The organism is Streptococcus infantis (assembly GCF_047463315.1).
In the GTDB taxonomy this organism is placed as follows: Bacteria; Bacillota; Bacilli; order Lactobacillales; family Streptococcaceae; genus Streptococcus; species Streptococcus infantis_AB.
On sequence record NZ_JASHEB010000007.1, the window covers coordinates 55,832 to 113,502 of the forward strand.

Below are 57,671 nucleotides of genomic sequence, written 5' to 3' on the forward strand. Positions count from 1 at the left end.
CCAATTAGGTCGAGATGAAGCATATAAGGGGATGGGTACTACTCTAGAAGCCCTTGCAATCATTGATAATCAAGCTATCTATGCTCATATTGGCGATTCCCGTATCGGATTGGTTCGTGGTGAAGAATACCATCAATTAACGAGTGACCATTCTTTGGTGAATGAATTGCTCAAGGCAGGTCAATTAACACCTGAAGAAGCTGAAGCACATCCACAAAAGAATATCATCACCCAGTCTATCGGACAAAAAGATGAAATTCAACCTGATTTAGGAATTGTAAGCTTGGAACCAGGGGACTATATCGTTATGAACAGTGATGGTCTCACGAATATGATTTCAGGAAGTGAAATCTATGACATCGTGACAAGTGATATTTCACTTGAAGACAAGGCGGCAACCTTAGTACGTTTTGCAAACAATGCCGGAGGGCTTGATAACATTACTGTTGCCTTGATTGCGATTGAGGAGGAATCAGAATGATCCAGATCGGCAAGATATTTGCCGGACGATATCGGATTATCAAACAAATTGGCCGCGGAGGGATGGCAGATGTCTACCTGGCCAAAGATTTGATTCTGGATGGGGAAGAAGTTGCTGTAAAGGTTCTGAGAACCAACTATCAGACAGATCCTATCGCTGTTGCACGTTTTCAGCGTGAAGCGCGTGCGATGGCAGACTTAGATCATCCTCATATCGTTCGAATTACGGATATCGGTGAAGAAGACGGTCAGCAGTACCTAGCTATGGAATATGTAGCGGGTCTTGACCTCAAACGCTATATCAAAGAACACTATCCTCTCTCTAACGAGGAAGCTGTTCGTATCATGGGGCAGATTCTCTTAGCTATGCGTTTGGCACATGCAAAGGGAATTGTTCACCGTGATTTGAAACCTCAAAATATTCTCTTGACTCCTGATGGCACTGCAAAAGTTACAGACTTTGGGATTGCGGTGGCCTTTGCAGAAACAAGTTTGACACAGACCAACTCTATGTTAGGTTCTGTTCACTATCTATCACCTGAACAGGCGCGTGGTTCAAAGGCGACCATACAGAGTGATATTTATGCCATGGGGATTATTTTCTTTGAAATGTTGACAGGTCATATTCCTTATGATGGCGATAGTGCTGTTACCATTGCACTTCAGCATTTCCAAAAACCACTTCCTTCTGTCATTGCAGAAAACCCATCAGTGCCACAATCCTTGGAAAACGTGGTTATAAAAGCGACAGCTAAAAAGTTAACAGACCGTTACCAAACTGTCTCAGAGATGTATGTTGATTTATTGAGCAGTCTTTCTTATAACCGTCGCAATGAACCAAAGCTAGTATTTGAAGACACAAGTAAAGTTGATACAAAAACTTTACCGAAAATCTCACAGTCTACTTTAACAGGGATTCCTAAAGTGCAACCGAAGGAAGAGAGTCATCAGAGCCAAAAGCCGACCCAAAAGGCAACTAATAAAGAAACCGTTGCAAAACCAGTCAAGAAACGTCGTTTCAAAGCAAGATATTTTGTGCTTTTAGCTAGTTTTATACTTGTTATGGCTTCTCTATTTTGGATTGTATCGAAAACACCAGCAACTGTGGAAATTCCAAAAGTTGCAGGACAAACTGTAGCAGAAGCCAAGGAAAATCTTAAAAAAGCTAATTTTGAAATTGGCGAGGAAAAGACTGAAGCTAGTGATACTGTCGAAGAAGGTCGAGTTATCCGAACAGATCCAGATGCTGGCTCGGCACGAAAAGAAGGAACAAAAGTTAATCTTATTATCTCTTCAGGTCAGCAATCGTTTAAGATTGGAAATTATATTGGACGTAAATCTACGGACGTCATTGCAGAATTGAAAGGTAAAAAAGTTCCTGAAAATCTCATCAAGATTGTAGAAGAGGAATCAAGTGAAACAGAGGCGGGCCTTGTTATGAGACAGAGTCTGCCAGAAGGAACCACTTATGATCTTAGTAAGGCGACAGAGATTACCTTGACAGTAGCCAAGAAGGTAACTAGCGTTCCTATGCCAAGTTACATTGGATCAAGTCTTGAATTTACCAAGAATAACTTAATTCAGATAGTAGGTGTAAAAGAGGCTAATATTGAAGTGGTAGAGGTCTCTACAGCACCAGAGGGAACTGCTGAGGAAACTGTAGTCAGTCAAAGTCCAAAACCAGGTGAAGGTGTGGATCTGAATACTACTCGTATCAAGATTTCTATCTATAAACCGAAAATAACAACAACAAATCCTACAGTAAGCAATCCTAGTCGTGCAGAAACATCTCCACAGATTAGAGAACCACAGGCTAATCAAAACACTACAACGTCAGATTTGCATTGAGGGGGATAACTAGTCAATCTTTGTCGCAGTTTTTGTGACAAAGATTTTTTTTCCTTCAAATTTATGATAAAATAGTAAGGAGTTTAAAAAGGAGGGGAACATGGACGAATCAAAAAAACTGAATGCAGTCATTGATGTCATTATGTTAGCAGGAACAATTCTGCTTCGCAATGGATCAGAAATCTATCGTGTCGAAGACACCATGATTCGAATCGCTCATTCACAAGGCATCATGGATTGTAATGTTTTGGCCATGCCTGCAGCTATTTTTTTCTCCATTGAAAATACAAATATCTCTCGAATGAAACGAGTAACCTCCTCTGCTTATAATATTGAGAAGGTTTGTGATGTTAATCAGATTTCACGGCAGCTTGTATCAGGGCAGCTTGATTTGGAGACAGCCTTTATTCAACTCAAGCAATTAAATGCTAAGGCATCTCCCTACACCAATGTTCAGCTAACTGCTGCAGCGACCCTTAGTGCTCCCTTCTTCTCGATCATGTTCGGTGGGAATGCCTACGATGCCATTGGTGCAGGAGTAGCAACCATATTTGCTTTCACCTGTTCTCTTTACGTAGAAAAATTTATTCGTATTCCCTTTATGACAGCTTTTGCAGGTGCTCTTGTTTTTGGCTTGATTGCGCAATTTTGGGCGCGCTATTCTGGATTGCCTTCTACAGCTGATTTGGTCATTGCAGGTGCGGTTATGCCCTTTGTACCTGGAATTGCCCTGACTAATGCCGTTAGAGATATTATGACCAATCACATTAACTCTGGTATGAGCAAGATGTTTGAATCTTTGCTGGTTACCCTTGCCTTAGGGGCAGGCACCTCTGTCGCCCTCGTACTCATGAACTAATATGACTCTAACAACATTTTTATTGCAGGCTCTAGCTAGTCTGCTAGCAATTATCACTTTTTTAATCGTTTTAAATGTCCAGCGTTCCATGCTTATCCCTGGTGGAGTTTTGGGAATGTCAATCTGGCTCCTCTATCTAATACTCAAGGAGCCAACTAATGTCATTTTGGCAACCTTTATTGCTGCGGTGATTGGTTCTTGTGTTAGCCAGATTATGAGTATTCTCTACAAAACTCCAGCAGTGGTTTTTGCCCTAGCTATTCTGGCACCACTAGTGCCAGGTTATCTGTCCTATCGAACCACTTCCTTCTTCGTTACAGGTGACTACGGCCATGCCATTTCTAGTGCCATGTTAGTCATGATGTTGGCCCTTGTTATTTCAATAGGAATGGCAAGTGGGACAGTCATACTCAAGTTGTATTACTATCTCAAAAAGAATCGAGCTAGCTAAGACTCGATTTTTTCGTTGGTAGAGTGGCTGAAAGAACATGGATAGGAAGATGGAAATGAACTTGATTTGGGGAATCAAGTCTTTTTTCGCTCATTTGACCTCAATTATGATAAAATAGAGGTGGACGAATTTTTACAATGAATGATAAAAATAGAGGTAAATATGACAATCGGTATTGATAAGATTGGTTTTGCGACCAGTCAATACGTTTTGAAATTACAAGATTTAGCAGAAACCCGAGGAATTGATCCTGAAAAATTGAGTAAAGGACTCCTTTTAAAAGAATTGAGTATCGCTCCTTTAACAGAGGATATTGTTACCTTGGCTGCTAGTGCAGGGAATTCTATCCTGACTGAAGAAGAGAAGCAAGAGATTGATATGGTTATCGTAGCGACAGAGTCTGGGATTGACCAGAGTAAAGCTGCAGCTGTCTTTGTACACGGTTTGCTTGGAATTCAACCTTTTGCTCGTAGTTTTGAAATCAAGGAAGCTTGCTATGGTGCAACTGCGGCTCTTCACTATGCTAAGTTACATGTAGAAAATTCTCCTAAATCAAAGGTTCTGGTGCTTGCTAGTGATATTGCAAGATATGGTGTCGAAACTCCTGGAGAACCAACTCAAGGTGCAGGATGTGTTGCTATGTTAATTAGCCAAAATCCACGTGTGATGATTTTCAACAATGATAATGTTGCACAAACTCGTGATATCATGGATTTTTGGCGTCCAAACTATTCGACAACACCATTTGTAAATGGGGTTTACTCAACGCAACAATATCTTGATAGTTTAAAAACGACTTGGGAAGAGTATCAAAAGCGTTATGACTGTAATTTGAACGATTTTGAGGCTGTATGTTTCCACTTACCTTATCCGAAGCTAGCTCTCAAGGGTTTGAAGAAAATTCTCGACAAATCCTTGCCTCAAGAGAAGAAGGACTTGCTTCAAAAGCACTTTGATGAATCTATTATTTATAGCCAAAAAGTTGGGAATATTTATACAGGTTCACTCTTCTTAGGTCTCTTGTCTCTTCTTGAAAATTCTGATAGTCTTAAAGCAGGAGACAAGATTGCTCTCTATAGCTACGGAAGTGGTGCTGTATCTGAGTTCTTCAGTGTGGAATTGGTTGAAGGCTATGAAAAGCAATTGCAGAAAGGTCGTTTAGATTTGCTAGACCAACGCCAGTCTGTGAGTGTCGCTGATTATGAACGAATCTTCTTTGAGGAAGCAAACTTGGATGAGTCAGGTTCTGCAACCATGTCTGGCTATGAGGGACAGGACTATGCTCTGGTTGAGATTGTAGAACACCAACGTCGCTACAGCAAGGTTGAAAAATAATGAAAAAAAATTGGAATGGATTTGCTAAAAAATCAATTCAAGAGCGCCTTGAGTTCGTTAAGTCTCAGGCGCTTACTTCTATGGAAGCCCAAGAAAGTCTTGAGCAAAATGAAAATCTTAGTATAGCAGTTGCGAACCAACTGAGTGAAAATGTAGTGGGGACCTTCTCACTACCCTACTCAGTAGTGCCAGAAGTACTGGTAAACGGTCAAGAGTACACAGTTCCTTATGTGACCGAAGAGCCATCTGTTGTTGCTGCAGCTAGTTTTGCTAGTAAGATTATCAAACGTGCGGGTGGTTTTACTGCTCAGGTTCATCAACGCCAAATGATTGGTCAGGTAGCTCTTTATCAGGTTCCAGATAGGGATAAAGCATGTCAGGCTATTTTGAGTCAGAAAGCAGAGCTACTCGAACAAGCAAACCAAGCCTATCCATCTATTGTCAAACGTGGTGGTGGAGCCAGAGAGCTAACAGTTGAGAAAATTTCTGGTGAGGCTGACTTTTTAGTGGTTTATCTTCATGTGGATACTCAGGAAGCCATGGGAGCTAATATGCTCAATACCATGCTTGAAGCTTTAAAACCTAGCTTAGAGGCTTTAAGTCAAGGGCAAAGTTTAATGGGCATTCTATCCAACTATGCCACGGATTCTCTAGTAACTGCAACTTGTCGGATTGCCTTTCGTTATTTGAGTCGCCAGAAGGATGAAGCGCGTGAACTAGCTGAAAAAATGGTTTTAGCCAGCCAGTTTGCTCAAGCAGATCCTTATCGAGCAGCAACCCATAACAAAGGTATCTTCAACGGAATCGATGCTCTCTTGATTGCAACAGGAAATGATTGGCGTGCCATCGAAGCAGGAGCGCATGCCTATGCGAGTCATGATGGTGCTTATCGAGGTCTCAGTCGTTGGACGATGGATTTGGAAACAGAAGAGCTAATAGGAGAGCTGACTATGCCGATGCCAGTTGCTACCAAGGGTGGATCAATTGGTCTTAATCCTCGTGTAGTTCTCAGCCATGAGTTGCTAGGTCATCCATCAGCTAAGGAATTGGCTCAAATTATCGTGTCAATTGGTCTTGCACAAAACTTTGCAGCTCTTAAAGCTCTTGTCAGCACAGGAATTCAGCATGGACACATGAAACTTCAAGCGAAGTCACTAGCCCTCCTAGCAGGAGCCACAGAGGCTGAAGTGCCTAAGTTGGTAGAAAGCTTGATTGCTGAAAAAACCTTTAACTTAGAAAAAGCCCAAATACTCTTGAAAAAATTTAGATCATAAGAAAAAACTCAGACAAATTCAGTCTGAGTTTTTTCTTATGCTTAAATACTTTTACCTGGTAAGAGACTAACTGGCAAGAAATAACCAGTGGTAGCAACCTCTTTGCCTTCAATTTTTTGCAGTAGCAAATCAACTGTCAGGCGAGCAATTTCTTCCATAGGTTGTTTAATGGTAGTGAGGTGAGGGTAGAAATTCTCAATGAAATAAGTCCCATCATAGCCGATCACCTTTAGCTGGTCAGGCACAGAGATTCCAAGCTCCTGAGCAATCTTAATAACCAAAATAGCAGTCAAATCATCAGAGGCGAAAATCGCATCTGGTTTTTGTTTGGTCAGGATATTTTTAATTTCCATTTCCTTACGAAGGGGTGAAAAATCACTGGAAACATTGATAATAGGAGCCTTTGGCAAGATTGAAGCAAAACCAGCATGACGAAGTCCAGTTGGTGAATTGGAGTTGTCATTTCCTGTAATCATGATAATAGATTTGGCTCCAGTTTTAGCCAGAGTCTGAGCGGCTAGGACACCACCAGCATAGTTGTCAGAAGAAACGACAGGTATGTCTGGTGATAGGTTACGGTCAAATGAAATGATCGGAGCGGTTACGCGATTGTAATCCTCAATCCCAAGGTTATGACTTCCCGAAATGATGCCGTCCACCTGGTTGGCTTCTAGCATTTCGATGTATTCGCGTTCTTTTTCCGAATCGTGTTCACTATTACAGATGATGGTCTTGTAACCTTTTTTGAAGAGTTCGTGTTCCAATTTATCAATCAATTCAGCATAGAAAACATGGCTGATTTTTGGGAAAATCAAACCGATTAACTTGGCTGATTTTCCTTGAAGACTTCGAGCTAAGTTATTGGGTTTATAGCCCAGCTCACGCATAGCATCATTAACCTTTTGAATGGTTTTTTCTGAAAGATAACCCTTTTTATTGATGACACGTGAAACAGTAGTAGGGCTGACGCCAGCTAATTTTGCGACATCAGTTAGTTTTGCGACCATATTCTAATTCGTAGTATGTTCCAGTTGGGTTTCCAGATTTAATGAGAATTCCATTTTGATCTGCATGCGGGAATACACGACCAGAAAATACTTTTTCTCCTTTATTAATGAAAATTTCAAAGACTGAATTATCGATGAAGATATTTACAGTAGTAGCTTGCTTGTCAATAGGACATGAGCGAGTAGTTCCAAATTCTTGAGCGTATTGCTCACCTGCTTGACTGCGGTCGACGGTTACTTGACCATTGACAAGGTCAAAATTGATAGAGAGTCCCTTGCCGTCTTTATCAGCAAGAAGGATGATTTCACTTTGACTATTAGCCTCTAAGTTCAGTTCAAGTTCGTAGGTGTTCTTAGTTTCAGAACGATTTGAAAATTCCTCTTCTGAAGCTCGGAGGTCCTGGATAGCAGCTACAGGATACTGATAGAGTTTGCCATCTTTAATGGTAAGTTCTTTGACTAATGAAAAAGTTCCTTGGTGGTCAAAACGGTCAGATGGGTAAGAAACATCTGGTAAACCAAGCCAACTTACTGTTAAGGCACGTCCATCAGGAGCATTGAAGGCCTGAGTGGCATATGCTTCGAAACCATAGTCTAGATTGTGTAGTTCAGACACATCTACCATACGTGCATTTTCAGGATCGAAGGAAGCACCAATTTTATACATATTTGGATAGATATTGTCATAGTCAAGAACTTTTTTATCCAAACCTTGTGGACAGTAGAGAAGGACAGGTTGTTCTCCGACAAAGACAAGATTTGGGCACTCCATCATATAGGCAGTACGGTCATTGTTGAAGTCCAAATCACCAATTTCTTTCCAGTTTGTATAATCATTATCGACAGCTTTGTAGAGACGGACAAATCCTTTTTTCTCCAAGTCTTGTCCACCAACGATTGCGTAATATTGTCCTTTAAAGTTAAAAATCTGTGGATCGCGGAAGTGGTCAGTAGAGTCTGCTGGCTGGTCAATCAAGATCTTGTCAATCTTTGTAATCTTTCCATCCTTATCCATCAAAGCACCAATTTGGTAAGGGTGACGGATCCAGTTTTCATCACGGACATTTCCTGTATAAAATAGGAACAAGTTATCGCCAAACTGCATAGCAGATCCAGAGTAAGCACCGTGGCTATCCAGAGGAGTATCAGGTAATATTTTTACACCTGTTTCAGTAAAGTGAACCAAGTCGTCGCTTTCAAGCTGAACCCAAGATTTCAAACCGTGAGCTGCACCAAAGGGGAAATTTTGGTAAAAAACAACCCATTTGCCATCAAAATAAGAAAAGCCATTTGGATCATTAAGGAGTCCTTCTTTTGGCTCAATGTGATAGTTGACGTGCCATGGGGATTGTGCCATCTTTTCTTGGATTTCTTTTCTTTCTTCTTGTGTCCAATCTTCATAGCGTCTATAACGACGCTCGGTAGTCCATTCCATTTATATTCCCTCCATAAATTCTACTATCTTTATAGTAAACGTTTCCTTATAAAAAAGCAAGTCTTTTATCATAAAATTAAGAAAAAAATGTCAAACGATTGACAGATAATTAGGAACCCGTTTTTATGAAAATTAATGAAAATATGAAAGTTTTTGAAAAAATACACATAAAAACACGTAGGAGCAGGCACTTTTTAGAGAGATTTATTAAGAAAGTAGCAAAAACTATCAAAAATTTTAACAATCAAAAAACTTTTTCTGCAAAACGCTTGACATATTTTTGAAAGATGATAAAATAATACTCGTAGGGCGAGTAAAATCGCTTTCAAATAAGAACAAAATTTTTTATAAGGAGATTTTTGCAAATGACGAATACAGAAATTGCAAAAAAAGTCATCGAAGCCTTAGGTGGACGTGAGAACGTTAACAGTGTTGCGCACTGTGCGACTCGCCTTCGCGTTATGGTTAAAGATGAAGCGAAAATTAACAAAGATGCTATCGAGAGCTTGGAAAAAGTTCAAGGTGCTTTCTTTAACTCAGGTCAATACCAAATCATCTTTGGTACTGGTACAGTAAACAAGATGTACGATGAAGTCGTAGCCCTTGGTTTGCCAACTTCAACAAAAGCTGAAATGAAAGCAGAAGCTGCTAAACAAGGAAATTGGTTCCAACGTGCCATCCGTACTTTCGGTGACGTCTTCGTTCCAATCATTCCAGTTATCGTGGCAACTGGTCTCTTCATGGGTGTTCGTGGTCTCTTGACTGCTCTTGGAATGACACTTCCAGAAGATGTGACAACTTATACTCAGATCTTGACAGACACTGCCTTTATTATCTTGCCAGGTTTGGTTGTTTGGTCAACTTTCCGTGTATTCGGTGGTAACCCAGCTGTTGGTATCGTTCTTGGTATGATGCTCGTTTCTGGTTCACTTCCAAATGCCTGGGCTGTTGCGTCTGGTGGTGAAGTAACTGCAATGCAGTTCTTCGGATTTATCCCAGTTGTAGGTTTGCAAGGTTCAGTTCTTCCAGCCTTCATCATCGGGGTTGTCGGAGCTAAGTTTGAAAAAGCAGTTCGTAAGGTTGTTCCAGATGTACTTGACCTCTTGGTAACACCGTTTGTAACACTCCTTGTAATGTCAATCCTTGGATTGTTTGTTATCGGACCAGTCTTCCACGTTGTTGAAAACTACATTCTCATTGGAACAAAAGCTATTCTTAACTTGCCATTCGGACTTGGTGGTTTCTTGATTGGTGGAGTTCACCAATTAATCGTCGTATCAGGTGTTCACCACATCTTCAACTTGCTTGAAGTTCAATTGCTTGCTGCTGACCATGTTAACCCATTCAACGCTATCATTACTGCAGCTATGACTGCTCAAGGTGCTGCGACAGTAGCCGTTGGTGTGAAAACTAAAAATCCTAAACTTAAAACACTTGCTTTCCCAGCTGCTCTTTCTGCCTTCCTAGGTATTACTGAGCCTGCTATCTTCGGGGTTAACTTGCGTTTCCGTAAACCATTCTTCCTTTCATTGATTGCTGGTGCAATCGGTGGTGGATTGGCATCTATCCTTGGACTTGCTGGTACTGGTAATGGTATCACAATCATCCCTGGTACAATGCTTTACATTGGTAACGGACAACTTCTACAATACCTTCTTATGGTAGCTGTATCATTTGCACTTGGTTTCGCTCTTACTTACATGTTTGGTTATGAAGATGAAGTAGAAGAAGCTGCAGGTGCTATTACTGAAGCTGAAACAGATCGTTTGACTGAAGAAGCAGTTACTGGTGCTGTTGTTGCACCGAGCGAAGGTGTTATTCAAACACCAATCGTTGGTGATGTCGTTGCTCTTTCAAATGTGAATGATCCAGTCTTCTCAAGTGGAGCTATGGGGCAAGGTATCGCTGTAAAACCTAGTGAAGATGTTGTCTATGCACCAGCTGATGCTGAAGTGACAATCGTCTTCCCAACAGGGCATGCTTATGGTTTGAGAACAGCTAACGGTGCTGAAATCTTAATTCACGTTGGTATCGATACTGTTTCAATGAACGGTGAAGGCTTCAACCATAAAGTTGCCCAAGGTGACAAGGTTAAAGCTGGAGATGTTCTTGGAACATTTGACTCAGCTAAGATTGCTGCTGCAGGTCTTGATAACACAACAATGGTTATCGTAACAAACACTGCAGACTTTGCTTCAGTAAATCCAGTTGCTTCTGGATCAGTTGCTAAGGGAGATGCAATCATCGAAGTTAAAGCTTAATAAATCAAAAAAACGAACAAATGTCATGTTTGTTCGTTTTTGCTTGAATGGTAAAATTTACAGAGGAAAATCTAAAATATTGAGCAATTTTCAGTCTGGAAATATGCTATAATAAAGAAAATAAATACAAGAGGTTTATCATGACAAAACTATACGGAAGTTTGGAAGCAGGCGGTACAAAATTTGTCTGTGCTGTCGGAGATGAAAACTATAACGTTGTAGAAAAGGTACAATTTCCTACAACAACACCTATTGAAACAATCGATAAAACCATCGAGTTCTTCTCAAAATTCGACAATCTTGCAGGACTTGCCATTGGTTCATTTGGTCCAATCGATATCGATAAAAACTCAAAAACTTACGGATTTATCACAACAACTCCAAAACCTAACTGGGCAAATGTCGACTTGCTTGGTGCTCTTCGTCGCGCTCTAAACGTGCCTATGTATTTCACAACAGACGTAAATAGTTCTGCATACGGTGAAGTGGTTGCTCGTAATAATGCCGGCGGTCGTATCGAAAACTTGGTTTATTACACTATCGGTACAGGTATCGGTGCAGGTGTTATCCAACGTGGCGAGTTTATTGGCGGTGTTGGTCACCCTGAGATGGGTCACTATTATGTGGCTAGACACCCAATGGATATTGAAAAAGAATTTAATGGTGTTTGTCCTTTCCATAATGGATGTTTGGAAGGTTATGCAGCTGGTCCAAGTTTGGAAGCTCGTACAGGTGTTCGTGGGGAAAACATTGAACTCAACAACTCTGTTTGGGATGTTCAAGCCTACTACATTGCTCAAGCCGCAGTGAATGCGACTGTAACTTTCCGTCCAGATGTCATCGTCTTTGGTGGTGGGGTTATGGCTCAACAACATATGCTTGATCGTGTGCGTGAGAAATTCACAGCTCTTCTCAATGGTTATCTACCAGTCCCAGATGTGCGTGACTATATCGTAACACCAGCTGTTGCAGGTAATGGTTCAGCTACACTTGGGAATTTCGTTCTTGCTAAGAGCATTGCAAAATAAGAATATAAAAAACTCCCAACTGAGAAAGTTGGGAGTTTTGCTTTAGTCTTTTTCTATTTTTGTTTCCTGATGGAAAATATTTTGCCAAGTTTCGTGGCGACGCCAGATACTGGTATGAATGGTATCGCCGACTTGATAGCGGATGAGTTTAGTCTTTTGACTGATAGAAGTTAAATGAAGCTCCTTGATAGCAGAGGTTAATTCTTTTTCAGCCTTATAGGCATCCTTGTCCAGTTCTTGTCCGTCCTGGCGGATATAAATGAAGTCTTCTGCAAGTAACTCTTCCAGTTGATTTCCTTGGTCGATTAGTTGCTCTCTCATGAGCAATTTTTTATAGACATTATCTAGAATTTCATCCTCAGGGATTGGTGCTGGTTCGATATGAATGTCTGTATCAAAGACACCAAAGCGTTCTGATAACATGGATTCGACCTGGTCTGCAATTTCGTGACTTTCAAAAACAGAGAGGTCTGGGTTCATCTCAAGTGTGATGTCCAGATAAATATTGCTTCCGTAGGTACGCCCCCGTTGTGATTTGACCTTGCTAATCTTAGGAATTTCCATGATAGCTTTTTGATAATCTTCTAGCAAGTGTTCATCAAAACCATCAGAAAGGCTGAAGGACGACTCGATAAAGATATCATAAGCAGTTTTAAGAATAAAGAAGGTAATGATAATTGCGACCAACTTATCCACGATTGGATAGTTGAAGCTACTAGCCAGGATAGCAATAGAAGTTCCAAGAGATGTCACGGCATCTGACAGATTGTCCTTAGCTGCAGCCTTGAGGGCCTTGGACTTAGACTGCTTACTCAGATGGGTATTGTAGAGATAAACTGCAAACATGATGATAGCAGAGATGACTCCCAGAGTCGCCCCAAGTGGGTCAATGACCGTTTGTTCTCGGCTGAGTATTTTTTGGATGGTATCCCGTAGAACATCAAATCCAACGTAAAACATGATGATGGAAGTGATGAGACTTGCCAAATCCTCTATTTTCCAGTGACCGAAGCGATGATCTCTATCTGCCGGTTGGCGAGCCAAACGAATCCCGATGAGAAGGGCCACGTTTCCAACAATATCTGAAACGTTGTTAAAACCATCTGCCACCAAACTGGATGAATGGAGGAGGTGTCCGGTCGCTAGCTTAGCTGCAGACAAGAATAGATAGGTCAAGATGCTGATAATGGCACCACGCTCAGCTAATTTTAAGTTTGAAACCGATTGATTCATCTAACTCCCCTTCTAGCATTTTAGTATTCTTTCATTATACTGGTTTTCCAAGGAAAATTCAAATGTGGGAAGTAAGTTAAATACACCTCAAAACTTGAAAACTTTTGAATTTCTGATATAATAGAACTACTCAAGGGAGTAGCTGGCGGTTAACCGCGATAGTGTCGTCATTACGAATTATTTCCGGCACTATATTAAACAGCGAGACTTGTTTTTTTAAAAAACAGGTCTCTTTTTTTGTAAAAAGAGGCCAAAAAGGAGGAGACTGTTTTGTCAAAAGAACAAAATAAAGACTTGTTTTACACACAAGCCTCAGAGGAAGTCCTAAAGAACTTGGACTCATCTATCGAAGGTTTATCAACTGCTCAAGCTAAAGAACGCTTAGCGACTTATGGTCGTAATGAGTTGGAAGAGGGAGAGAAACGTAGCCTACTAGCTAAATTCCTTGATCAATTTAAGGATTTGATGATTATCATCTTGCTTGCGGCAGCCGCACTTTCTGTGATTACAGAAGGAATGGACGGTCTAACGGATGCCATTATCATCTTGGCCGTTGTTGTCTTGAATGCTGCCTTTGGGGTTTACCAAGAAGGGCAAGCAGAAGCAGCCATTGAAGCTCTGAAAAATATGTCTAGCCCGATGGCTCGTGTTCGTCGCGATGGTCATGTGATTGAGATTGACTCAAAAGAATTGGTACCTGGAGATATCGTCTTGCTTGAAGCAGGAGATGTAGTGCCTGCCGATATGCGTTTGTTTGAAGCGGCTTCTCTTAAAATCGAAGAAGCAGCTCTTACAGGGGAGTCTGTGCCAGTTGAAAAAGATGTGACAGGAATTGTTGAAGCAGATGCTGGTATCGGGGATCGTGTTAACATGGGTTACCAAAACTCAAACGTAACATACGGTCGTGGGCTTGGTGTCGTGACTAACACTGGTATGTATACTGAAGTTGGTAAGATTGCGGATATGTTAGCCAACGCAGACGAAACAGAAACACCATTGAAGCAAAGCTTGGAACAATTATCTAAGGCCTTGACTTACTTAATCATTGTGATTGCAGTGATTACCTTCTTGGTTGGTGTCTTTGTTCGTGGAGAACATCCATTAGAAGGCTTGATGGTGGCGGTTGCTCTTGCGGTTGCTGCGATTCCAGAAGGTCTCCCTGCCATTGTAACCATCGTTCTATCTTTGGGAACTACAACCCTTGCAAAACGGAATTCAATCGTCCGTAAATTACCAGCGGTTGAAACTCTTGGTTCAACAGAAATCATTGCATCTGATAAGACAGGTACCTTGACTATGAACCAAATGACTGTTGAAAAGGTTTATACCAACGGTCAATTGCAAAGTTCAGCATCTGAAATTGCTACTAACAACAATACACTACGTATCATGAACTTTGCCAATGATACAAAGGTAGACCCATCTGGCAAGTTGATTGGGGACCCAACGGAGACTGCCTTGGTACAGTTTGGTCTGGACCACAACTTTGACGTTCGTGAAGTCTTGAAGGATGAGCCACGTGTAGCTGAATTACCATTTGACTCAGACCGTAAACTCATGTCTACCATTCATAAGGAAGCAGACGGTTCTTACTTTATCGCTGTCAAGGGTGCGCCTGATCAATTGCTCAAGCGCGTGACTCGTATTGAAGTCAATGGGGAAGTTCGTCCAATCACAGAAGAAGATAAAAATGCTATCCTTGCCACCAACAAAGACTTGGCTAAACAAGCCCTCCGTGTCTTGATGATGGCTTATAAGACAAGCCATGAAATTCCAACCTTGGAATCTGAAATTGTTGAATCTGACCTCATCTTCTCTGGTTTGATCGGAATGATTGACCCTGAGCGCCCAGAAGCTGCAGAAGCTGTTCGTGTTGCTAAGGAAGCGGGTATCCGTCCAATCATGATCACAGGTGACCACCAAGATACAGCGGAAGCTATTGCTAAACGTCTTGGAATCATCGATCCCAATGATACCGAAGACCATGTCTTCACTGGTGCTGAGTTGAACGAACTCTCTGATGAAGAATTCCAAAAAGTCTTTAAGCAATACTCTGTATATGCCCGTGTATCACCTGAGCACAAGGTTCGTATCGTGAAAGCATGGCAAAAAGAAGGTAAAGTTGTTGCCATGACAGGTGACGGGGTTAATGACGCGCCATCACTTAAGACGGCTGACATCGGTATCGGTATGGGGATTACTGGTACAGAGGTTTCTAAGGGAGCTTCGGATATGGTCCTTGCCGATGATAACTTTGCAACCATTATCGTAGCGGTTGAAGAAGGACGTAAGGTCTTCTCCAATATCCAAAAATCTATCCAATACCTCTTGTCTGCTAATATGGCTGAAGTCTTCACCATCTTCTTTGCAACTCTCTTTGGTTGGGATGTATTGCAACCAGTGCATCTTCTCTGGATTAACTTGGTAACAGATACTTTACCAGCCATCGCTCTTGGTGTGGAACCAGCTGAGCCAGGCGTTATGACCCACAAACCTCGTGGACGTAAGTCTAACTTCTTTGATGGTGGTGTCTTCGGTGCTATCATGTATCAGGGTGTTTTCCAAACTATTCTCGTTCTTGGTGTCTATGGTTGGGCTATTCTCTTCCCAGAGCATCAAGTTCAAAGTGAAATCCACGCAGATGCCCTTACCATGGCCTTTGCAACTCTTGGTTTGATCCAATTGCTCCATGCCTTTAACGTCAAGTCTGTTTACCAATCAATCTTTACGGTTGGACTCTTCAAGAACAAGACCTTTAACTGGTCAATCCCAGTTGCCTTTGTCCTCTTTGTGGTGACAATTTTGGTTCCTGGATTTAATAATCTCTTCCACGTGTCACATTTGAGCTTGACTCAGTGGATGGCGGTTATTGTAGGTTCACTCATGATTGTAGTCCTTGTTGAGATTGTCAAAGCAGTCCAACGAGCACTTGGAAAAGATAAAAACGCTATTTAAGCATTATGAAAGTCATCTTCGGATGGCTTTTCGTTTGTATATAAAGGTAAACTGCCAAAGATTTTGTGCTATAATCAAGGAGAATGATATCGCATGGAGGAAAGAATCTTGGAAAAGAAAATTGTAAAAGATATCTTGTTTTTGTCGCAGGTATCCCAGCCTGCTAGTCAGGAAGATTTACCCCTAGCAAAGGATTTGCAGGATACCCTATTGGCTAACCGAGAAAGCTGTGTTGGACTAGCGGCTAATATGATTGGGGTACAAAAACGTGTTATTATTTTTAATATCGGAATGATTCCCATGGTTATGTTTAATCCAGTTCTCCAATCTTTTGAAGGAGCATACGAGACAGAGGAAGGTTGTTTGTCTTTGACAGGTGTCAGACCGACAACTCGGTATGAGAAGATTACAGTAAGCTACAGAGATATCCATTGGCAAGAGCAAACCATTACCCTGACAGGATTTCCAGCGCAGATTTGTCAGCATGAACTGGATCATTTGGAAGGGATTATCATATAGGCCTTGTTTTCTAGATGAGAGTTAATCCTCTAAAGGTCAAGTTGTCAAGGATAACTATCTCAAAACCTTCAAACTAAGTAAAACCTCGTTTTTCTTGCACTCTTGTTTGAAATTTGTGATAATAAATGAAAGAATAATAATTGGAGGACAGTCAAATGGGATTTTATCTGATGATTGGTTCGATGTTGCTTGGTCTTTTCGCTTTGAAGATAGGATTTTCTCTTCTAAAGGAGAAAAAGTTTAATCTGTCATCTATCTTGGCAAGCTGCCTTGGGACAGCACTAGTTCTCTTTGCAATCTGGTTAGGATTGCCAAAATAAGGAAAGAAGCCTCGGTAGTCACCGAGGTTTTTAGGTGTAAATCCTTGGTAGTCCTAGAAAAATATGCTACACTAACACTATGAAAATTCTAATCCCAACTGCAAAAGAAATGAATACAAATGTCCCTAGTTTAGAAGCAAATCCCTTGCGTCCTGAAAGTCAGGCTATACTAGAGGAGTTAGCAACATACTCGGTCCAAGAACTAGAGAGTTTTTACAAAATCTCTGCTGATAAAGCGCAAGAGGAGTATGGCCATATCCAAGCCTTGAAAAATGGATTGGCTAGCAACTATCCAGCCTTGCATCTTTTTGATGGACTTATGTATCGCAACATCAAACGGGACAATCTAACCAAGAAAGAGCAAAGCTATCTCGAGAAACATCTCATGATAACGTCAGCTCTCTATGGGGTTATTCCAGTCTTTGCGCCCATCGCTCCTCATAGACTAGATTTTATGATGAAGCTCAAAGTTGGTGGCAAAAGTCTTACAAAACATTGGCAGGCAGCTTATGAAGAGTCGGTGAAGGAGGAAGATTACATCTTTTCACTCTTGTCTTCGGAGTTTGAAAATGTCTTTCCAAAAGAAATCCGAGAGAAAATGGTGACCTTCAAGTTTATGGAAGACAAAGATGGAAAACTAAAAATCCACTCAACCATTTCAAAGAAAGCTAGAGGAGCCTTCTTAACAGCCTTGATGGAAAATCAGGTGACTTCGGTAGAAGAGATCAAAAAGCTTAGCTTTGCAGGTTTTAACTATAGAAATGATCTATCTAGTGACAAGGAATTGGTTTTTGTAAAATAGATTGAAAATAACGTCTGTCCTAGGTTGTATCGGGGCAGGCTTTTTAGGATTTGGCCTTTCTATTTTTAGTTTAGAATGGTAGGAATTTTCGCACAATTTTGGTATAATAGGACTATTAGAAAATTTCGAGGAGACGAACATGTCAGTTAAGATTGCTTTACTTGGATTTGGTACTGTAGCCAGTGGTGTACCATTCTTGCTAAAGGAAAATGGGGAAAAAATCGTTCAAGCAGCACATTCAGAAATTGAAGTAGCCAAGGTTTTGGTCAAAGACGATGAAGAGAAAGCACGCTTGCTTGAAGCAGGAAATGATTTTAATTTTGTAACAAATATCGATGAAATCTTGTCAGATAAAGACATCACCATCGTTGTTGAGTTGATGGGACGTATCGAGCCTGCTAAAACCTTTATCACTCGTGCTTTAGAAGCAGGGAAACACGTCGTAACAGCTAACAAGGACCTTTTGGCAGTTCATGGTGCAGAATTGCTTGAGATTGCCAAAGCTCATAATGTTGCTCTTTATTATGAAGCAGCTGTTGCGGGAGGGATTCCAATCCTTCGTACCTTGGTTAACTCACTAGCATCAGACAAAATCACACGTGTTCTTGGTGTTGTCAATGGAACATCTAACTTCATGATGACCAAAATGGTAGAAGAAGGTTGGTCTTATGCAGATGCCCTTGCTGAAGCTCAACGCCTTGGCTTTGCTGAAAGTGATCCAACTAATGACGTTGACGGGATTGATGCAGCTTACAAGATGGTCATCCTCAGTCAGTTTGCTTTTGGGATGAATGTCAAATTTGAAGATGTGGCCCATCAAGGGATTCGCAACATCACTCCAGAAGATGTGGCAGTAGCTCAAGAACTTGGTTATGTTGTGAAACTAGTTGGTTCTATCGAAGAAACACCTTCTGGAATCGCTGCTGAGGTTACTCCAACCTTCCTACCTAAAACTCATCCACTTGCAAGTGTCAATGGTGTTATGAATGCTGTCTTTGTGGAATCTATCGGTATCGGAGAGTCTATGTACTACGGACCAGGTGCAGGTCAAAAACCAACTGCAACAAGTGTTGTGGCTGATATTGCCCGTATCGTTCGTCGTTTGAATGATGGAACAATTGGAAAAGCCTTTAATGAATACAGCCGTCCAGTAGTCTTGGCTAAGCCAGAAGATGTCAAAGCTAACTACTATTTCTCAATCTTGGCTCCAGATTCAAAAGGTCAAGTCTTGAAATTGGCTGAGCTCTTTAATGCAGAAGATATCTCCTTCAAGCAAATCCTTCAAGATGGTAAGCAAGAAGGCAAGGCTCGTGTTGTCATCATCTCTCATAAAATCAACAAGGCACAGCTTGAAAATATTACAGCAGCTTTGAAGGGTGTAGCCGAGTTTGAACTTCTCAACACCTTCAAGGTTTTAGGAGACTAAGATGAAGATTATTGTACCTGCTACAAGTGCCAATGTGGGTCCTGGTTTTGACTCGGTTGGAGTAGCTGTAACCAAGTATCTAGAAATTCAGGTTTGTGAGGAACGTGAAGAATGGATGATTGAGCACCAATTAGGCAAATGGATTCCACGTGACGAACGTAATCTTTTGCTGAAGATTGCTCTACAAATTGTTCCAGACCTACAACCAAGACGTCTGAAGATGGTCAGCGATATTCCTCTTGCACGTGGACTGGGTTCATCTAGCTCTGTCATCGTTGCTGGAATTGAACTGGCAAATCAACTCGGAAACTTGAAATTAAGTAAACATGAAAAATTACAGTTGGCGACTAAGATTGAGGGACACCCTGATAATGTTGCGCCGGCTATCTATGGTAATCTGGTCATTGCAAGCTCAGTCGAAGGTCAGGTTTCAGCAGTTGTGGCGCCTTTCCCAGAGTGTGCTTTCCTAGCTTATATTCCAAACTATGAATTGCGAACTCGCGATAGTCGTGGTGTCTTGCCTAAGAAACTCTCTTACAAGGAAGCTGTTGCAGCAAGTTCTATCGCCAATGTTGCTATTGCAGCTCTACTGACTGGTGACATGGTTAAAGCAGGCCAAGCTATCGAAAGTGACCTCTTCCACGAACGTTACCGTCAAGAACTGGTGCGAGAATTTGCGACCATCAAAAAAGTTGCCAAGAAAAATGGTGCTTATGCAACCTACCTCTCTGGAGCTGGTCCGACTGTCATGGTCTTGGCTGACCCTGACAAGATGCCAAAGATTAAGGCAGAGCTTGAAAAGCAACCGTTCAAAGGCAAGCTTCATGACTTGCAAGTAGACACAGAAGGCGTTCGCGTCGAAGCAAAATAAATTTAGCAATAGGATGGGGAAACTCTCTATTAGAGGGCTTCCTGTCCTTTTTTTGAAAATGAAAGATGGGATATGAAATGATTCCCGTGTTTAGCGACCGACAGACGGTCAAGGAGGATTTGAAATGGCAGAAATATATCTAGCAGGCGGTTGTTTTTGGGGCTTGGAAGAGTACTTTTCACGTATTTCTGGAGTGTTGCAAACCAGTGTTGGTTATGCCAATGGTCAGGTAGAAACCACCAATTATCAATTAATCAAAGAAACAGATCATGCTGAGACTGTGCAAGTTATTTATGATGAAAAGACAGTCTCGCTCCGTGAGATTTTGCTTTATTATTTCCGAGTTATCGATCCCCTTTCTGTCAACCAACAAGGGAATGACCGTGGTCGTCAATACCGCACAGGGATTTATTATCAAGATGAAGAGGATTTGCCAACCATCCATACGGTCGTTCGAGAACAAGAGCTTCTTATCGGTCGTAAAATAGCGGTAGAAGTGGAGAAACTCCGTCACTATATCCTGGCTGAGGACTATCACCAAGACTACCTCAAGAAAAATCCTGGTGGTTATTGCCACATTGATGTGAGGGATGCTGAGAAACCACTGATAGATGCCGCCAACTATGAAAAACCTAGTCAGGCAGTTTTACGAGAGAATTTATCAGAAGAGTCTTATAGAGTTACCCAAGAGGCTGCGACGGAAGCTCCCTTTAGCAATGCCTACGACCAAACCTTTGAGGAAGGAATTTATGTCGATATCACGACTGGTGAGCCCCTCTTCTTTGCCAAGGATAAGTTTGCCTCAGGCTGTGGTTGGCCAAGCTTTAGTAGCCCCATTTCTAAAGAGCTTATCCACTACTACAAAGACTTGAGTCATGGTATGGAACGTATCGAAGTCCGGTCACGTTCGGGTAATGCCCACTTGGGGCATGTCTTTACAGACGGGCCTCAGGAACTAGGTGGCTTACGCTATTGCATTAATTCTGCTTCTTTACGATTCATTGCTAAGGATGAAATGGAAGAGGCTGGCTATGGCTACCTACTTCCATATTTGAACAAGTAGAAAAGATGGTGGTTTTTCCACCTTCTTCATTTTGAAAATAGAAGGGACACATGAAACAATTACTTTCTTACTTTAAACCCTACCTGAAAGAGTCTTTCCTAGCACCCTTGTTTAAGTTGTTAGAGGCTGTCTTTGAACTTTTGGTTCCCATGGTAATAGCTGGGATTGTCGACCAATCCATTACTCAAAAAGATCAGGGTCATCTGTGGATGCAAATAGGCCTCCTCTTTGTGTTTGCAGTTATTGGTGTTTTGGTAGCTTTAGTAGCCCAGTTTTACTCAGCCAAGGCAGCAGTTGGCTTTACCAAGGAGTTGACCAATGACCTCTATCGTCATATTCTCTCTTTGCCTAAGGATAGTAGAGATCGTTTGACGACTTCGAGTTTGGTGACACGTTTGACTTCAGATACCTATCAGATTCAGACAGGTATCAATCAATTTTTACGCCTCTTTTTAAGGGCGCCTATTATTGTTTTTGGTGCCATTTTCATGGCTTATCGTCTCTCGCCTGAGTTGACCTTCTGGTTTTTGGTCATGGTTGCCATTTTGACCCTTGTCATTGTCGTTTTATCACGGTTGGTCAATCCTCTCTACAGTAGTTTGAGAAAGAAAACTGACCAGCTAGTTCAGGAGACGCGCCAACAGATACAAGGTATGCGTGTGATTCGTGCCTTTGGCCAAGAAAAACGAGAAATCGAGAACTTCCAAGTACTCAATCAAGTCTATACAGCTATCCAAATGAAAACAGGACACTGGTCCAGTCTCTTGACACCCTTGACCTATTTGATCGTCAATGGAACTTTGCTGGTGATTATCTGGAATGGCTATATTTCTATCCAGGGAGGCTGGCTCAGTCAAGGTGCCTTGATTGCCTTAATCAACTATCTCCTGCAAATCTTGGTAGAGTTGATAAAACTAGCCATGCTCATCAATTCACTCAACCAGTCCTATATTTCTGCCAAGCGGATTAAAGAAGTCTTTGCAGAAAAGCCTGAAGATATACTGGCAGAAATTGCTCAAAAAGAAACTTCCTCGAATCAGTCCTTACGAGTTGAACACTTGAGCTTTACCTACCCAGATGCTGCTCAACCATCCTTGCGAAATATTTCTTTTGCTATGCAACAAGGACAAATTCTTGGAATCATCGGGGGGACTGGCTCTGGTAAGTCAAGTTTGGTACAGGTCCTACTTGGCCTTTATACGGCAGATAAGGGAAGTATTTCCCTTTATCGAGATGGACGTAGTCCTCGCGATCTTTCTGAATGGCGATCCTGGATGGCTTATGTTTCTCAAAAAGTTGAACTCTTTAAGGGAACCATTCGTTCTAACTTGACTCTGGGTATGGAAGAAACAGTTTCCGACCAAGAACTCTGGCAGGCTTTAGAAATTGCCCAGGCCAAGGATTTTGTCAGTGACAAGGAAGGACAGCTGGACGCAGAGGTTCAAGCAGGTGGTCGTAATTTTTCAGGTGGGCAAAAGCAACGTTTATCGATTGCCCGAGCAGTCTTGCACCAAGCACCATTTCTCATCTTGGATGATGCGACTTCAGCCCTTGATACCATCACCGAGTCCAATCTTCTGAAGGCTGTTCAAGATAACCTACCTGACACTAGCTTGATCTTGATTTCCCAACGAACTTCAACCTTGAAGATTGCAGATCAGATTCTTCTTTTGGAAAAAGGAGAACAATTAGCACTTGGAAATCATGAGGAATTGATGGAGACTAGCCAAGTCTATCGTGAAATCAATGCATCCCAACATGGAAAGGAGGACTAGAATGAAAGGCAAACATGCAAATCAAACCCTTAAACGATTAGCAAAAGATTTAGCTGGCCATCCCGTCCTTCTTTTCCTGGCTTTCTTGGGTACCATTGCTCAGGTAGCCCTATCAATCTATCTACCAATCTTGATAGGACAGGTGATTGACCAAGTTTTAGTGACGGGCTCATCTCAGGTATTTTGGCAGACTTTCCTCCAGATGATTATAGTGGTGATTGGAAATACTCTAGTACAATGGGCCAATCCTCTCCTATACAACCGCCTCATTTTCTCCTATACCAGGGATTTGCGCGAAAAAATCATTGAAAAGCTCCATCGTCTTCCGATTGCCTTGGTAGACAGACAGGGGAGTGGAGAGATGGTCAGCCGTGTGACGACAGATATCGAGCAGTTAGCAGCAGGACTGAACATGATTTTCAACCAATTTTTCATCGGAGTTCTGATGATTTTGGTCAGCATCCTTGCCATGCTCCAAATCCATCTCTTGATGACTCTCTTGGTCTTGCTCTTAACACCTCTGTCTATGGTCATTTCACGCTATATCGCTAAGAGATCCTACCATCTCTTTCAAGAGCAGACAGAGACTAGGGGGATTCAAACTCAGTTGATAGAAGAATCGCTCACCCAACAGACCATTATCCAGTCCTTCAATGCCCAAGAAGAATTTATCCAAAAACTCCAGGAGGCAAATGATACTTATGCAGGTTATTCTCAGTCTGCTATCTTTTATTCTTCGACAGTCAATCCTTCAACCCGTTTTGTCAATGCCCTCATTTATGCCCTACTAGCTGGTGTTGGAGCCTTGCGCATCATGGCGGGTTCTACTTTGACGGTTGGGCGTTTAGTGACCTTTTTGAACTATGTGCAGCAGTACACTAAGCCTTTTAACGATATTTCATCGGTCTTAGCTGAGTTGCAAAGTGCATTGGCTTGTGCAGAACGTGTTTATACTGTTTTAGAAAGCCCTGAGATTATAGAAACTGGTCTTAAAGAATTGAACAGCGACCAAGTCAAGGGAGCTATTTCCTTTAAGCATGTCTCCTTTGGCTATATTCCAGAAAAAATCTTGATTAAGGACTTGTCTATTGATATTCCAGCTGGTAGTAAGGTTGCCATCGTTGGACCAACGGGTGCAGGGAAGTCCACTCTTATAAATCTCCTCATGCGTTTTTACCCGATTAACTCTGGAGATATTTTATTGGATGGTCATTCGATTTATGACTATACCCGAGCTTCTCTTCGACAGCAGTTTGGGATGGTGCTTCAAGAAACTTGGCTCAAGCAGGGAACCATTCATGACAATATTGCTTTTGGATATCCTGAAGCAAGTCGAGAGCAGGTTATTGCTGCAGCCAAGGCAGCTAACGCAGATTTCTTTATCCAACAGTTGCCCCTGGGCTACGATACTAAGCTTGAAAATGCAGGTGAATCCTTGTCTGTTGGTCAGGCTCAGCTCCTGACCATTGCCCGAGTTTTTCTAGCCATTCCTAAGATTCTGATCTTAGATGAAGCGACTTCATCAATCGATACTCGGACAGAGGTATTGGTTCAGGATGCCTTTGCCAAACTCATGAAGGGGCGGACAAGCTTTATCATTGCCCACCGTTTATCGACCATTCAAGATGCAGATTTGATTCTTGTCTTGGTAGATGGAGATATTGTCGAATATGGCAATCATGAGGAACTCATGGAGAGAAAAGGCAAGTACTACAAAATGCAGCAAGCAGCAGCATTTAGTCCAGAGTAAATGGGAAAGCCGTTATAATGCTAATGAACAAACAAGAAAAGTTGCCTTAGGGTGACTTTTTTGTTACAATAGCTAGAAAAATTATCCAGTATGAATACTTATATAGAAAAGGAGCCTAGGGATGAAAGTCTTTCAGCATGTAAATATCGTGGCTTGTGACCAAGATTTCCACGTCTATCTAGATGGGATTTTGGCTGTCAAAGAATCCCAAATCGTCTATGTCGGTCAGGAAAATCAAGAGATTCTTAAACAAGCAGATCAAATCATAGACTATCAGGGTGCCTGGATTATGCCTGGCTTGGTTAACTGCCATACTCACTCTGCCATGACAGGCTTGAGAGGCATTCGTGATGATAGTAATCTCCACGAATGGCTAGAGGACTATATCTGGCCAGCAGAAGCAGAATTCACCCCAGAGATGACTACAAAGGCCGTCAAAGAGGCACTAACAGAGATGCTCCAGTCAGGAACGACAACTTTCAACGATATGTACAATCCTAATGGAGTAGATATAGCTGAGATTTATGAGGCAGTCAAGGCATCCAAGATGCGTTGCTATTTTTCTCCAACCCTCTTTTCTTCAGATGTGGAGACGACTGATGAGACTATAGCAAGAACACGGGCTGTTATCGAGACAATCAAAGGCTACCAAGATCCCAATTTCAAGGTTATGGTGGCCCCTCATTCGCCCTATAGTTGTAGTCGAGATTTGCTGGAGGCAAGTCTTGAGCTAGCAAAAGAAGAAAACATTCCTCTTCATATCCATGTTGCAGAAACACAGGAAGAGTCAGGCATTATCCTGAAACGCTATGGCAAACGCCCATTAGCCTTTCTAGATGAACTCGGATATTTAGATCATAAAGCTGTCTTTGCTCATGGTGTGGAGTTAAATGAAGCAGAGATTGCCCGCTTGGCAGATTCGCAAGTTGCTATCGCCCACAATCCTATCAGCAACCTCAAACTAGCCTCAGGGATTGCACCAGTCATCCAACTTCAAAAGGCAGGAGTGCCAGTCGGTATTGCGACGGATTCAGTTGCTTCTAACAATAACTTCGATATGTTTGAGGAAGGGCGGACTGCAGCACTCTTACAGAAGATGAAGAGTGGTGATGCCAGCCAATTTCCAATCGAAACTGCCCTTAAGGCCCTGACCATTGAAGGAGCTAAGGTGTTAGGAATGGAAGATGAAATTGGTAGTCTAGAAGTCGGCAAACAGGCTGATTTCCTCGTCATCCAACCCCAAGGCAAAATTCATCTTCAACCTCAAGAAAACATGCTATCTCACCTCGTTTATGCCGTCAAATCCAGTGATGTTAATGATGTCTATATCGCTGGTGAGCAAGTCGTGAAAGGCGGTCAAGTGCTGACGGTTAACTTGTAAAAAAGTAGTATAAATTCTCTAAATCTCACGGGAAAATTCTTGTGAGGTTTTTAAAATTTTGCTAGAAATTAGGCGAGTAGATGTCTTGCAGAAATATATTGATACTAAATTAGAAAAACACCGATTAGATAAATAAAAAAAATTATGGTATAATAAAACGATACAATTAAAGGAGTATGTATGGACATTTCAGAAATTCGTCAAAAAATTGACGCAAATCGTGAAAAATTAGCTTCTTTCAGGGGGTCTCTTTGACCTCGAAGGTTTAGAGGAAGAAATTGCCATTTTGGAAAATAAAATGACAGAACCTGATTTTTGGAACGATAATATTGCGGCCCAAAAAACGTCGCAAGAATTAAACGAACTCAAAAATACCTATAATACCTTCCACAAGATGGATGAGTTGCAGGATGAAGTTGAGATTTTACTGGACTTTTTGGCAGAGGATGAATCTGTTAAGGATGAGTTGGTTGAAAAACTCGATGAGTTAGATCAGATGATGACTAGCTACGAAATGACCCTTCTCTTGTCAGAACCCTATGATCACAACAACGCCATCCTTGAAATCCATCCAGGTTCAGGGGGGACAGAGGCTCAAGACTGGGGCGATATGCTCCTTCGTATGTATACTCGCTATGGAAATGCCAAAGGCTTCAAGGTCGAGGTCTTGGACTACCAAGCAGGTGATGAGGCAGGAATCAAGTCAGTAACCTTGTCTTTTGAAGGACCAAATGCTTATGGTCTTCTCAAGTCAGAGATGGGAGTTCACCGTTTGGTCCGTATCTCACCATTTGACTCTGCTAAACGTCGCCACACCTCATTTACATCTGTAGAAGTTATGCCAGAGTTGGATGATACCATCGAAGTTGACATCCGTGAGGATGATATCAAGATGGATACCTTCCGTTCAGGTGGAGCAGGTGGACAAAACGTCAACAAGGTTTCAACAGGTGTCCGCTTGACTCATATTCCGACAGGGATCGTCGTAGCATCAACAGTTGACCGTACTCAGTACGGAAACCGTGACCGTGCTATGAAGATGCTTCAGGCAAAACTCTACCAGATGGAGCAGGAAAAGAAAGCTGCTGAGGTAGACTCGCTCAAGGGTGAGAAAAAGGAAATTACATGGGGAAGCCAAATCCGCTCCTATGTATTTACGCCTTATACAATGGTAAAAGACCATCGTACAAACTTTGAAGTAGCGCAAGTCGATAAGGTTATGGATGGAGACCTAGATGGTTTCATCGATGCTTATCTGAAATGGCGTATCAGTTAAAAGAAAGGAAGTCACATGTCAATCATTGAAATGAGAGATGTTGTCAAAAAATATGACAACGGGACAACAGCCCTACGTGGCATCACTGTAAATATCGATGCAGGAGAATTTGCCTACATCGTAGGACCTTCAGGTGCTGGTAAATCAACTTTTATCCGTGCCTTGTATCGTGAGGTCAAAATCGACAAAGGAAGCTTGCAAGTTGCAGGTTATAACCTCGTTAAGATTAAAAAGAAAGATATTCCGTTCTTGCGTAGAAAAGTTGGAGTAGTCTTTCAGGATTACAAACTTTTGCCAAAGAAAACCGTTTATGAGAACATTGCTTACGCCATGGAGGTTGTTGGTGAAAGTCGTCGTAACATCAAAAAACGTGTTATGGAAGTCTTGGACCTTGTCGGTTTGAAGCACAAGGTTCGTTCATTCCCGAATGAACTTTCAGGTGGTGAGCAACAACGTATCGCCATTGCGCGTGCTATTGTAAACAATCCTAAGGTTTTGATTGCCGACGAACCAACAGGAAACTTGGACCCAGATAACTCATGGGAAATCATGAACCTCTTGGAACGTATCAATCTTCAAGGGACAACTGTTTTGATGGCGACTCACAACAGCCAAATCGTAAATACCTTGCGCCACCGCGTTATTGCCATCGAGAATGGTCGCGTGGTACGTGATGAAGCGAAAGGAGAGTACGGATACGATGATTAGTAGATTTTTCCGCCATCTGTTCGAAGCTTTAAAAAGTTTAAAGCGTAATGGATGGATGACCATTGCTGCTATCAGTTCAGTAATGATTACCTTGACCTTGGTTGCTATCTTTGCTTCAGTTATCTTCAATACTGCGAAATTAGCAACTGATATTGAAAACAACGTCCGCGTCATGGTTTATGTTCGTAAAGACGTTGAAGACAACAGTGAAACCATTGTAAAAGAAGGCCAAACAGTCACTAACAATGACTACCACAAGGTCTACGATGCCCTAAAAGCTTTGCCAGCTGTTAAAAATGTAACCTTCTCAAGTAAAGAAGAGCAGTACCAAAAGCTGACTGAAACTATGGGTGACGAGTGGAAGGTATTTGAAGGAGATGCAAACCCTCTTCATGATGCCTACATCGTAGATACAAATTCACCAAGTGATGTAAAACCAGTCGCTGAAGAAGCTAAGAAAATCGAAGGTGTTTCTGAAGTTCAAGACGGTGGTGCCAATACTGAACGTCTCTTCAAGTTGGCGTCCTTCATCCGTGTATGGGGATTGGTTATTGCAGGACTCTTGATCTTCATCGCAGTCTTCTTGATTTCAAATACCATCCGTATTACCATCATTTCACGTAGTCGTGAAATCCAAATCATGCGTTTGGTTGGTGCCAAGAACGGCTACATCCGTGGCCCATTCTTGCTAGAAGGTGCCTTTATCGGATTGTTGGGAGCGGCTCTCCCATCAGCTTTGGTTTACTTTATCTATAACCGAGTGTTCCAATCTGTAAATCCATCTTTGGTTGGCCAAAACCTATCTTTAATTACACCGGATACCTTTATTCCATTGATGATTGGACTCTTGTTCCTCATCGGAATCTGTATCGGTTCACTTGGTTCAGGAATCTCAATGCGTCGATTCTTGAAAATCTAAGTCACATAACTGGATAAAACACATAAAAAAGTGGGATGTCATCAAGACTTCACAGCTCTTGATGCCCCGCTTTTTCTTTTGGTCTTGGTGCTCAGTCACTTGCCAATTTGGGGTAAAGAGTGTATGATAGGAAAGGACCTTTTTACTAATATGAAAAATGAACAATGAATGAGGAAAAGATGAAACAATTTTTGGAAAAAGTGAGCATACTCTCCCTATCGTTAGTATTGATCACATCGTTTTCAATTTCGAGCGCCCTGCCTGCTATGTTTGACTATTATCAGGGCTATTCGACTGGTCAGGTCGAACTCTTGGTCAGCCTCCCATCCTTTGGGATTATGGCCATGCTTTTATTGAACGGAGTTCTAGAGCGTATTTTTCCTGAACGTCTCCAGTTGACCTTGGGACTCTTGATTTTATCCATCAGTGGAACTGCACCTTTCTGGTATCAGGGCTATTACTTTGTCTTTGCGACACGCTTGCTATTTGGGCTTGGAGTAGGAATGCTCAATGCCAAGGCTATTTCAATCATCAGTGAACGTTACCACGGCAAGACCCGTATCCAAATGCTTGGTTTTCGTGGATCGGCTGAGGTAGTAGGAGCCTCTATCTTAACTTTAGCAGTCGGGCAATTGTTAGCATTTGGCTGGACAGCAACCTTCCTAGCCTATGCAGCTGGTCTAGTAGTTCTCGTACTCTTCCTTCTCTTTGTCCCTTACAACAAGGAAGAAATTCACGAGTCCAAGCATCAGACAGAAGAAGCAACGAAACTGACTCGTTCCATGCTCCAATTGATTTTCTTCCTTGCTATTGCAGCCGCAGTGATTGTATGTACCAATACTGCTATCACCTTCCGCATCCCTAGTCTTATGATTGAGGCAGGGTTTGGAGATGCTCAGTTGTCCAGTTTGGTACTTAGTGCCATGCAGTTGATTGGGATTCTAGCTGGAATCAGCTTTTCTTTCTTGATTTCGACCTTCAAGGAAAGGCTTCTATTGGTCGCTGGTGTCACTTTTGGTATCGGGCAAATCATCATTGCTCTTTCCCCATCACTCTGGGTGGTGGTTGCAGGTTCTATCCTGGGAGGATTTGCCTACAGTATCGCTCTGACGACAGTCTTTCAGTTGATATCTGAGCGAATTCCTGCAAAACTCCTCAACAAAGCAACTTCCTATGCTGTTTTGGGATGTTCTTTTGGAGCATCATTAACACCCTTCGTTCTTTCAGGGATTGGCTTGGTGACTATGGATAGTCGAATGACCTTCATCATTCTAGGAGCATGGATGATTGCTACATCAGTGCTTGTTTCCCTCTTATTGAAAAAAGAAGCCTAACAAAGAAAAACTCAAGGATGAATCCTTGAGTTTTTTGTCTATTAGCCAAACATCTGCCAAAAGTAATCGATGATGTAGGTCAAGCCATAAGTGTAAACGACTAGGGTAAAGGGTTTGGTCAGGATGATAATGGTCATATAACGCTTGAAGCTCATCTTGGTCAAAGCAGCCAACATGCAGAGAAAATCAGCTGGACTAACTGGCCAAATCATCATAAAGATAAAGAAACGGTCAAAGCGATTGCCCTCATCCAGCCAACCGATATACTTGTCATAGGTGCGCTTGCTGACCATGGACTGGACAAAGGGTGCTCCGTAGAGACGCACCAAGTAAAAGATAATGGCACAACCAATGACAATGCCGATATAGTTATAAATCGTTCCGATGATGTGACCGTAGATAAAGACACCTGCAACGGAGGTCAGGGCACCTGGAATGATAGGAACAACCGTCTGTAAAATCTGCAAAAAAATAAAGAGTGGTGGTCCCCAAACCCCAGCTTGCTGGATAAAGGCAGATAGGGTTTCCTTGGAGTGCAAGATACCGGCTTGATAGGCCCAGATACAGAATATTAAAGTACCAACTCCACCGACGATGGAGGAAATATGAATAGCTTGCTGTAGAAGGGGAGAAACAGCTTTCATTTCTTTATCGTGTGACATGGAAACTCCTCTTGTATAGTATGATTCTACTATATCATATTTTAGGGAGAAAGACTAGATGGTTTTTGGGAAGGAAGTAGGATCTAGAAGGCGTTTTCTGTCTGGGATATGATATAATAGAAAAGATAATACATTAATTAAGGAAAGTAAAAATGGCAAATAAAGAGAGTGCAGAGCGTAAGGAGCTTCACCGTAAAATTTGGGCGATTGCGGACGATGTTCGTGGGGCTGTTGACGGTTGGGATTTTAAACAGTATATCCTAGGAATCCTATTCTATCGCTTTATTTCTGAGCATATGGCAGACTATTTTGATCACGCTGAGCATGAGGCTGGAGATTTAGAATTTCGTTATGCTGATTTGAGTGACCAAGAAGCTGAGCGAGATTTCAAACCAGGGACAGTTGAGGATAAGGGTTTCTTTATTCTTCCAAGTCAATTGTTTGAAAATGTCGTTAAGAACGCGTCACAAAATGAAAATTTAAACGAAGATTTAGCCAAGATATTCCAAGATATTGAGAAGTCGGCGATTGGATTCAAGTCTGAGGATGATATCAAAGGTTTATTTGATAACTTGGACACACGAAGTAACATTCTTGGTGGAACTGTTCCGGAAAAAAATAAACGTCTTTCTGATATTCTTAATGGTATCAATAGCATTAACTTTGGCAACTTTGAGGAAAATGACATTGATGCCTTTGGGGATGCCTATGAATTCTTGATTTCCAACTATGCGAGTAATGCTGGTAAAAGTGGTGGTGAATTCTTCACACCACAGACAGTTTCTAAATTACTTGCTCGTTTGGTAATGGTTGGTAAGGACAAGATTAACAAGGTTTACGACCCAACATGTGGTTCGGGTTCGCTCTTACTTCAGATGAAAAAGCAGTACGAAGACCATATCTTGGAGGATGGTTTCTTTGGTCAAGAAATCAATATGACTAACTATAACTTGGCTCGTATGAATATGTTCTTGCACAATATTAACTACAACAACTTTGATATTAAGCGAGGAGATACTCTTTTAAATCCTCAACATTTGGATGAAAAACCTTTTGATGCAATTGTTTCTAACCCTCCATACTCTGTCAAATGGGTGGGAGATGGAGACCCAACTCTCATAAACGATGACCGTTTTGCGCCAGCTGGTAAACTGGCTCCTAAGTCAAAAGCTGACTTTGCTTTTATCATGCATAGTCTCAACCACTTGTCTAACAAAGGTCGAGCAGCCATTGTTTGTTTCCCAGGTATTTTCTATCGTGGTGGTGCTGAAAAGACTATTCGTCAGTATCTAGTAGATAACAACTTTGTCGAAGCGGTTATTGCTCTGCCTGATAATCTCTTCTTTGGAACTTCTATCGCAACTACGATTTTAGTGTTGGCTAAGAATAAACTAGAAAATAAAACACTTTTTATTGATGCGAGTAAGGAATTCAAAAAAGAGACCAATAATAATGTCTTGACGGATGGCAATATCGATTATATCGTTGAATTATTCACTAATTATCAAAGTGTAGACTATAAAGCAACTCTTGTTGATAATGAAGTGATTGGTTTAGAACAGGATTACAACCTTTCTGTCTCAACCTATGTCGAACAAGAAGATACACGTGAGAAGATTGATATTGATGAGCTTAATCAAGAAATCGCTGAGACTGTTGCTAAGATTGACCACTTACGTGCAGAGATAGACAAGATTGTAGAGGAGCTAGGAGGTAAATGATGAATATCCTAGAAGAAATCCAAAACTGTCCCGTTGAGTGGAAAGAGTTGGGGGAAGTTGTACATTCCATAAAAACAGGTTTGAATCCTCGGAAATTTTTTCAATTGAATCCTACGGATGCCACGAATTATTATATAACTGTAAGAGAGATAAGGGGACATAAAATTGTTCCATCTGAAAAAACTGATTTAATAAATAATGAAGGATTGATACTTTGTCAAAATAGATCTAATCTTGAAAGTGGAGATGTTCTTTTTACAGGTACTGGAACAATCGGAAATGTTGCCATCATCGAAGAAACTCCAACAAATTGGAATATAAAAGAGGGAGTATATTCCATTAAACCTAAAAAAGAGATAATATGTTCTAAATTTTTGATGTATATTTTTGAGTCTGAAAGAGTTAAAAAAGATATAGAAGGAAGAAAAGCAGGAGGGACAGTCAAAAGTGTTTCAATGACTGAGATGAAAAAAGTAAAAATACCCGTCCCTCCTATAAAAATTCAAGAAAAAATTGTGCAAATACTTGACAAAATGACTGAGTATGTTACAGAATTGACCTCAGAATTGACCTCAGAATTGACCTCACGTAAAAAGCAATATTCTTTTTATCGAGATAAACTCTTATCATTTGAGGATGAGGTATATCAAGTTGAGTGGAAGATGTTAAAAGAGTTTCTTAAAAAAGGAAAAGGGACTAAAATTACAGCTAGTCAGATGAAATTACTTCACAAAGATAGTGCGCCAATCCGTATTTTTGCAGGAGGGAAGACGTACGCTGATGTAAATTATGGAGATATCCCTGATAAAGATATTCATACTGAAGAAGCAATTGTTGTAAAATCTCGTGGAATTATTGACTTTGAATACTGTACAAAACCATTTAGTTTTAAAAATGAATTTTGGTCGTATAGTTCAGATGATGAAAATATCAACCTAAGATATATTTATCATTATTTAATTCATAATAAGGAACATTTTCAAACTATTGCTAATAATATGCAAATGCCGCAAATTTCTAGTAATGATACTGAAAAATTCAAAATCCCAGTTCCTTCCCTCGAAATCCAATCTCGCATTGTTCAGGTTCTAGACAACTTTGACTCGGTTTGTAACGACTTAAATATCGGACTACCCAAAGAGATTGAACTACGTCAAAAGCAGTACGAATATTTTCGAGAAAAACTCTTGACATTCCTCGCTGAAGGCGAGTACACTGAGAGTAGAGTAGAGGAGTGGGACAACTCCGCTCTTATCAAACTTTTACAGTGGGTATTTGGTCCAATTCGGGTGGAACTAGGTAGTGTGTTTGAAGTTATTGCAGGAGGTGATATTCCAAAGAATGGAATCTCTGCTATCGAAACAGAAGAATATCGTTATCCTATCTTATCTAATGGAATTAACGAAAAATCATTATATGGTTGGACAAATCAAGCTAGAATCAAGAACCCTAGCCTAACGGTTTCAGCGAGAGGCACAATCGGATGGACAAGTTATCGTGAAAAACCTTTCTTCCCTATAGTGAGATTACTTGTGTTGACTCCAAAAATTAACCTCAATTTAAAATATGCTTATTATTTTATGAAATCTATCGAGAATAACTATGAAATTCCGCAAAGTGGGATTCCACAGTTAACGAAACCTATGATCCAGAGTAAAATAATTACACTACCACCTCTAGAAGAACAATCTAGTATAGTCTCCATTCTTGATAATTTTAACACTTTAACCAACTCTCTTTCTGAAGGTCTTCCAAAGGAAATTGAACTAAGACAGAAACAGTATGAATACTGGCGAGAACAATTATTAAACTTCACTAGATAAATTCTTAAATCATTTTGAGAAAGAATCTCAAATAATACAATAAAAGGAAGCATGCTATGGTTGATTATTCAAAAATACATGAAGTAATTGCGGAAACAAATGAAGGGATTCTCTTGGCTGAGTATCAACCAGAGTATCGCACGGATAGAGAATATCAGTCAGAGGCTGATTTGGAAAATCAGTTGATTTCTGATTTGGTGAATCATCTCAACTATGAACGCTTAAATATTCATACGCCTGAAGAGCTCTTAGCAAATGCAAAGGTGCAAATAGAAAAACTCAATAAGGTGACTTTTACGAATGCTGAGTGGGATCGCTTTGTAGTAGAGTATCTGGATTGTCCCAATGAAGGATTAGTTGAAAAAACTCGAAAAATCCAAGAGAATTATATCTATGATTTTGTTTTTGATGATGGACGAATTAAAAATATTTTTATCCTTGACAAGAAGAATATTCATAACAATAGCATGCAGGTCATCAACCAAGTAACCCAAGTGGGTAGCCATACCAACCGTTATGATGTCACGATTTTAGTGAACGGTCTTCCCTTAGTTCAGATTGAATTAAAGAGACGCGGGGTTAGTCTTAAAGAAGCTTTTGAACAAATTCATAGATATAGCAAGGAAAGCTTCAATAGCGAAAATTCTTTATACAAATATATTCAGATCTTTGTTATTTCTAATGGAACCTATACACGCTACTTCGCAAATACGACAGCTCAAAATAAAAATCATTATGAATTTACCTGTGAATGGGCAGACCGTAAAAATAAAACCATTCACGATTTAGAAGACTTTACTGTTACTTTCTTGAGTAAGCGAGTCCTCTTGGAAGTCTTGACCAAGTATTGTGTCTTTGATGCTGATAATACCTTACTCATCATGCGCCCATATCAGATAGCTGCAACAGAGAGTATTTTGCGAAAGATTCATTCCACAAATGAAATGAAGAATTTCGGTACGATCAATGCCTGTGGCTATATCTGGCACACTACTGGTTCTGGGAAAACTTTGACTAGTTTTAAGACAGCTCGTTTGGCAACAGAGTTAGACTATATTGATAAAGTGATTTTTGTGGTGGATAGAAAAGACCTTGACTATCAAACTATGAAGGAATATCAAAAATTCCAGCCAAACTCAGTCAACGGTAGTAACAATACAAAAGAACTCCAACGTAGTATTGAAGAAAATGATGATCGAATTGTTGTCACAACTATTCAAAAGTTAAATAAATTCATCACTGCGAATCCAAACCATGAAATCTACAGTAAAAAATGTGTCTTGATTTTTGACGAGTGTCATCGCTCTCAGTTTGGGAAAGCGCAAAAGCGTATCAAAAAGGCTTTTAAACAGTATGCTTTATTTGGATTTACAGGGACTCCGATTTTCCCAGAAAATAGTTTAACGGGAGAAACAACTCAAGAGGTTTTTGGTGAACAACTTCATAACTACGTTATCACAGATGCTATTCGAGATAAAAAAGTGCTGAAGTTCAAGGTTGATTATAACTATATCAAGCCTGAAATTAATAAGTATAGAGAAGCGGAAAAGGCAGTTGGCCGAGAGCTCGATGAAAAGAAACTCAAAAAGATGGAGAAGGAACTCCTTTTACATCCAGAACGGATAGCAACTATCACAGAGTATCTGTTGAGAGTTTATAATGATAAGACGCATCGAAATCAACACTATACTCATAAACAAAAACAACTATCTGGATTTAATGCGATGCTGGCTGTTCAAAGTATTGAAGCTGCGAAATTATACTATGAAGAACTTCAGAGACAACAAGCAGAACTACCAGAGACTAAGCGTTTGAAGGTCGCAACCATTTTTAGCTTTGCACCTAATGAAGAACAGTCAGCTTATGGCGAAATTCAAGATGAAGAGCTAGACCCTCAAGATACAGCCATGCCTCTTTCATCTAAAGAGTTCCTTTCTAAGGCAATCTACGACTATAATCAAATGTTCAAGACCAACTTTTCGACTGATGGGAAAGAGTTTCAAAATTACTATCGTGACCTTTCTAAACGAGTTAAGTCCAAGGAAGTGGATCTGCTGATTGTAGTGGGTATGTTCTTGACAGGATTTGATGCTCCAACCATGAATACTCTTTTTGTCGATAAAAATCTACGTTATCATGGTTTGATTCAGGCGTTTTCTAGAACTAATCGTATTTTTAACAAAGTTAAACCATTTGGGAATATCGTATGTTTCCGTGATTTAGAAAAAGCTACTCAAGAAGCTATTAAAACCTTTGGGGATACTAATAAGCTTGATATTATCTTAGAAAAAAGTTTTAGCGAATACATGGACGGTTTCGTGGATCAGGTAACGGGTATTAAGGTCAAAGGTTATACAGAAGTCTGTCAAGAAATTCTGGAAAGATTCCCTAATCCACAAGAAATTGAAACAGAACATGATAAAAAAGAATTTGTTAAGTTATTTGGTGAGTTTCTGAAGCTTGATAATGTCCTTAGAAATTATGATGAGTTTCAGGAAATCGAAAAGCCTATCTCGGAAGGCTATCTCCAAGATTTAAGAAGTTCTTACGTGGAAATTCGAGATGAATTCTTAAACCTTAAAAACTATGAAAGAACAAAAGACTTAGGTGTTGACCTTTCAGATATTGAATTTGAGATTGAACTCTTAAAAACGGATGAGATTAATCTGGATTATATCCTTGCTTTAATTGTTGAAAAATCGAAGAACTCTGAGTCTAAAGAAGCAATGAAAGCTGAAGTTAGCCGTGTCATTCGCTCAAGTATTGATATTCGTGCTAAGGAAGAGTTGGTGATTGGCTTTATCAATGATACTGATTTAGCGAGTCTGAAAGACCATGATGAGATTATCAATGCATTTTATGCTTATGGTAAAGAACGTAAAGCAGTCGCTATTCGTGAATTAGCAGAGTCTGAAAATCTTGTAAAAGATTATCAATTATTCATTGATCGATCTATTCAACGTGGTTATGCTGAGAATAGTGGAGCTGATTTGGATTCTATTATCCCACCGACTTCTCGTAGACAAGGAGCTCGTGAACGTAAGAAACAAGAAGTTTTACACCAGATTCAATTACTAGTTGAAATTTACTCTGGTATTTAACGAAGTAAACGTCAGATTCATCAACAATCAATTCGCTCATTTTTAAAATACAACTTTGTTTCCGTATTTCCTGGGAACTAGTAGAAAGTTAGGAGAAATATGGAAAATAACAACCAACGTGCCCTTTGTCAGCAACTCTGGGCGGAAAATAAATACCTTGTTTTGAGCCATTCCAGCAATATTTACAAGGATATTCGCCAGTATCTCAAGCAAGAAGTGGTGGAGGTCAGTCAGGTTCAGGAGATGATTGACCGTGCCTGCCAGATTCCAGAGCACAGGGGTCAGGTTTGCAATGCCTTTCAGCATATTTGGGGCTATTTTAAAAAGCAAGCCAGTATTGATGAGCGCAAAGACTATATGCTTTTGCTGGATCGCTATCGCTTTGGTCAAGCCTCCAAGGAAGATTTGATTACTAGAACTAGAAACTTGCTTGAGCGTTATCCAAATGCTTATCTGCAAGATTCGACCTTGTTGAAAGGAGACTCCCATGAGACTTTGGCATGAAGATTTGATTCCACAACTTCCACGTCCTCAGCTCTTGGGGCAACATCGAGAGTGCTGCGCCCTGCGTGGCAATGGCTGGGGCAGAAAGCATGCGACGGTTGACTATGTCTTTACCCACTCGCCCTATCGTCTCTATGCCTATCATCGTTTGATCATGGAGGAGATGGCTGACCGTGGCTACAATGTCAGTCCAGAGTGGTTAGATAAGAACTACCGAGGGAAGATCTGTCCTTCCTATGAAGACTTAGCAGAGGAAAAGCTGAATAGTCCTATCTATAGCGAACATGACACAGCCTACTATGAGGAGTGTCTGGCTAATCTTCGTGAGAAAGGGATAGACCTATAGTCTTTTCTAATAGCAAGCCATAGTCAGCTTTCAATTTGTTGATATTTTGTTCTGAACCTAGCTATTTAAAAAATCTATGAACCGTTGTCTTTCAAAGGATTTGGGGAATCTTCTCCAAATCTTTTTTTGTCTTTTAAATCGAGATATAGTTTCAAACTATATCAAAGCCTAATTTTTTACAATTATACAGACAGTTTCTTTTCTGTTAAGATAGTTTCAACAACAATTTTTGGAGGACAAAACATGTCAACTACTATTATCGGTTTCCCTCGTTTGGGTGAATTCCGCGAATTAAAATTTACAACTGAAAAATACTTTAGAAAAGAAATCTCAGAAGAAGAACTCTTGGCTGCGGCTAAAGAATTGCGTGCAAAACACTGGAACATCGTCAAAGAAAAAGGCATCACTGAAATCCCATCAAATGACTTTTCTCACTATGACAACTTCCTTGATGCTGCCTTCCTTTTCAACGTAGTTCCTGCATCTGTTCAAAACTTGGAATTGTCTGATCTTGAACGTTACTTTGCTTTGGGACGCGGTTACCAAGGAGAAAAAGGGGATGTTCGTGCCCTTCCGATGAAGAAATGGTTCAACACTAACTACCACTACATCGTTCCTAAATTTGAAAAAGACACTCAAGTAAAATTGGCTGGTCACAAGATCTTCGATGAGTTCCAAGAAGCTAAAGAACTTGGTCTTAACACTCGTCCTGTCCTTGTAGGTCCATTCACTTTCCTTCAATTGTCAGACTTTGAAGAAGGTGTGAAAGCAGAAGATTTCGTAGATAGCTTAGTAGTTGCTTACCAAGATGTTTTTGCTAAATTGGCTGAACTTGGTGCAACTCGTATCCAACTCGATGAAGCTGCCCTTGTCAAAGACTTGACAGAAGAAGAAAAAGCTCTCTTCTTGAACCTTTACAACAAATTGTTGGCTGACAAGAAAGGTCTTGAAGTTTTGCTTCAAACTTACTTCGGAGACGTTCGTGACGTCTATGCTGATCTTGTCAAATTGCCAGTAGATGCTATCGGTCTTGACTTCGTTGAAGGTAAGAAAACTCTTGAACTCGTTAAAGGTGGCTTCCCAGCTGACAAGACTCTTTATGCAGGTATCGTCAATGGTAAGAACATCTGGCGCAACAACTACGAAAAGAGCTTGGCTGTTCTTGAGCAAATCCCAGCTGAAAACATCGTATTGACTAGCTCATGTTCACTTCTTCATGTGCCATTTACAACTGCTAATGAAGAATTTGAACCAGCTATCTTGAACCACTTTGCATTTGCAGTTGAAAAATTGGATGAGATCCGTGACTTGGATGCTATCCGCAACGGTCAAGGTGCAGAAGCTCTTGCAGCTAACAAAGAACTCTTTGCGACTGAACGTGTTGGTGAAAATGCGGAACTTCGTGCGCGTATCGCTGGATTGACAGATGCAGACTACACTCGTTTGCCAGCCTTTGCAGAACGTGAAGCTATCCAAGAAGATGCCTTCAAACTTCCAGCTCTTCCAACAACAACCATCGGTTCATTCCCTCAAACAAAAGAAGTTCGTGCTAAACGTTTGGCCTTCCGTAAGGGTGAATTGTCACAAGAAGAATACGATGCCTTCCTTGCTGAAACTATCGACGAATGGATCAAATGGCAAGAAGAAGTTGGATTTGACGTGCTTGTACACGGTGAATTCGAGCGTAATGACATGGTTGAGTACTTCGGTCAAAACTTGTCAGGTTACCTCTTCTCTAAGAATGGTTGGGTACAATCATACGGTATGCGTGGGGTTAAACCACCAATCATCTGGGGTGATGTGACTCGTCTCAACCCAATCACTGTGAAATGGTCTAGCTACGCACAAAGCCGTACTGACAAACCTGTTAAAGGTATGTTGACCGGACCTGTTACTATCCTTAACTGGTCATTCCCACGTGAAGACATCTCTATCAAGGATTCTACTCTTCAAATCGCTCTTGCAATCAAGGATGAAGTTCTTGACCTTGAAGCTGCAGGCGTGAAAATCATCCAAATCGACGAGGCTGCTCTTCGTGAGAAATTGCCACTCCGTCGTAGCGACTGGTACGAAGACTACCTTGACTGGGCTATTCCAGCCTTCCGCTTGGTACACTCAACAGTAGCACCAGATACACAAATCCACACTCACATGTGTTACTCAGAATTTACAGATATCATCCCAGCTATCGACAACATGGATGCGGACGTTATCTCATTTGAAGCTAGCCGTTCAAATCTTGAAATCTTGGACGAACTCAAAGCTCAAAACTTCCAGACAGAAGTGGGTCCTGGAGTTTACGATATCCACTCTCCTCGTGTGCCTAACGAAGGCGAAATCGACCACACCATCGAAGCCATCCTTGCTAAAGTACCAAGCAAGAAAGTATGGATCAACCCTGACTGTGGTTTGAAAACACGTGGTATCCCAGAAACGAAAGAAAGCTTGATCCGCCTTGTAGACGCTGCGAAAGCTGCGCGTGAGAAATTGTAAGAAAAGACAGTTCTCTCTACACGGTTGATCAGTAAGAAATCAACTAGAAAAGGTTCATACATATGTCACGTCAAACACCGTCCCTCTCATTTGAAGTTTTCCCTCCAAACCCAGAAGTAGGCAATGACAAAATTATCGCAGCCCTGAAAGACATGCAGGGCTTGGCACCACACTTCATCAGTGTGACTGCTAGTAATAATAAATTTAATATCAAAGAGACGACGGTTCGTTTGGCAGACTATATCCAAAATGACTTGGAAATCCCAACCATTGCTCACTTGCCAGCTATCTATTTGACTAAGGATAAGGTGGCTGAGACCATTGCGGATTTGGATAAAGTTGGTGTTCAGAAAATCTTGGCTCTTCGTGGGGATATCATTCCAGGTGTTGAGCCACAGAAGGATTTCCGTTACGCCACAGACTTGATTGAGTTTATCACTGAACAGGCACCGCATTTTGAAATTATTGGTGCTTGTTATCCAGAAGGACACCCTGATTCGCCAAACCAAATCTCAGATATTCAAAATCTCAAGAAAAAAGTAGATGCAGGCTGTTCAAGCCTTGTCACTCAGCTTTTCTTTGACAACGAGCGTTTCTACGATTTCCAAGACAAATGTACCTTGGCTGGGATTGATGTTCCCATTCATGCGGGTATCATGCCAATCCTCAATCGTAACCAAGCGCTTCGTCTCTTGAAGACTTGTGAGAATATCCATCTCCCACGTAAGTTTAAGGCTATCTTGGACAAGTATGAGAATGATCCTGAGTCACTCAGAGCAGCAGGACTTGCCTATGCTGTAGACCAAATCGTGGACTTGGTAACGCAAGACGTAGCAGGCGTGCATCTCTACACCATGAACAACGCAGACACTGCTCAGTACATCCACCAAGCAACCCATGCCTTGTTCAATCATCAACCTTAAAATAATTAAAAGCAAACCATTCTTCTTTTCATAGCAGAATGGTTCCTTTTTTATAGAAAAGACCGTACTTTTTAAGAAAAATATGATAAAATAGACTCTGTACGTACTTGATACAAAGATGAGGGTATAAACGATATTTAAGCAGTCTTAATCTTATGTCAAAGAGATGTAAGTTAAAGAATCAGATTTAAAATAATTTCGGAGTTGAACACGGGCTAAATCCCTAGTGAAAAAGATAGATTTCCTGGTGTGCGTGGCACACTGCGTCAATCTCCTATTTTCATACGGGATTCTTCACGCCCTTTGTATCCTGATTTTTGTAGGCAAGGCGTATAATTTTATCAATCCAAAGGGGATTACAATGACAAAACAAGTGTTTCAAACGACTTTTGCGGGTCGTGAGTTGATCGTAGAAACTGGTCAGGTTGCTAAGCAAGCAAATGGCTCTGTTGTGGTGCGTTACGGTGAGTCAACTGTCTTGACTGCTGCCGTCATGTCTAAGAAGATGGCAACTGGAGATTTCTTCCCACTTCAAGTCAATTACGAAGAAAAAATGTATGCGGCTGGGAAATTTCCTGGTGGTTTTATGAAACGTGAAGGGCGTCCTTCAACAGATGCGACCTTGACAGCGCGTTTGATCGACCGTCCAATCCGTCCAATGTTTGCGGAAGGTTTCCGTAATGAAGTGCAAGTCATCAACACTGTGCTTTCTTACGACGAAAATGCATCTGCACCAATGGCAGCTATGTTTGGTTCATCATTGGCACTTTCTATCTCAGATATTCCATTTGATGGACCAATCGCTGGGGTACAAGTAGGCTATGTTGATGGCCAAATCGTCATCAACCCAACTCAAGAACAAGCAGAGCAATCGCTTCTTGAATTGACAGTAGCTGGTACTAAGCACGCTATCAACATGGTAGAGTCTGGTGCTAAAGAATTGTCAGAAGAAATCATGTTGGAAGCTCTTCTTAAAGGACATGAAGCTGTTAAAGAATTGATTGCCTTCCAAGAAGAAATCGTTGCGGCAGTCGGTAAAGAAAAAGCAGAAGTAGAATTGCTTCATGTGGATGCTGACTTGCAAGCTGAAATCATCGCAGCCTACAACAGCGATCTTCAAAAAGCGGTTCAAGTTGAAGAAAAATTGGCGCGTGAAGCCGCAACTCAAGCAGTGAAAGATCAAGTCACAGCAGTTTACGAAGAAAAATATGCAGACCACGAAGAATTTGACCGTATCATGCGTGATGTGGCTGAAATCTTGGAACAAATGGAACACGCAGAAGTACGCCGTTTGATCACAGAAGACAAGGTTCGTCCTGACGGCCGTAAGGTCGATGAAATCCGTCCTTTGGATGCGGTTGTCGACTTCCTTCCTCGTGTACACGGTTCAGGTCTCTTCACTCGTGGACAAACTCAGGCTCTTTCTATCTTGACTTTGGCACCAATGGGTGAAACGCAAATCATCGATGGTTTGGATCCAGAGTACAAGAAACGCTTTATGCACCACTATAACTTCCCACAATACTCTGTTGGTGAAACTGGACGTTACGGTGCGCCTGGTCGTCGTGAAATTGGTCACGGTGCTCTCGGTGAGCGTGCACTTGCTCAAGTATTGCCAAGCTTAGAAGAATTCCCATACGCTATCCGTCTAGTAGCAGAAGTCTTGGAATCAAATGGTTCATCTTCTCAAGCTTCTATCTGTGCGGGAACACTTGCCCTTATGGCTGGTGGTGTGCCAATCAAGGCTCCGGTGGCAGGTATTGCCATGGGGCTCATCTCAGATGGAAACAACTACACCGTATTGACAGATATCCAAGGTTTGGAAGACCACTTTGGAGATATGGACTTTAAGGTTGCAGGTACTCGTGACGGGATTACAGCCCTTCAAATGGATATCAAGATTCAAGGAATCACTGCAGAAATCTTGACGGAAGCTCTTGCCCAAGCCAAGAAAGCTCGTTTTGAAATCCTTGACGTGATTGAAGCAACGATTCCAGAAGTTCGTCCAGAATTGGCTCCAACTGCACCGAAAATTGATACTATCAAGATTGATGTGGACAAGATTAAGATTGTCATCGGTAAAGGTGGAGAAACCATTGATAAGATCATCGCTGAAACAGGCGTTAAGATTGATATCGACGAAGAAGGAAACGTGTCTATCTACTCTAGCGATCAAGCTGCCATTAACCGCGCTAAAGAAATCATTGCTGGTTTGGTTCGTGAAGCAAAAGTGGACGAAGTTTACCATGCCAAAGTTGTGCGTATCGAGAAATTCGGTGCCTTTGTCAACCTCTTTGACAAGACTGATGCCCTCGTTCATATCTCTGAAATGGCTTGGACTCGTACTAATAATGTAGAAGATTTAGTTCAAATTGGTGATTTTGTGGATGTTAAGATTATCAAGATCGATGAAAAAGGTCGTGTAGATGCTTCTATGAAGGCACTCTTGCCACGTCCACCAAAACCTGAACGTTCAGAAGAAAAAGGGGATAAAGGTCATCGCCATGACGATCGTCCTCGTCACCATCACAAGGACCACAAAACAAAGAAAGAACTTACTGAAACACCAAAAGACTCAGAATAAGAAAGGAGAAATGTATGGGATGGTGGCGTGAAACCATTGATATCGTAAAAGAAAATGATCCAGCGGCTCGCACTACCTTGGAAGTCTTGCTGACTTATCCGGGTGTCAAAGCCTTGGCTGCTCACCGTCTCTCTCATTTTCTCTGGAAACACGGCTTTAAGCTTTTAGCTCGTATGCACAGCCAGTTTTGGCGTTTTTGGACACAGATAGAGATTCACCCAGGAGCTCAGATCGAATCAGGTGTCTTCATTGACCATGGGGCAGGACTTGTGATTGGGGAGACAGCCATCGTTGAAAAAGGTGTTCTTCTTTATCATGGAGTAACCCTAGGTGGGACAGGTAAGGATAGTGGTAAACGCCATCCGACTGTTCGCAAAGGAGCTCTTATCTCTGCTCATGCCCAAGTTATCGGACCTGTAGAAATCGGTGAAAATGCCAAAGTCGGTGCCGCTGCGGTTGTTGTAGCAGATGTTCCTAGTGATGTGACGGTTGTTGGCATTCCTGCTAAGATTGTCCGAGTACATGGGCAAAAGGATGAACCAACCATTCACGAAGTCGAAGAAAAACGTGAATACTACGTCAATAAACTTGAGCATGCTAGAGAAGCCAGCCACAGGTCGTCTGGTTTGTAAGCTTATTGTAAGACACAGAAAGGAGTCAGTGAGTGATTAAAATCTATGACACCATGTCTCGTGATTTGCGAGAATTTGTCCCAATCGAGGACGGTAAGGTCAAGATGTATGTCTGTGGGCCAACTGTATATAACTACATCCACGTGGGGAATGCCCGCTCGACAGTAGCCTTTGATACTATTCGTCGCTATTTTGAATACCGTGGCTACGAAGTAGCCTACATTTCCAACTTTACGGATGTGGATGACAAGATTATCAACCGTGCCAAGGAAGAAGGTATCACACCTCAGGAAGTAGCGGACAAGTATATCGCTGCCTTTCGGGAAGATGTGACGGCTTTGGGTGTGAAGCCTGCGACTCGTCATCCACGTGTAGTCGAGTTTATGGCTGACATCATCCGCTTTGTAGAAGACTTGATTGAAAAGCGCTATGCCTATGAGAGTCAAGGGGATGTCTATTTCCGTGTAGAAAAATCCCACAACTATGCTAAGTTAGCTAATAAAACCCTAGAAGACTTGGAGTTAGGTGCTTCAGGTCGGACAGACGAAGAAACAGCCCGCAAGGAAAATCCTGTAGACTTTGCCCTCTGGAAAGCTGCCAAATCAGGTGAGATTTCTTGGGACAGCCCTTGGGGTCCTGGTCGTCCAGGCTGGCATATCGAGTGTTCGGTTATGTCAACGGAGATTTTGGGTGATACTATCGATATTCACGGTGGTGGAGCTGACCTTGAGTTTCCTCACCATACCAACGAAATTGCCCAATCTGAAGCTAAAACAGGCAAGACTTTTGCCAACTACTGGATGCACAATGGCTTTGTCAACATCGACAATGTCAAGATGTCCAAGTCTTTGGGGAACTTCATTACGGTACACGATGCCCTCAAAACTATCGACGGTCAAGTGCTTCGTTTCTTCTTTGCGACTCAGCATTACCGCAAACCTATCAACTTTACGGAAAAGGCTGTGCGCGATGCCGAGACTAATCTCAAGTATTTGAAGAACACTTACGAGCAACCATTTACTGGAGATGTAGATGCTCAAGAATTGCAAGCTTTTAAAGATAAGTTTGTAGCAGCTATGGATGAGGATTTCAATACAGCTAATGGAATCACTGTTGTCTTTGAAATGGCCAAATGGATCAACTCAGGTAACTATGATGCAAGTGTTAAGGAAACTCTTGCAGCCATGTTGGAAGTCTTTGGAGTTGTCTTTGTTGAGGAAGTTTTGGATGAAGAGATTGAAGCCTTGATTCAAAAACGCCAAGAAGCGCGTGCCAATCGTGACTTTGCGACAGCTGACCAAATCCGTGACCAACTAGCTGCTCAAGGGATTAAACTACTTGATACCAAGGATGGAGTGAGGTGGACACGTGATTGATGTCAATCTCATTAACGGGATTGCGCTAGCCTTTGAAGGAGATGCGGTTTATTCTATGTATATTCGCCGTCATCTCATTCTTAAAGGCATGACCAAGCCCAATAAACTCCATCAAGAGGCCACTAAGTATGTATCAGCCAAGGCTCAGGCACGCTTGATTTCCCTCATGTTGGAGGAGCAAGTCCTAACGGAAAAAGAAGAAGAAATCTATAAACGTGGTCGCAATACCAATAGTCACACCAAGGCAAAGAATGCAGATGTAGTGACCTACCGTATGTCTACAGGTTTTGAAGCGGTCATGGGTTATCTTCATATGACTGAAAATGTGGAGCGCCTAGAAACCTTGATTTCTTGGTGTATCCAAAAAGTGGAGGGCTAGGAAATGATTGCAAAAGAATTACTAGATTGGTTTCCACAAGCTCAAATCGTAGACCAACCAGTCGATAAGGAAGGCTATCTGACGCTTCCAGTATCCGCAAATCAGTGGATTTTACTGGAAGAAGCTGGACTAAGTGAACGTGAGAAGCAGTTGGTAGCTCTCTTAACCCAGCAGGAGCAAACGATTTCTCTCAATCCCTGGTATAGCTATTTGATAGAGGGCAAGGGGCAAGCACCGCAAAGCTTTAAAAAGCTACAAGTTGTCTATTGCCATCTTTCCTATTACCAACAGGAAAACCTGACTTCTTGGTTGGATATGATGAGAACCCTCTTTCCTAATTGCGAGACAGTGCTTCAGGTGGGAGCTCAGGATTACCTTTTTGTTCTCCAGCAGGACAAGTATACCTCGGTTCGCTCAATCTTGATGGATACCTTGGAAGCCGTAGAATACGACTTTGGGGTGCGTTTGTCCATCATGCTTGGTCAGGTATGGTCACAAACTGGACATCAGGCGCTGCCAGACTTGATCAAAGCAGAACGTGACTTGTTTAAAAACTGGTGGCGTCAAGGCCATCAAGGTTTCCACACTTTTTCGCAACTCTACCTTTGGAGTGTCGGTGAAAAAATGGTGGATTTGGGTCTTATCAAAGAATATCTACACCAAATGATTTTGGATCAGGATCAGATTCAGGAAATCATTCTCTCACTATGGGAAAACAGTGCAGTCCTGACTAAAACAGCTCAGCAACTCTATTTGCACCGCAATTCTCTTCAGTACAAGATTGATAAATGGGAAGAATTGACAGGGCTACAGTTGAAAGAATTGACAGATTTGACCTTGTGTTATCAATTGATTTTACCAGATATTATATAAAGTTTTGTGCAAGTTGCACAGAACTTTTTTATTTTTTTGGTCACCTTGCCATAGAAATGTAAAGCGTTTTCATTTATAATAAATCTATCAAAAATTAAAGGAGTTCACCGAAATGGTAGAATTAAATCTTAAAAACATTTACAAAAAATATCCAAACAGCGAACACTACTCAGTTGAAGACTTCAACTTGGACATCAAAGACAAAGAATTTATCGTTTTCGTAGGACCTTCAGGATGTGGTAAATCAACTACTCTCCGTATGATTGCAGGTCTTGAAGATATCACAGAAGGTACTGCATCTATCGATGGCGTTGTTGTCAATGACGTAGCTCCAAAAGACCGTGACATCGCCATGGTATTCCAAAACTACGCTCTTTACCCACACATGACTGTATACGATAACATGGCTTTCGGTTTGAAATTGCGTAAATACAGCAAAGAAGACATCGACAAACGTGTACAAGAAGCAGCAGAAATTCTTGGTTTGAAAGAATTCTTGGATCGTAAACCAGCTGACCTTTCAGGTGGTCAACGTCAACGTGTTGCCATGGGTCGTGCGATCGTCCGTGATGCAAAAGTATTCTTGATGGACGAACCTTTGTCAAACTTGGATGCAAAACTTCGTGTATCTATGCGTGCTGAAATCGCTAAAATCCACCGTCGTATCGGAGCTACAACTATCTACGTAACTCACGACCAAACAGAAGCGATGACACTTGCAGACCGTATCGTTATCATGTCAGCTACTAAAAACCCTGCTGGTACTGGTACTATCGGACGTGTTGAACAAATCGGTACTCCTCAAGAAGTTTACAAAAACCCAGTTAACAAATTCGTAGCAGGATTCATCGGAAGCCCAGCTATGAACTTCATCAACGTAAAATTGATCGGTGACCACATCGTTGGTGACGCCTTTAACTTGAAAGTTCCAGAAGGTGCTTTGAAAGTTCTTCGCGATAAAGGTTACGAAGGTAAAGAATTGATCTTCGGTATCCGTCCGGAAGACGTGAACGCAGAACCTGCTTTCCTTGAAACATTCCCAGAATCAGTTGTGAAAGCAACTATCTCTGTATCAGAATTGCTTGGTTCAGAATCTCACCTATACTGCCAAGTTGGTAAAGATGAATTCGTTGCTAAGGTTGACGCACGTGACTACTTGCAAGCTGGTGCAACTGTGGAACTTGGATTTGACTTGAACAAAGCTCACTTCTTCGATGTAGAAACTGAAAAGACAGTTTACTAAGATAGATTTTAATAAAACAACACTACTAGAGTTTTTTTAGTAGTGTTTTTTTATAAAGTTTAGAAACTCAGATAGAAGGAGACTTTACTAGTTTTCTTATTGACTAAAAAGTGTTAAAATGGTAGGAAGAACTGGAGAGTATGCATGCCAAAAGAAGTAATTTATTCTGGCGATGAAGTAGTCGCTTTAACGCAAAAATATTTATCGAAAGAAGATGTGGCTTTTGTTCATAAGGCCTTGGTTTATGCTGTAGAGTGCCACAGTGGCCAATATCGTAAATCAGGCGAGCCTTACATTATCCACCCTATCCAGGTAGCAGGTATCTTGGCTAAGCTCAAGTTGGACGCTGTCACTGTGGCTTGTGGTTTTTTGCATGACGTAGTAGAAGACACAGATGCTACTTTGGATGACTTAGAGCGCGAGTTTGGCCATGATGTTCGAGTGATTGTAGACGGTGTTACCAAGCTTGGTAAGGTCGAATACAAGTCTATAGAAGAGCAGTTGGCTGAGAATCACCGCAAGATGCTTATGGCCATGTCAGAGGATATCCGCGTTATCTTGGTCAAACTCTCTGACCGCCTGCACAATATGCGTACCCTTACGCATCTTCGTAAGGACAAGCAGGAACGTATTTCCCGAGAAACCATGGAAATCTACGCACCACTTGCTCACCGTCTGGGGATTTCAAGTGTTAAGTGGGAACTAGAGGATTTATCCTTCCGTTACCTCAATCCGACAGAGTTTTACAAGATAACTCATATGATGAAGGAGAAACGTCAAGAACGTGAAGCCTTGGTCGATGAAGTTGTGACGAAGCTTGAGGAGTATTCATCTGAGCGCAATCTTACAGGAAAAATCTATGGCCGTCCTAAGCATATCTACTCTATTTACCGTAAGATGCAGGACAAGAAAAAACGATTTGAGGAAATCTATGACCTGATTGCCATTCGCTGTATCCTAGATACACAGAGTGATGTCTATGCCATGTTGGGTTACGTTCATGAGCTATGGAAACCAATGCCAGGCCGTTTCAAGGATTATATTGCCAATCGTAAGGCCAATGGGTACCAGTCTATCCATACGACTGTTTATGGACCAAAAGGACCGATTGAGTTCCAGATCCGTACCAAGGAAATGCACGAGGTTGCTGAGTACGGGGTTGCGGCTCACTGGGCCTACAAAAAAGGAATGAAAGGCCAAGTTAATAGTAAAGAATCTGCGATTGGGATGAACTGGATCAAGGAGATGATGGAGCTCCAAGACCAGGCGGATGATGCCAAAGAATTTGTAGATACGGTCAAAGAAAACTATCTGGCAGAAGAGATTTATGTCTTTACTCCAGATGGGGCGGTTCGTTCTCTTCCAAAGGATTCTGGACCGATTGACTTTGCCTATGAGATTCATACCAAGATTGGGGAAAAAGCGACTGGTGCCAAGGTCAATGGCCGTATGGTTCCTTTGACTACCAAGCTGAAAACGGGTGACCAGGTTGAAATCATCACCAATCCAAATTCATTTGGACCAAGCCGTGACTGGCTCAATATGGTTAAGACCAGCAAGGCCCGTAACAAAATTCGTCAGTTCTTTAAAAACCAAGATAAAGAATTGTCCATCAATAAAGGCCGTGAAATGCTGATTAGTCAGCTTCAAGAAAACGGCTATGTGGCCAATAAATTTATGGACAAGCGTCACATGGATGAAGTCCTTCAAAAAACCAGCTACAAGACAGAAGAAGCTCTCTTTGCAGCGATTGGTTTTGGAGAAATCGGAGCCATTACCGTCTTTAACCGTTTGACGGAAAAAGAACGTCGTGAAGAAGAACGTGCCAAAGCCAAGGCAGAAGCAGAAGAACTGGTCAAGGGTGGCGAAGTCAAGGTTGAAAACAAGGAAACTCTAAAGGTTAAGCATGAAGGTGGCGTTGTCATCGAGGGTGCCTCTGGTCTCTTGGTGCGGATTGCCAAATGTTGTAATCCTGTTCCAGGTGATGATATCGTTGGTTATATTACCAAAGGTCGTGGTGTTGCCATCCATCGTGTGGACTGTATGAACCTTCGTTCACAGGAAAACTACGAGCAACGTCTACTCGATGTTGAGTGGGAAGACCAATTCTCAACCAAGGAATATATGGCTCATATCGACATCTATGGACTCAACCGTTCTGGTCTTTTGAATGATATCTTGCAAGTCCTATCCAATACAACTAAGAATATCTCAACAGTTAACGCCCAGCCAACCAAGGATATGAAATTTGCTAATATCCATGTATCCTTTGGAATTTCAAATCTTTCAACGTTAACTACTGTAGTTGATAAGATCAAGAGTGTACCAGAAGTCTATTCAGTCAAACGGACCAATGGTTAAGTTGGCTCGATAGATCTAGAAAGGATTTCTATGAGAATTATCGTTCAGCGCGTCAAGGAAGCTCAGGTTTCTATTGAAGGGCAGATTCATGGTCAGATCAAACAGGGGCTCCTGCTCTTAGTGGGTGTTGGACCTGAAGACCAGCAAGAAGATTTGGATTATGCAGTTAGAAAACTTGTCAATATGCGGATTTTCTCAGATGCCGAAGGCAAGATGAACCTATCTGTCAAGGATATCCAAGGAGAAATTCTCTCCATCTCACAGTTTACTCTGTTTGCGGATACCAAAAAAGGAAATCGTCCAGCCTTTACAGGTGCAGCCAAACCGGATATGGCTGAGGCCTTCTATCAAGAATTTAACCAAAAGCTAGCCAAGGAAGTTCCTGTTAAGACGGGAGTTTTTGGAGCAGATATGCAGGTGGGACTGGTCAATGATGGCCCAGTCACCATTATCCTAGATACTAAAAATAGATAAGAAAAAACCAAGCTTGTATGCTTGGTTTTTTTGTGACGTATTTAGTTCAGTTTTTCAACATAGAGCTGTTTGGCGATTTCTAGACTGACTTGGAGTTCTTCATTTTTATGAATCAAAGTAAAGGTGTTAGAGAAATCATCAAACTGTTGAACTTGAAGTTTGTCTCCGATATTGATGTCATGTTTTTCCAGATATTTGAGGAGGTCAAAACTATCGTGAACGCGAGTCAGGAGATAGGTTCCAGCTTCTTTGGTTTCTGCTAGAGGCAAGTTGTTGATTTCAACCAAAAGTTCTCCCTTAGCAGGAATGGTACCACCATGAGGGCAAGTTTTTGGGAAACCTAACATACTTTCTAATCTTTCCACAAAAAAGTCTGAAACGGTATGTTCTAATACCTCGGCTTCCTCATGAATTTGGTCACTGGTATAGTCTAGATGGTGCACCAGAAAAACCTCAATCAAACGGTGTTTGCGATAGAGCTCAGATACAAGTTTTAAACCAATATCAGTCAATAAGTATCCTTTTTTCTTGTCTTTTAGGATGAGATTTTCAGACTGCATGCGCTTGATCATTTCGGTTACAGCTGGAGGAGATACCTGCATTCGAGCAGCAATTTCCTTATTGGTAATCTTAGGAACATCCATGCCAATCTCATAAATACATTTTAAATAGTCTTCTTTATTTGGGGTCATTCGCATTTCCTTATTTATTATCTCCATCTAGTATACCAAAAAAAGCTAGATTTCTCTAGCTTATTGCTACAAGAGCTGTACTTAGTTGAGTTCTTTTGCAGCTGCAATAGCGGCTTCAAAGTCTGGCTCGCTGTTGATATTGTCTACGTATTCGACATAGCGGATGGTATTGTCAGTATCGAGAACAAAAACTGCGCGTGCAAGCAGATGCCATTCATTGATTAAGAGGGCATAATCGCGTCCAAAGGAGTGGTCGAAGTAGTCTGAGAGCATGATGGCATTTTCAATTCCCTCTGCACCACACCAGCGTTTTTGCGCAAATGGAAGGTCCATAGATACCGTTAGGACAACAGTGTTGTCTAAGCTAGCCAATTCTTGGTTAAAGCGACGAGTCTGAAGTGAGCAGATGCCTGTATCGATAGAAGGGATGACACTCAAGATTTTTTTCTTGCCTTCAAAGTCAGCCAGTGTTTTTTTAGAAAGGTCCGTTGTTGTTAGAGAGAAGTCAAGAGCCTTGTCTCCTACTTGTAGTTGCTTTCCTGTAAACGTAACAGGGTTTCCAAGAAATGTAGTCATAAGCTACTCCAATCTTTTTTCTTTCATTTTACATTAAATGTTCAGACTCTTCCAATAGTTTGACCGAAATTTAAATAGACAAAAAACGCCAATTCATGGTGACTGACGTTTTTAAAATGATTATTTAGCTAAACCTTCAGAAATTTTATCAAGGTTGTATTTCATCATGTTGTAGTAGCTGTCACCTTCTTTACCTTCTTCAGCAATTGAGTCAGTAAAGATTTGTGCGTAAATTGGGATGTTTGTGTCTTGTGAAACAGTCTTCATTGGACGATCATCGACACTGGATTCAACAAATAGTGATGGAACTTTCATTTGGCGAAGTTTTTCAACCAAAGTCTTGATTTGGTCAGGTGTTCCTTCTTCTTCAGTATTGATTTCCCAGATGTAGGCACTTGGGACACCGTAAGCTTTAGAGAAGTATTTGAAGCATCCTTCGCTGGTTACGATGAGTTTCTTGTCCGCATCAATAGCGTTAAATTTCTCTTTGGCTTCCTTGTCAAGCTTGTCTAGTTTTTCAGTGTATTCTTTGAGATTCTTTTCGTAGAATTCCTTGTTGCTAGGGTCTTTGGCGATGAGTTGCTTAGCAATATTTTGAGCATAGATGATCCCATTTTCAAGATTGAGCCAAGCGTGTGGGTCTTCTTTCCCTTTTTCATTTTCCCCTTCTAGGTAGATGACATCAACGCCTTCACTAACTGCAAAGTAGTCTTTGTTTTCAGTTTTCTTAGCATTCTCAACTAATTTTGTAAACCAGGCATTTCCACCTGTTTCAAGGTTGATACCATTGTAGAAAATTAAGTCGGCTTGCGAAGTTTTCTTGACGTCTTCTGGTAGTGGCTCGTACTCGTGTGGATCTTGTCCTACAGGCACGATACTATGAAGATCAATCTTGTCTCCTGCGATATTTTTAGTAATATCAGCGATGATAGAGTTAGTTGCTACAACCTTTAGTTTTTGGTTTGTAGATGCTGTGTCTTTTTTTCCGCTAGCACAGGCAGCTAATCCAATGATAGCAAGAAAAAGAACAAGCAATGTACCTAATTTTTTCATTATATTCCTCCAGAGGGGCTCCCTCATTATTGTTTGATTTTTTTATTTTTCAGCTTCAGATAACGTTGTTTTGGTGCGATAAAGAAACTGATGAGAAAGAAACTTGCAGATGTCAGCACGATACTTGAACCTGCAGCCAGGTTAAAGCTATAACCGATAAAAAGTCCCAAGACAGAAGCTAGAGCTCCCAAGCCTGATGAAAGAAAAATCATGGTCTTTAGACTATTGGCGTAAAGATAAGCTGTCGCGGCTGGAGTAATCAGCATGGCTACGATAAGGATGGTTCCGACACTTTGCATAGCAGTCACTGACACCAAAGTCAAGAGTATCATGAGTAGATAGTGGTAGAAATTAACTGGCATGCCCATAGCTTTGGCTAGGAGTTCATCAAAGGATGTAATCAAGAGTTGCTTGAAGAAAATCCCGATAATCAATAGAATGAGAGCTCCCATACCGATGGTAATATACATGTCTATGTCTTGCACAGCTAAGATATTCCCAAAGAGAATATGGAAGAGGTCAGTCGAGCTTTTAGCCACACTAATCAAGATAATGCCCAGAGCCAATAAAGATGAAAAGGTAATCCCAATGGCAGTGTCACTCTTGATAATAGAGTTCCCCTTGATGTAGGTGATGATGACAGAGGCAAGCAGTCCAAAGATGATAGCACCAATAAAGAAGTCAATTCCTAAAATAAAAGAAAGAGCTACACCAGGTAAGACAGCGTGCGAGATAGCATCTCCCATAAGGGACATACCACGGAGAATGATAAAGCATCCGACCGCTCCAGCAACAATACCAATCACAACAGCTGTAATCAAGGCATTTTGGAGAAAGTGGAAGTTCTGCAATCCATCTATAAATTCTGCAATCATAGGTCACCTCCATTGAAAAAGAGTCGGTCACCATAAGCTTGTTTGAGATTGGCTTGGGTGAAGGTCTCCTTTGTTGGACCAAAGGCAATTAGCTCCTTGTTGAGAAGGAGTACCTGGTCAAAATAATGGGCAACCTTGCCGAGGTCATGGTGAACGATAAGGACAGTCTTGCCAGCTTTTTTAAGTTCTCTCAGCGTGTTCATGATGATCTCTTCACTGACAGAGTCAATCCCCACAAAGGGCTCGTCTAAGAGAATATAATCAGCATCTTGAACTAGACAACGGGCAATCAAGACACGCTGGAATTGGCCACCAGAGAGTTGACTAATCTGACGATCTGCGTAGTCAGAAAGTCCAACAATTTCTAGTGCTTCAGCCACCTTTTGCCAGTGGTTTGCTTTTAAAGTGTGAAAGAGTGGAATGGATGGATAGAGTCCCAGAGAGACACATTCTTTTACCTTGATAGGGAAGTTGTAGTCGATATGAATTTTTTGCTCGACATAGGCAACTTTCTTAAGAGATTTTTTCATTTCTTTATCTTCGATAAAAGCATGTCCTTCATGTGGGATAATGCCCAGCATACCTTTTAATAATGTTGATTTCCCGGCGCCGTTTGGACCAATAATTCCGGTAATCGTTGGTCCTTGGAGCACTAGTGAAATATCCTTTAGTGCCAACGTTTCTTTGTAGGAGACACTGAGGTTTTCGATACGTATCATACAGTTGTATTCCTCCCGGGTTTTAATATACCTTAATTTTATTTTTAAGTCAAGTTAATTTTGGTAAAAATTTAAAATATTAATGTTGAAATCAAATAGGAGGAGACGGCATTTTTAATTGCATTCCCCAGGGATTTTTGCTAAGCTAAGAATAAGTGAAATTAGGAAAGCGAGAACAAGATGACACGTTATCAAGATGATTTTTATGATGCCATAAATGGTGAGTGGGAAAAGACTGCTGTTATTCCAGCAGATAAATCGAGAACAGGTGGTTTTATCGACCTTGACGAAGAAATTGAAGAGTTGATGCTAACGACGACGGACAAGTGGTTGGCTGGAGAAGATGTTCCAGAAGATCCTATCCTAGCAAACTTTGTCAAATACCATCGTATGGTGAGAGATTTCGACAAGCGAGAAGCTGATGGCATCAAGCCAGTCCTTCCTATGCTTAAGGAATACCAAGATTTGGAGAGCTTCGCGGACTTTACAAGAAAGCTAGCAGAGTTTGAACTAGCTGGGAAGCCAAACCTCCTTCCATTTGGAGTATCACCAGACTTTATGGATGCTAGAACCAATGTTCTCTGGGCTAGTGCTCCAGGAACTATCTTGCCTGATACAACCTACTATGCGGAAGACCATCCACAGCGTGAGGAATTATTGAACCTTTGGAAAGAAAGTACTGCTAATCTCCTCAAAGCTTATGACTTCTCAGATGAAGAAATCGAAGATCTTTTAGAGAAACGATTGGAGTTGGACCGCCGTATCGCAGCTGTCGTACTTTCAAACGAAGAGAGTTCAGAATATGCCAAACTTTACCATCCATATTCTTATGAAGATTTCAAGAAGTTTGCGCCTGCCTTACCTCTCGATGACTTTTTCCAAGCAGTGATTGGTCAAACTCCAGATAAGGTTATCGTAGATGAAGAACGTTTCTGGCAAGCAGCAGAGCAATTCTATAGTGAAGAAGCTTGGCCTTTACTCAAGGCAAGCTTGATCTTGAGTGTGGTCAATCTTTCAACAAGCTATTTGACAGATGAGATTCGCATTTTGTCAGGTGCTTATGGCCGTGCCCTTTCAGGAGTTCCAGAAGCCCAAGACAAGCGCAAGGCTGCTTACCACTTAGCCCAGGGACCATTCAAACAAGCGCTCGGTCTTTGGTATGCACATGAAAAATTCTCTCCAGAAGCCAAGGCGGATGTAGAGAAAAAAGTGGTAACCATGATTGATGTTTATAAGGAACGTTTGGCTAAGAACGACTGGCTGACACCTGAAACTCGAGAAAAAGCCATCGTCAAACTCAATGTTATCAAGCCATATATTGGTTACCCAGAAGAACTACCAGCTCGTTACAAGGACAAGGTAGTGGATGAATCTGCTAGCCTCTTTGAGAATGCTCTAGCCTTTGCGCGTGTAGAAATCAAGCACAGTTGGAGCAAGTGGAATCAGCCGGTTGACTACAAGGAGTGGGGAATGCCAGCTCATATGGTCAATGCCTACTACAATCCACAAAAGAACTTGATTGTCTTCCCAGCTGCTATCTTACAGGCACCATTCTATGACTTGCATCAGTCATCTTCTGCCAACTATGGTGGTATTGGTGCGGTTATTGCCCATGAAATTTCTCACGCCTTTGATACTAATGGAGCTTCCTTTGATGAAAATGGAAGTCTCAAGGATTGGTGGACTGAGAGCGATTATGCAGCCTTTAAAGAAAAAACACAGAAGGTTATCGACCAGTTTGATGGCCAAGAATCTTACGGTGCAAAAATCAATGGGAAATTAACTGTATCCGAAAACGTTGCCGACCTAGGAGGAATTGCTGCTGCCCTTGAAGCTGCCAAGAGAGAACCAGACTTCTCAGCTGAAGAGTTCTTCCATAACTTTGCTCGTATCTGGCGTATGAAAGGTCGCCCAGAGTTGATGAAACTCATGGCCAGCGTTGATGTGCACG

The 57,671-nt window shown here is 41.4% G+C and carries 48 protein-coding genes (2 of these 48 running past the window's edge); 39 read left to right on the plus strand and 9 right to left on the minus strand.

The features are described from left to right. The 6 genes from QM857_RS08180 to QM857_RS08205 form a co-directional block, all read left to right on the plus strand. A protein-coding gene (locus QM857_RS08180; RefSeq protein WP_178894684.1) for a Stp1/IreP family PP2C-type Ser/Thr phosphatase crosses the window boundary here: on the plus strand, positions 1-481 show its 3' portion. It extends 257 nt beyond the left edge of the window; the window shows 481 of its 738 coding nt (coding positions 258-738); its start codon lies beyond the left edge, outside the window; it ends in the stop codon at positions 479-481. After that, complete coding sequence (gene pknB / locus QM857_RS08185; protein WP_178894685.1) at positions 478-2,328, plus strand: Stk1 family PASTA domain-containing Ser/Thr kinase; 1,851 nt, start codon at positions 478-480, stop codon at positions 2,326-2,328. Before QM857_RS08180 ends, pknB begins: the two co-directional genes overlap by 4 nt. A 100-nt stretch (positions 2,329-2,428) precedes the next feature. Then, a complete protein-coding gene (locus QM857_RS08190; protein ID WP_178894686.1) occupies positions 2,429-3,187 on the plus strand; it encodes a threonine/serine exporter family protein in 759 nt (252 codons plus the stop codon). A gap of 1 nt (position 3,188) precedes the next feature. Further along, positions 3,189-3,638 carry a threonine/serine exporter family protein gene (locus tag QM857_RS08195; RefSeq protein WP_178894687.1) on the plus strand — a complete coding sequence of 150 codons (450 nt, stop codon included), beginning with the start codon at positions 3,189-3,191 and terminating at the stop codon, positions 3,636-3,638. 162 nt (positions 3,639-3,800) lie between these two features. Next, complete coding sequence (locus tag QM857_RS08200) at positions 3,801-4,973, plus strand: hydroxymethylglutaryl-CoA synthase (protein ID WP_178894688.1); 1,173 nt, start codon at positions 3,801-3,803, stop codon at positions 4,971-4,973. Then, the gene (locus QM857_RS08205; RefSeq protein WP_414275634.1) at positions 4,973-6,247 is read left to right on the plus strand and encodes a hydroxymethylglutaryl-CoA reductase, degradative; all 1,275 of its coding nucleotides are present in this window, start codon (positions 4,973-4,975) and stop codon (positions 6,245-6,247) included. The genes QM857_RS08200 and QM857_RS08205 overlap by 1 nt, the downstream gene beginning before the upstream one ends. A gap of 41 nt (positions 6,248-6,288) precedes the next feature. Here the strand turns inward: QM857_RS08205 and QM857_RS08210 are convergent, their stop codons facing one another. Both QM857_RS08210 and QM857_RS08215 read right to left on the minus strand, forming a co-directional pair. Then, positions 6,289-7,254 (minus strand): LacI family DNA-binding transcriptional regulator, encoded by a 966-nt coding sequence (locus tag QM857_RS08210; protein WP_414275635.1) that lies wholly within the window; start codon positions 7,252-7,254, stop codon positions 6,289-6,291. After that, positions 7,235-8,689 (minus strand): sucrose-6-phosphate hydrolase, encoded by a 1,455-nt coding sequence (locus QM857_RS08215; RefSeq protein ID WP_414275636.1) that lies wholly within the window; start codon positions 8,687-8,689, stop codon positions 7,235-7,237. The genes QM857_RS08210 and QM857_RS08215 overlap by 20 nt, the downstream gene beginning before the upstream one ends. 125 nt (positions 8,690-8,814) lie before the next feature. On the opposite strand from QM857_RS08215, the gene QM857_RS08220 reads away from it, so the two are divergent. From QM857_RS08220 to scrK, 3 genes are all read left to right on the plus strand, one after another. Next, positions 8,815-8,973, plus strand: a complete 159-nt coding sequence (locus QM857_RS08220) for a hypothetical protein (protein ID WP_414275637.1) — start codon at positions 8,815-8,817, stop codon at positions 8,971-8,973. Positions 8,974-9,054: 81 nt separating this feature from the next. Beyond that, the gene (locus tag QM857_RS08225; RefSeq protein WP_006149910.1) at positions 9,055-10,950 is read left to right on the plus strand and encodes a sucrose-specific PTS transporter subunit IIBC; all 1,896 of its coding nucleotides are present in this window, start codon (positions 9,055-9,057) and stop codon (positions 10,948-10,950) included. 140 nt (positions 10,951-11,090) lie between these two features. Further along, positions 11,091-11,978, plus strand: a complete 888-nt coding sequence (gene scrK, locus QM857_RS08230; RefSeq protein WP_414275638.1) for a fructokinase ScrK — start codon at positions 11,091-11,093, stop codon at positions 11,976-11,978. 42 nt (positions 11,979-12,020) lie between these two features. On the opposite strand, the gene QM857_RS08235 is transcribed toward scrK, so the two are convergent. Beyond that, positions 12,021-13,211 carry a cation diffusion facilitator family transporter gene (locus QM857_RS08235; RefSeq protein ID WP_414275639.1) on the minus strand — a complete coding sequence of 397 codons (1,191 nt, stop codon included), beginning with the start codon at positions 13,209-13,211 and terminating at the stop codon, positions 12,021-12,023. 270 nt (positions 13,212-13,481) lie between these two features. Between QM857_RS08235 and QM857_RS08240 the strand changes: the two genes are divergently transcribed. From QM857_RS08240 to QM857_RS08305, 14 genes are all read left to right on the plus strand, one after another. Further along, entirely contained in the window at positions 13,482-16,166 is a 2,685-nt protein-coding gene (locus QM857_RS08240; RefSeq protein WP_414275640.1) for a cation-translocating P-type ATPase, read from the plus strand. Positions 16,167-16,274: 108 nt separating this feature from the next. Further along, positions 16,275-16,685 carry a peptide deformylase gene (locus QM857_RS08245; RefSeq protein WP_247922255.1) on the plus strand — a complete coding sequence of 137 codons (411 nt, stop codon included), beginning with the start codon at positions 16,275-16,277 and terminating at the stop codon, positions 16,683-16,685. 155 nt (positions 16,686-16,840) lie between these two features. Continuing rightward, positions 16,841-17,005: a DUF3953 domain-containing protein gene (locus QM857_RS08250; RefSeq protein WP_414275641.1), complete on the plus strand. Its 165-nt coding sequence runs from the start codon at positions 16,841-16,843 to the stop codon at positions 17,003-17,005. 79 nt (positions 17,006-17,084) lie between these two features. After that, positions 17,085-17,807 (plus strand): peroxide stress protein YaaA, encoded by a 723-nt coding sequence (gene yaaA / locus QM857_RS08255; RefSeq protein WP_414275642.1) that lies wholly within the window; start codon positions 17,085-17,087, stop codon positions 17,805-17,807. 139 nt (positions 17,808-17,946) lie between these two features. After that, entirely contained in the window at positions 17,947-19,233 is a 1,287-nt protein-coding gene (locus tag QM857_RS08260; RefSeq protein ID WP_414275643.1) for a homoserine dehydrogenase, read from the plus strand. Between the two features lies 1 nt (position 19,234). Further along, positions 19,235-20,104: a homoserine kinase gene (thrB, locus tag QM857_RS08265; RefSeq protein ID WP_414275644.1), complete on the plus strand. Its 870-nt coding sequence runs from the start codon at positions 19,235-19,237 to the stop codon at positions 20,102-20,104. A gap of 124 nt (positions 20,105-20,228) precedes the next feature. After that, a complete protein-coding gene (msrB, locus tag QM857_RS08270) occupies positions 20,229-21,167 on the plus strand; it encodes a peptide-methionine (R)-S-oxide reductase MsrB (RefSeq protein WP_414275645.1) in 939 nt (312 codons plus the stop codon). 50 nt (positions 21,168-21,217) lie between these two features. Next, the gene (locus QM857_RS08275) at positions 21,218-22,942 is read left to right on the plus strand and encodes an ABC transporter ATP-binding protein (protein WP_414275646.1); all 1,725 of its coding nucleotides are present in this window, start codon (positions 21,218-21,220) and stop codon (positions 22,940-22,942) included. Between the two features lies 1 nt (position 22,943). Continuing rightward, positions 22,944-24,692 carry an ABC transporter ATP-binding protein gene (locus QM857_RS08280; RefSeq protein WP_414275647.1) on the plus strand — a complete coding sequence of 583 codons (1,749 nt, stop codon included), beginning with the start codon at positions 22,944-22,946 and terminating at the stop codon, positions 24,690-24,692. A gap of 121 nt (positions 24,693-24,813) precedes the next feature. After that, entirely contained in the window at positions 24,814-26,073 is a 1,260-nt protein-coding gene (locus tag QM857_RS08285) for a TRZ/ATZ family protein (protein ID WP_414275648.1), read from the plus strand. A gap of 180 nt (positions 26,074-26,253) precedes the next feature. Beyond that, positions 26,254-27,349, plus strand: a protein-coding gene (gene prfB, locus QM857_RS08290; RefSeq protein WP_100249482.1) for a peptide chain release factor 2 whose coding sequence is annotated in 2 segments (ribosomal slippage) — positions 26,254-26,325 and positions 26,327-27,349 — 1,095 coding nt in all. Because the reading frame shifts where the segments join, the coding sequence is not laid out codon by codon here. Positions 27,350-27,364: 15 nt separating this feature from the next. Continuing rightward, positions 27,365-28,057 carry a cell division ATP-binding protein FtsE gene (gene ftsE / locus QM857_RS08295; protein ID WP_303406987.1) on the plus strand — a complete coding sequence of 231 codons (693 nt, stop codon included), beginning with the start codon at positions 27,365-27,367 and terminating at the stop codon, positions 28,055-28,057. Further along, positions 28,050-28,976 carry a permease-like cell division protein FtsX gene (ftsX, locus tag QM857_RS08300; protein WP_414275649.1) on the plus strand — a complete coding sequence of 309 codons (927 nt, stop codon included), beginning with the start codon at positions 28,050-28,052 and terminating at the stop codon, positions 28,974-28,976. Before ftsE ends, ftsX begins: the two co-directional genes overlap by 8 nt. Before the next feature lie 179 nt (positions 28,977-29,155). Then, the gene (locus QM857_RS08305; protein ID WP_414275650.1) at positions 29,156-30,310 is read left to right on the plus strand and encodes an MFS transporter; all 1,155 of its coding nucleotides are present in this window, start codon (positions 29,156-29,158) and stop codon (positions 30,308-30,310) included. Positions 30,311-30,351: 41 nt separating this feature from the next. Here QM857_RS08305 and QM857_RS08310 read toward each other — a convergent pair whose 3' ends face one another. Next, positions 30,352-30,972 (minus strand): TVP38/TMEM64 family protein, encoded by a 621-nt coding sequence (locus QM857_RS08310; RefSeq protein WP_414253905.1) that lies wholly within the window; start codon positions 30,970-30,972, stop codon positions 30,352-30,354. Between the two features lie 152 nt (positions 30,973-31,124). Here QM857_RS08310 and QM857_RS08315 point away from each other — a divergent pair, with 152 nt between their 5' ends. The 15 genes from QM857_RS08315 to dtd all read left to right on the plus strand — a co-directional run bounded on the left by QM857_RS08315 (position 31,125) and on the right by dtd (position 51,805). Then, positions 31,125-32,693, plus strand: coding sequence for a type I restriction-modification system subunit M (locus tag QM857_RS08315; RefSeq protein WP_414275651.1), 1,569 nt, complete (start codon positions 31,125-31,127; stop codon positions 32,691-32,693). Further along, positions 32,693-34,516 carry a restriction endonuclease subunit S gene (locus QM857_RS08320; RefSeq protein ID WP_414275671.1) on the plus strand — a complete coding sequence of 608 codons (1,824 nt, stop codon included), beginning with the start codon at positions 32,693-32,695 and terminating at the stop codon, positions 34,514-34,516. The genes QM857_RS08315 and QM857_RS08320 overlap by 1 nt, the downstream gene beginning before the upstream one ends. A gap of 56 nt (positions 34,517-34,572) precedes the next feature. Next, positions 34,573-37,617 (plus strand): type I restriction endonuclease subunit R, encoded by a 3,045-nt coding sequence (locus QM857_RS08325; protein ID WP_414275652.1) that lies wholly within the window; start codon positions 34,573-34,575, stop codon positions 37,615-37,617. Between the two features lie 99 nt (positions 37,618-37,716). Then, entirely contained in the window at positions 37,717-38,121 is a 405-nt protein-coding gene (locus QM857_RS08330; RefSeq protein WP_414275653.1) for a YbgA family protein, read from the plus strand. Further along, positions 38,105-38,467 carry a TIGR02328 family protein gene (locus tag QM857_RS08335; protein WP_414275654.1) on the plus strand — a complete coding sequence of 121 codons (363 nt, stop codon included), beginning with the start codon at positions 38,105-38,107 and terminating at the stop codon, positions 38,465-38,467. Before QM857_RS08330 ends, QM857_RS08335 begins: the two co-directional genes overlap by 17 nt. A gap of 243 nt (positions 38,468-38,710) precedes the next feature. Then, positions 38,711-40,960, plus strand: coding sequence for a 5-methyltetrahydropteroyltriglutamate--homocysteine S-methyltransferase (metE, locus tag QM857_RS08340; protein ID WP_414275655.1), 2,250 nt, complete (start codon positions 38,711-38,713; stop codon positions 40,958-40,960). Positions 40,961-41,022: 62 nt separating this feature from the next. After that, the gene (gene metF, locus QM857_RS08345) at positions 41,023-41,883 is read left to right on the plus strand and encodes a methylenetetrahydrofolate reductase [NAD(P)H] (RefSeq protein ID WP_414275656.1); all 861 of its coding nucleotides are present in this window, start codon (positions 41,023-41,025) and stop codon (positions 41,881-41,883) included. A gap of 361 nt (positions 41,884-42,244) precedes the next feature. Further along, a complete protein-coding gene (gene pnp / locus QM857_RS08350; RefSeq protein WP_414275657.1) occupies positions 42,245-44,467 on the plus strand; it encodes a polyribonucleotide nucleotidyltransferase in 2,223 nt (740 codons plus the stop codon). A 14-nt stretch (positions 44,468-44,481) separates the two neighbouring features. Next, positions 44,482-45,099, plus strand: coding sequence for a serine O-acetyltransferase (cysE, locus tag QM857_RS08355; protein ID WP_004251281.1), 618 nt, complete (start codon positions 44,482-44,484; stop codon positions 45,097-45,099). 32 nt (positions 45,100-45,131) lie between these two features. Then, a complete protein-coding gene (gene cysS, locus QM857_RS08360; protein ID WP_414275658.1) occupies positions 45,132-46,475 on the plus strand; it encodes a cysteine--tRNA ligase in 1,344 nt (447 codons plus the stop codon). Next, on the plus strand, positions 46,468-46,854 hold the full coding sequence (locus tag QM857_RS08365; RefSeq protein ID WP_178894720.1) for a Mini-ribonuclease 3: 387 nt from the start codon (positions 46,468-46,470) through the stop codon (positions 46,852-46,854). Before cysS ends, QM857_RS08365 begins: the two co-directional genes overlap by 8 nt. 3 nt (positions 46,855-46,857) lie before the next feature. Further along, positions 46,858-47,727, plus strand: coding sequence for a helix-turn-helix domain-containing protein (locus QM857_RS08370; RefSeq protein ID WP_414275659.1), 870 nt, complete (start codon positions 46,858-46,860; stop codon positions 47,725-47,727). A gap of 112 nt (positions 47,728-47,839) precedes the next feature. Beyond that, positions 47,840-48,970: an ABC transporter ATP-binding protein gene (locus QM857_RS08375; protein WP_004251267.1), complete on the plus strand. Its 1,131-nt coding sequence runs from the start codon at positions 47,840-47,842 to the stop codon at positions 48,968-48,970. A gap of 144 nt (positions 48,971-49,114) precedes the next feature. After that, a complete protein-coding gene (locus QM857_RS08380; protein ID WP_414275660.1) occupies positions 49,115-51,331 on the plus strand; it encodes a RelA/SpoT family protein in 2,217 nt (738 codons plus the stop codon). Positions 51,332-51,361: 30 nt separating this feature from the next. After that, positions 51,362-51,805 carry a D-aminoacyl-tRNA deacylase gene (gene dtd, locus QM857_RS08385; RefSeq protein ID WP_414275661.1) on the plus strand — a complete coding sequence of 148 codons (444 nt, stop codon included), beginning with the start codon at positions 51,362-51,364 and terminating at the stop codon, positions 51,803-51,805. Positions 51,806-51,846: 41 nt separating this feature from the next. Here dtd and QM857_RS08390 read toward each other — a convergent pair whose 3' ends face one another. The 5 genes from QM857_RS08390 to QM857_RS08410 form a co-directional block, all read right to left on the minus strand. Then, positions 51,847-52,497 carry a metal-dependent transcriptional regulator gene (locus tag QM857_RS08390; protein WP_414275662.1) on the minus strand — a complete coding sequence of 217 codons (651 nt, stop codon included), beginning with the start codon at positions 52,495-52,497 and terminating at the stop codon, positions 51,847-51,849. Positions 52,498-52,578: 81 nt separating this feature from the next. After that, positions 52,579-53,073, minus strand: coding sequence for a thiol peroxidase (gene tpx, locus QM857_RS08395; RefSeq protein ID WP_000206542.1), 495 nt, complete (start codon positions 53,071-53,073; stop codon positions 52,579-52,581). Between the two features lie 120 nt (positions 53,074-53,193). After that, entirely contained in the window at positions 53,194-54,126 is a 933-nt protein-coding gene (locus QM857_RS08400) for a metal ABC transporter substrate-binding lipoprotein (RefSeq protein WP_373075760.1), read from the minus strand. Between the two features lie 26 nt (positions 54,127-54,152). Further along, positions 54,153-55,001: a metal ABC transporter permease gene (locus QM857_RS08405; RefSeq protein WP_004251242.1), complete on the minus strand. Its 849-nt coding sequence runs from the start codon at positions 54,999-55,001 to the stop codon at positions 54,153-54,155. After that, the gene (locus tag QM857_RS08410; protein ID WP_006152594.1) at positions 54,998-55,720 is read right to left on the minus strand and encodes a metal ABC transporter ATP-binding protein; all 723 of its coding nucleotides are present in this window, start codon (positions 55,718-55,720) and stop codon (positions 54,998-55,000) included. Before QM857_RS08410 ends, QM857_RS08405 begins: the two co-directional genes overlap by 4 nt. A gap of 180 nt (positions 55,721-55,900) precedes the next feature. Between QM857_RS08410 and QM857_RS08415 the strand changes: the two genes are divergently transcribed. After that, a protein-coding gene (locus tag QM857_RS08415; RefSeq protein ID WP_414275663.1) for a M13 family metallopeptidase crosses the window boundary here: on the plus strand, positions 55,901-57,671 show its 5' portion. It continues 122 nt past the right edge of the window; the window shows 1,771 of its 1,893 coding nt (coding positions 1-1,771); its start codon is at positions 55,901-55,903; its stop codon lies off the right edge, out of view.

Excerpts from the sequence above, each read along its gene's own strand:
- pknB (WP_178894685.1), top strand. The coding sequence starts at position 478 with ATGATCCAGATCGGCAAGATATTTGCCGGACGATATCGGATTATCAAA.
- QM857_RS08190 (WP_178894686.1), top strand. The coding sequence starts at position 2,429 with ATGGACGAATCAAAAAAACTGAATGCAGTCATTGATGTCATTATGTTA.
- QM857_RS08195 (WP_178894687.1), top strand. The coding sequence starts at position 3,189 with ATGACTCTAACAACATTTTTATTGCAGGCTCTAGCTAGTCTGCTAGCA.
- QM857_RS08200 (WP_178894688.1), top strand. The coding sequence starts at position 3,801 with ATGACAATCGGTATTGATAAGATTGGTTTTGCGACCAGTCAATACGTT.
- QM857_RS08205 (WP_414275634.1), top strand. The coding sequence starts at position 4,973 with ATGAAAAAAAATTGGAATGGATTTGCTAAAAAATCAATTCAAGAGCGC.
- QM857_RS08210 (WP_414275635.1), bottom strand. The coding sequence starts at position 7,254 with ATGGTCGCAAAACTAACTGATGTCGCAAAATTAGCTGGCGTCAGCCCT.
- QM857_RS08215 (WP_414275636.1), bottom strand. The coding sequence starts at position 8,689 with ATGGAATGGACTACCGAGCGTCGTTATAGACGCTATGAAGATTGGACA.
- QM857_RS08220 (WP_414275637.1), top strand. The coding sequence starts at position 8,815 with ATGAAAATTAATGAAAATATGAAAGTTTTTGAAAAAATACACATAAAA.
- QM857_RS08225 (WP_006149910.1), top strand. The coding sequence starts at position 9,055 with ATGACGAATACAGAAATTGCAAAAAAAGTCATCGAAGCCTTAGGTGGA.
- scrK (WP_414275638.1), top strand. The coding sequence starts at position 11,091 with ATGACAAAACTATACGGAAGTTTGGAAGCAGGCGGTACAAAATTTGTC.
- QM857_RS08235 (WP_414275639.1), bottom strand. The coding sequence starts at position 13,211 with ATGAATCAATCGGTTTCAAACTTAAAATTAGCTGAGCGTGGTGCCATT.
- QM857_RS08250 (WP_414275641.1), top strand. The coding sequence starts at position 16,841 with ATGGGATTTTATCTGATGATTGGTTCGATGTTGCTTGGTCTTTTCGCT.
- yaaA (WP_414275642.1), top strand. The coding sequence starts at position 17,085 with ATGAAAATTCTAATCCCAACTGCAAAAGAAATGAATACAAATGTCCCT.
- QM857_RS08260 (WP_414275643.1), top strand. The coding sequence starts at position 17,947 with ATGTCAGTTAAGATTGCTTTACTTGGATTTGGTACTGTAGCCAGTGGT.
- thrB (WP_414275644.1), top strand. The coding sequence starts at position 19,235 with ATGAAGATTATTGTACCTGCTACAAGTGCCAATGTGGGTCCTGGTTTT.
- msrB (WP_414275645.1), top strand. The coding sequence starts at position 20,229 with ATGGCAGAAATATATCTAGCAGGCGGTTGTTTTTGGGGCTTGGAAGAG.
- QM857_RS08275 (WP_414275646.1), top strand. The coding sequence starts at position 21,218 with ATGAAACAATTACTTTCTTACTTTAAACCCTACCTGAAAGAGTCTTTC.
- QM857_RS08280 (WP_414275647.1), top strand. The coding sequence starts at position 22,944 with ATGAAAGGCAAACATGCAAATCAAACCCTTAAACGATTAGCAAAAGAT.
- QM857_RS08285 (WP_414275648.1), top strand. The coding sequence starts at position 24,814 with ATGAAAGTCTTTCAGCATGTAAATATCGTGGCTTGTGACCAAGATTTC.
- ftsE (WP_303406987.1), top strand. The coding sequence starts at position 27,365 with ATGTCAATCATTGAAATGAGAGATGTTGTCAAAAAATATGACAACGGG.
- ftsX (WP_414275649.1), top strand. The coding sequence starts at position 28,050 with ATGATTAGTAGATTTTTCCGCCATCTGTTCGAAGCTTTAAAAAGTTTA.
- QM857_RS08305 (WP_414275650.1), top strand. The coding sequence starts at position 29,156 with ATGAAACAATTTTTGGAAAAAGTGAGCATACTCTCCCTATCGTTAGTA.
- QM857_RS08310 (WP_414253905.1), bottom strand. The coding sequence starts at position 30,972 with ATGTCACACGATAAAGAAATGAAAGCTGTTTCTCCCCTTCTACAGCAA.
- QM857_RS08315 (WP_414275651.1), top strand. The coding sequence starts at position 31,125 with ATGGCAAATAAAGAGAGTGCAGAGCGTAAGGAGCTTCACCGTAAAATT.
- QM857_RS08320 (WP_414275671.1), top strand. The coding sequence starts at position 32,693 with ATGAATATCCTAGAAGAAATCCAAAACTGTCCCGTTGAGTGGAAAGAG.
- QM857_RS08325 (WP_414275652.1), top strand. The coding sequence starts at position 34,573 with ATGGTTGATTATTCAAAAATACATGAAGTAATTGCGGAAACAAATGAA.
- QM857_RS08330 (WP_414275653.1), top strand. The coding sequence starts at position 37,717 with ATGGAAAATAACAACCAACGTGCCCTTTGTCAGCAACTCTGGGCGGAA.
- QM857_RS08335 (WP_414275654.1), top strand. The coding sequence starts at position 38,105 with ATGAGACTTTGGCATGAAGATTTGATTCCACAACTTCCACGTCCTCAG.
- metE (WP_414275655.1), top strand. The coding sequence starts at position 38,711 with ATGTCAACTACTATTATCGGTTTCCCTCGTTTGGGTGAATTCCGCGAA.
- metF (WP_414275656.1), top strand. The coding sequence starts at position 41,023 with ATGTCACGTCAAACACCGTCCCTCTCATTTGAAGTTTTCCCTCCAAAC.
- pnp (WP_414275657.1), top strand. The coding sequence starts at position 42,245 with ATGACAAAACAAGTGTTTCAAACGACTTTTGCGGGTCGTGAGTTGATC.
- cysE (WP_004251281.1), top strand. The coding sequence starts at position 44,482 with ATGGGATGGTGGCGTGAAACCATTGATATCGTAAAAGAAAATGATCCA.
- QM857_RS08370 (WP_414275659.1), top strand. The coding sequence starts at position 46,858 with ATGATTGCAAAAGAATTACTAGATTGGTTTCCACAAGCTCAAATCGTA.
- QM857_RS08375 (WP_004251267.1), top strand. The coding sequence starts at position 47,840 with ATGGTAGAATTAAATCTTAAAAACATTTACAAAAAATATCCAAACAGC.
- QM857_RS08380 (WP_414275660.1), top strand. The coding sequence starts at position 49,115 with ATGCCAAAAGAAGTAATTTATTCTGGCGATGAAGTAGTCGCTTTAACG.
- dtd (WP_414275661.1), top strand. The coding sequence starts at position 51,362 with ATGAGAATTATCGTTCAGCGCGTCAAGGAAGCTCAGGTTTCTATTGAA.
- QM857_RS08390 (WP_414275662.1), bottom strand. The coding sequence starts at position 52,497 with ATGACCCCAAATAAAGAAGACTATTTAAAATGTATTTATGAGATTGGC.
- tpx (WP_000206542.1), bottom strand. The coding sequence starts at position 53,073 with ATGACTACATTTCTTGGAAACCCTGTTACGTTTACAGGAAAGCAACTA.
- QM857_RS08400 (WP_373075760.1), bottom strand. The coding sequence starts at position 54,126 with ATGAAAAAATTAGGTACATTGCTTGTTCTTTTTCTTGCTATCATTGGA.
- QM857_RS08405 (WP_004251242.1), bottom strand. The coding sequence starts at position 55,001 with ATGATTGCAGAATTTATAGATGGATTGCAGAACTTCCACTTTCTCCAA.
- QM857_RS08410 (WP_006152594.1), bottom strand. The coding sequence starts at position 55,720 with ATGATACGTATCGAAAACCTCAGTGTCTCCTACAAAGAAACGTTGGCA.